This is a genomic window from Sphingobium sp. MK2, assembly GCF_040170545.1.
Taxonomy (GTDB): Bacteria; Pseudomonadota; Alphaproteobacteria; order Sphingomonadales; family Sphingomonadaceae; genus Sphingobium.
Map to the genome: position 1 here is coordinate 55,994 of NZ_JAZDXA010000018.1, position 41,130 is coordinate 97,123.

Genomic DNA, 41,130 nt, shown 5'->3' on the forward strand with positions numbered 1-41,130 from the left:
TCCAACCGACTGACTCTTTTCCATCGGATAGATGTTGCGCGCCAAGCGTTTGGGCGTCAGCTTACTATCCTTATGGGGGAGATTGTCATGGTTCGTACTGTTATTGGCGGCTTGGTCGGCGGGTTCGCCTTGTTCATTACCGGCTTCATCTTCTGGGGCACGCCCTTGAGCGCGCTGGCGCTCAGCCGCACCGACGAACAGGCGAGCGCCAATTTGCAGGCGGCCATGGCGCAGGCGCTAACGCCCACCGGCACTGGCGTCTATACCATTCCTGATCCCTCCTCGGCGCAGGGCACCGTGCTGTACGGCAAGGGGCCAGTCGCGCAGATCTTCTATAATGAGGGCGGCTTTCCAGTGATGGACAGCGGCGCGCTGATCGGCGGGTTGATCCTGGCGCTGATCGCTGGCGTGATCATCGCCATGGCGTTACGCTTTATCGCGGCGAATTTTGGTGATCGGATGCGCGTGGCGATTCTGTTCCCGTTGGCAGCGGTGCTGTGGATGCATGTGGGCCAGGCCGTGTTCAATCATGCACCCTGGGGTTACATTCTCTATCTGGCGTTTAGCGACTTCGTCGGTGTCGCACTGGCGGGCGTCATCGCTGCCAAGCTGATGGAGACCAAGGCCGAATTATTGGGCACTGACCCCGTTCACTGAGCCGCCTCCTGCGCCAGGCGGATCATGCAGGCGGCGTGACGGCGGGCGACCAGCATCCGGTCCTCGCCATAGCCGCCGCCCATGGTGCTGGCGAGCGGGATGCCCCGCGCTTTGGCCTGGCGCATGACATAGCGATCGCGCGCATCAAGCCCGGCATCGCTTAGCGCCAGCCGCCCCAGCCGGTCGTCGGCGTGCGGATCGACGCCAGCCTGATAGAGAATGAGGTCGGGCGCAAAGTCATCGAGAATGGATGGCAGCGTGTCAGCGAGGATCGCGGCATAGGCGGCATCCTCCACCCCATCGGGCAATGCAATGTCGAGCGTCGAGCGCGCCTTGCGCACCGGGAAATTCTTGTCGGCATGGATCGACAGGGTGAAGATGTCGCCGCGCCCCGCCATCAGCGATGCGGTGCCATCGCCCTGATGCACGTCGAGATCGAGGATCAGGATGCGCGCCGCGTCGCCCTCCGCGATCAGGCGGTTGGCGGCGATGGCAAGATCGTTGAACACGCAATAACCCGCGCCGCTGTCGGCCAGCGCATGATGGCTGCCCCCGGCTGCATTCGCACCATAGCCATGCGCTAACGCCAAACGCGCCGCCGCCCAGGTGCCGCCCGGCGACAATAGCGATCGGCGCATCACCCGTTCCGTGACGGCAAAGCCGATCCGCCGTTCCTTGTCGGGCGGGACGGACAGGGTCACGACCTGATCGACATAGGCGGGATCATGCACCGCCTCTATCCAGGCACGCGGCATCGGGTCGGGCTGATGCACTGTGATTCGCGCGCCGGATTCGCGCAGCGCCTCCATCACCAGCCCATATTTGTCGAAACGGAAACGGCTGCCGGGTGTTGCTGGGGAGACATAGGCAGGATGGTGAACAACGTGCAGCATGATCTTTTCCGCTATGGTCGTTTGAACGATGGCCGCTTTGCGCTATCTGGTCCAGCATGAACCGCTCCCCCCTGATCCGTATCCCGTTGCTGCCCTTGCTTGGTGCCAGCGCCCTTTCCTTGGCCACTCCAAGCATCGCTGCACCGCCCGTCGTCGCACCAACCCTGCCCACGCCAGCGCAACCCGCGCCGACATCGCCCGCGCCCGGCATGGTGCAGGCGATTCCGGCCGCGCCCTTGCCCGCACCGATCCCGCCCTTGTCGGCGGCGCAGGAGGCGTGGGCCAATGACTGGTTGAAGCAGGGCGCGGCGCAGGGGCTGATGGCGCGGCAGAAGGCAAGCGGGCCATTGTCGGGCGAGGCGCTGGTGCGCGCTGTGCTGGATCGCGCCAAGGCGCTGTCGACCGGGCGCGTCGATACCGCCGATTTTCTCGAAGTCTGGGCGCTGCGCCCCGCACCTTTCGACCCCCGCCCGTCGCTGGCGCGGGCCGTGGCCGAGGATCGGCTGGCGCAATGGGCAAACAGCCTGACCCCGCCCTATGCGGGCTATGACGGGCTGCGCAAGGGGCTGGTCCGCTACGAAGCGATTCGCGATCAAGGCGGTTGGCCAGTGCTGACCGCGCAGTCCGCGCCCGACGTGGTGCGCGCGCGCATCGCGATCGAGGATAGCGCGGTGACGCCGGGCGAGAAGCTGAGCGATGTGTTGCAGCGCGCGCAGCGCCGCTATGGTCTCAACCCCACCGGCCTGCTCGACACGCGCACGCTGACGGCGCTCAACGTCAGTGTGGATGACCGGATCGCGGCGATCATGGCGAATATGGAGCGGTGGCGCTGGATGCCGCGCAACCTGCCGGTCAACCGAGTGCAGGTGAATATCGCGGCGGCCGTGCTGACCATGTTCGAAGGCGACCAGCCTATCAGCTCGATGCGTGCGGTCACCGGCAGCCCCGACAATGCGACGCCGATGCTGATGTCGAACATCCATTCGATCGTCGTCAATCCGCCGTGGAACGTGCCCATGTCGATCGCCAAGCGCGAACTGTTCCCCAAGGGACGGGCGACGTTGATCAAGCAGGGCTACAAGATCGTAAAAACGCCCGAAGGCGGCGAGCGGATCGTCCAGCCTGCCGGACCCAACAGCGCGCTTGGCCGGTTGAAGTTCGATTTCGCCAACCCATTCGCCGTGTATCTGCACGACACGCCGTCGCGCGGTAAATTTTCGAGCTATGACAGGCTGGCCAGCCATGGCTGCATCCGCCTCGAAAAGCCGGTATCGCTGGCCGAATTGATGGTGGCGAGCGACCCGGCATTGAATGGCCAGATCCAGAGCCTGATCGACGAAGGCAAGACCCAGCGCGTGTCCCTGCCCAAGGACGTGGCGGTCTATCTGCTCTATTGGACCGCCTTTGCCAGCAACAACGGCACGATGAGTTTCCGTGCCGACCCCTATGGCTGGGACAAGCTGCTCGCGAGCAAGATCGAAGCGTCGAGCCGACGGGTCGATCCCACCGCTGCCCCCGCCGCCACTGTAGCTTTGAAGGATTGATCCCCCATGCGTAAAATTGCCTTTGCTGCGCTCATCGGTGCCCTCGCCTTGTCGGCGTGCGGCAAGAAGGAAGAAGACGCGCCGGTCGTCAATAATCTGGTCGAACCGCCAGTCGAAAATGTGATCATCGAAGAGCCGGATACGGCGCTGCCGATGCCGTCGAACAATGCTGTCGCGCCGACGCCCGCAGCGCCGCCGTCAGTGTCGGAACAGCAGCAGATCCTGGACGACGCCGATGCGACCGGCATGACCGCGCGCCTGCCTGACACACGCGATGACGCGCAGCCAGCGGACGAGACGAGCGGTACGGAGGAATGAAGCGCATCGCCCCGGCCTTGGACCGGGGCGTTCCCTTTGCTATATGGCGCTGATGGATCGCCGCAATTTCACGAAATTCGCCTTGAGCGGATTCGCCCTGACATTTCTGCCCGATACGATGGGCAAGGCTGCGCTGCCGACGGCACCCCAACCCGTACCTGTCCCTGCGATGCAGCGCGCCGCGCCGCTGCCCCCCTATGCCGGACTGCTCGCGCGGGCGAAGGCGGCACTCGACCGCCATGCCGGTGCCGTCCTATTGCGGGACCGGGTGGCCATTGCCGATTTCGATGCGCCGTCGAAGGATTTGCGCTTTCACGTCGTTGATCTGATGAACGGCCAGTCCAGCAGCTATCTGGTCGCGCATGGTCGCGGGTCGGACCCGGCCCATTCCGGCTGGCTCCAGAGCTTCTCCAACGAACCCAACTCGCTCGCCAGTTCGTCGGGCGCGTTTCGGACGGGCGAGATGTATATCGGGCAGCATGGGCAGGCGATGCGGCTCGCGGGCCTGGACCCGCAGAATAATAATGCGGAGCCACGCGCCATCGTTTTGCACGGCGCGGATTATGTGGGCGAGGATCATATCGCCGCATGGGGCAAGTGCGGCCGGAGCGAGGGCTGTTTCGCGGTCGCGCCGCACATGCTGCCGCACTTACTGGGGCTGCTCGGCACGGGCCGGCTGCTCTACGCCGACAAGATCGGAGCGGGTTGAAGGGGCTTTACCGCCCCCTCAAACCTACATCTCTTAGCCAGCCTGGGTCGCGCCGGTCAGCGCCTGCGCCGAAGGCTTGTTGGTCGCATCGACGCTGCCGTCAGCCAGCATCTTCTTGGACATTTCGACGGCTTCGGCCTGAAGCGCCGTGTCGCTGCTCGACTGGCTGGCACCGATCAGCGCGGATAGCAGGATATTCTTGCTGACATTGTCGGTGGCATTTTCGGCGACCGACTTGCGGGCCAGCGTCAGCGCTTCGCTATAGAGCGGGGCCGATCCCGCCTTGTCCTGCGCGCCCAGCTTCTGGTTGCCCATCTGGATCAGGATGCCCGCCAGAATGTTGCGGCTGGCCGCGTCGGTTGGCTTGGCTTCCACCACCTTGCGCCAATAGGGGAGCGATTCACCATAGAGGGCGATCGTCTTGTCCAACTGACCCATCGCGCCATAGGCAGCGGCATTGGCATAGAGGGCGTTGGCGAGGAAATTGACATTGTCCATCTTGGACGGGTCGGATTCGACCGCCGTTTTGATGGCGGGGATGGCCGCTTCATATTTGGCGACGGCCGTGGCGTTGTCGCCGCTCTGCTGCGCGCTCTGCCCGGCGGTGAAATCGGTAACGGCCGTGTTGAACGCCGCAATCTGTTCCGGCGTCATTTCAGTGGCGGCGGGAGCGGCCTCTGCAGCCGCAGCGGAATCAGCCGACGTCGTGGCGGCTGGAGCGGCGGGCGCTTCCTGCGCGAAGGCAGAGGCGGTCATCGCTGTCGAAAGGGTCAGAAAGGCGATCAGTGCGGACTTTGGCAACGTCAGGGTCTCCTTGTTCGTCATCTGGAAATATTGGTCGGGCATCATTGCTGCCCCGCAACATCTTTAATGAACGAAGGAATGATCGAGTTCCCACCCCGCCAAACTCAGCTCATCGCGCAAAAGGCTCCAGCCATGGAAAATTCGCTTTGGCGCCGTCCGCTGTGGGCTTTGGCTTCGGCATCCTCGCCCCATTGTTCGGCCTGCCAGGCCTCGTCTATCTCGGCTGCCTGCCATATTGCTTCAGCACTATGGCTATTTTCCGTGACCGCAAGACCACAGACCAGCGATCCGCTAAGCGCCACCAATGTGGACAGACCCGCCAGCCTGAACGGATCATGCCTTGCAACCGCTGCGTGCAACCGGGCGAGCGACGCTTCGGGCTGGGCGACTGGCAGGATGCCCTGCGTCACCACAAATGCCACATCATAGCGGGCGCGCGCCCAGTCGAGCAGCGGGTCCCAGGCAGCAGCCTGTCGCGCGACCAGCGTTTCGGGCGCGTGGGCGCGATAGCAGAGCAGGTCGCTCTCCCCATAGCGCGCAATCCCGGCAGCAAATTGCGCGCGATTGGGCACGATATGGTCGATCGCCGCATTGGCAAGGCCGGTGAAGGGCATGGACGCCGGATCGACCGTCTCCCCCTGCGCGCGCCATTCCTCGGCAACTGCTTGCGCCAGCGCCAATGTGGGCAGCGTCAGCAATGCGCGGGCAGGGGTGCGGACCGGGCGGTCGTCAAGGCGGATGGCATGGCCATCGCCCTCGGCCACGATCGTCACATCCTTGTAGAAGCGTTTCATGATCCGGTCCGCTTGAACAGGGCCAGCATCAGGCGCGGCACCACCACAAACTGGAACAGGCCGACGACGACCATGATCGCGCCGAATGCCTTGGCCTTGTCCCCCTGAACCCAGGAAAAACGCTGCATGATGGCGAGGAAGCCGATCATCACGACGAACGCGCCCGACAGGCGGAACAGGCCGATGGCGAAGTGACGCTGACGCGCAATCTTTTCGCGGTCGACGGGCGGAATCGGGGGCATATCGGTCATGGCGCGCCGATATGGCCGCGCAAAGCCGCGCTGTCCATCGCCACGGCTTGCGCGCCCGATGCGAGCAGTTCGGCTGGCGGGTGATAGCCCCAGGCGACGCCGATGCTGCGCACGCCCGCGGCTACGCCCATGTCGATGTCGAAACTGGTGTCACCGATCATGACCGTCGTGTCGGGCGCGGCTCCGGCTTCGGCCATAGCGGTCAGCAGCATGGACGGATGTGGCTTGGACGGGTGGCGGTCGGCGGTCTGGAGTGTGACGAAACGGTCGATCAGGCCATGATGGGTGAGGCACAGCGCCAGCCCGCGATCGGATTTCCCGGTCGCGACACCCAGCAGCCAGCCCGCCACATCCAGTTCCACCACCAGATCGGCAATGCCGGGATAGAGCGGTTCGCACACGCCCTCTTCCCGACGCATCGCCTGGAACGCCAGCTTGTAGCGGTCGGAGAGATGATCGTGGAAATCCGCTTCCGCGTCCGGCAACAGCCGTGCGATGGCGAGCGGCAGCGACAGGCCGACGACCGAGAGGATGGCGGGCCGGTCGGGCGGGGCCAGCTTGGCTTCCTCGAACGTGCGGGTCATGGCGGTGCAGATGCTATGCTGGCTATCGACCAGCGTGCCGTCGCAATCGAAGACGACAAGCGGATTGCTCATGCCAATGTCCCCCGCATCAGCGACGCCAGCGCGCCTCCGCCCACCGCGTCGAGCGCGTCGGCGACTCCGATGCGCGCCGCTTCGGGCTTGTCCTGCCCCAGCTTGGCGGTGCCGTGCATAGCCTCGACCTGCATCGCAAAGCCGACCAGCCCGGTCATCGTCCTGTCGAACAGGCCATCGCTCATCTTGTCGCGCGTCCATAATGGCTTGGGTGCCAGCCGCCGCTCCTGCTCGTGGCTCAGCGCGTCGATCTGCGCGATGGTTTCGGCCTTATCCAACCGCGTCATCGGCCCGCGCAATTCGGCCGCGACATAGTTCCAGGTCGGCACCTTGTCGGGCAAGCCATACCAGTCGGGGCTGATATAGGCCTGATCCCCGGTGACGACGATCAGCGCGTCCTGCCCGTCCAGATGCGGCACGATCGGGTTGGCGCGATGAAGGTGCAGGCCGATCCGCCGCTCGTCCAGCCAGATGAGCGGCAAATGGACGACATGCATCCGGTCGGGCGCGGCGACGCAGAGCAGGCCGAAGCCCGTCTGCGTCACGAAATCACGGATCGCGGCCTCATCAGTCCAGCGATAGGGCGCGCCCGGCGTCATTCGTCGCGAGAACCTCCGCGCGACCGGCGTTCGCCCTTGCGGTCCTTGCGGACCTGCTTGGCATGCTGGCGCGCGAACTTCTTTTCATCCTCGCGGGTCGGGGTCCGGTCGATCTCATCGTCGAGCAGCATGTCGCCAAGGCCGAGGTCGAAGCCCATGTCGGCAAGGCTCGCGGCGAAATGCGTCGGCGGCTCGGCCATCACGTCGACCCGGCCGCCATCGGGATGATCGACGCGGATGCGGCGAGCGTGAAGATGCATCTTGCGGCTGATCGATCCGGTCAGGAAACTATCCTTGCCGCCATATTTGCCGTCGCCCACGATCGGATGGCCGATCGCCGCCAGATGCACGCGCAACTGATGGGTGCGGCCGGTATAGGGTTGCAGCTCGACCCAGCAGGCGCGGTTGCCCGCGCGCTCGATGATGCGATAGCGGGTGCGGGCGGGCAGACCTTCTTCCTCATCGACATGCATCTTCTCACCGCCGGTGCCCGGCTGCTTGGCGAGCGGCAGTTCGATCATCCCGTCGGAGATGGACGGCACGCCGATCACCAGCGCCCAATAGACTTTGCGCGCGGTGCGGCTGGAAAAGGCCTTGGCGAAATGCGCGGCGGCGCGGCTGGTGCGGGCGATCAGCAGCGCGCCCGACGTATCCTTGTCCAGCCGATGGACCAGCTTGGGACGCGATTCGGAATCGAACATCAGGCCATCGAGCAGCTTGTCGACATGCTCGTCGGTCCTTGTGCCGCCCTGCGTCGAAAGGCCCGGCGGCTTGTTGATGACGATCGCCTGCGCGTCGCGATGGATCACCATCTCCTGCACGAAAGCGATCTCATCCTCGGTCAGGTCGATGACGCGCTCGCGCTTGGGACGTTCGGCGGCGGGTGCCTTGGCTTCGGCGGGCGGCACGCGGATCATCTGCCCTTCGGCAACGCGGTCGCCCGGCGCGGCGCGCGCACCGTCGATGCGCAACTGACCCGTGCGCGACCAGCGCGACACGATGTTGAAGCCGACATCGGGCAAATGCCGCTGGAACCAGCGGTCGAGGCGGATGCCGTCATCGTCGGGCTGCACCCGATATTGCCGCACGTCGAGCGAGACGCCCTTGGCTACGCTGGGTTTTGCAGGCGTGGATGGTACGACGGCGACTTTCGCCACCGCCGCTTTGGCGGCGGGCTTGCCCGCTGGCTTTGCGCCCGATTTGAAAGGCGCTTTGAAGGCGGGCTTGCCGCCTTCGCCCTTGCGTGCGGTCGCGGCCTTGGCCCCCCCACGGGCGCGACCGGGCGCACCCGATGGCTTGGAAAAGGATCTCGCACCGCCGCCGGGCTTGCCATCAGCGGCCTTGCCGAACCCTGACTTGCTCCCAGCGGGTTTGCCGCCAGTGGATTTGCCGGGCGCGGCAGGCTTGCGACCGCGCGGGGCGTCGCTCTTGGGTGGGGGACGGCCCTTCATGCTACGACACTCCGCATCACGGTAAGGCCAAGCGCCAACGCCACGACCGCGCCAATGACCGATGCCAGCGCATAGCCCAAGGCGACGATCATCTGGCCGCGTTCGAACATCAGCAGCGTTTCTAGGCTGAAGGCGGAAAAGGTGGTGAAGCCGCCAAGCAGGCCGACGCCGAGCAGCAGCCGGATCGGTTCGCCCGCCACCGCGCTGCCGCGCGCCAGCCATCCGGCGAGCAGCCCCATGGCGAAGCCGCCGATCAGATTGGCGGCAAACGTGCCCCAGGGCCAGGTCGCGCCAGGCGTCAAATGCCCGGCGAAGCGCCCAAGCTGGTAGCGCAGCGCCGCGCCAACCGCGCCGCCGCCCATTACAAGAAAGATATTGGTCATGACTATCGCCCTATAGCGAATCCGCCAAAGGGGAAAGGTCGATGGTGAAACAGTCTTCCTGCGCCATAAGCGCAAGGAGTGGACGCCGGTTACTTCCCGTTGTCGGCGATGATGTCCACGCCCGTCTTGCCGCCGGGCGCATCGGTGAAGAGGATGAAATAGGCGCTGCCATCGGCCTTGCGCGTGCCGCCCAGCACATGATCGCCGCCCAATATCTTATGCTCGCCATCGTAACCGGCGCGGCGAGCCACGGTATAATAATAGTCCATCACCCCCTGGCGCGGGGCGGGGGTAACGAAGCTGGCCGCGCGCAGGGTGCAGCCGTCGGTCTCCGCGCCGGCCGCTTCGGTGAGCTGCGCGCCGGGATAAAGAGCGAACGGATCGGGCAGGCGCTGCGCCCATTCCATGCCATAGGCGAGCTTCTTCGAGCAATTGGCCGTGCCGCCGCGCCGCGTCGCCTGTTCGTGCGCGACCGCGCCCAGCGTGACCCTGGAGGCCATGGCCTCGCCCTCGGTGGGGGCGGGGGCGGAAAGCAGCTTGCCGCCCGCCTGCTTGACGGCTTGCGTCTGGGCCGCACCGGCATCGCCCGACAGGACGGGCACCGCGCCATTGGCGGGCTGGTCGGCGGGGCGCACGGCGTTGCGGTTAGATTGGCCCACCAGTTGCGGATCGACCACGATCGGGTCGGCCAGCGCGCCCTTGAGCGCCGGGTCGACCGCATTGTTGGTGAGCTGCGCGTCGAGCGCCGCGAGATTGGCGTCCTTGTCGCCCTTGCCGCAGGCGGCCAGGCCAACCATAAGCGTGAGCAGGGAAACAGACCGGAAAAACGCCATTCTTCACTCCTTCGTAAACAAGCTATGAAGAACGGAGGTTAATTTTTCGTTAGGACTTTTGGTGAATCCCGAAAAATTCCCCTATCGCAGGGCCAGTTTCTGCGCATTGGCCCTATCGACTGACTTGTTCGCGCGCGGCGAAAGGATCATCTGACCATCATGCTCAACATATTGTCCGGCTTTATCGGCCTTGTCACCCTTATCATGATGATCCCGGCGGTCTTTCCGTTTCTGGGCGCGCTCAACTGGATCTTCGTGCCCATGGCGCTGTTCGGGGCATTTATCGGCATGTTCTCCTCGAAAAATGGCGGCCGCAATTTCTGCCTGATCGTCGCGGCCTTCGGTGCGTTGCGGCTGTTCATGGGCGGGGGGCTTATCTGACCGACGCGGACGCCAGTACACGCCGGGGATTGCTCGCGGCGCTGGGCGCTTATGGGCTTTGGGGGCTGCTGCCGATCTTCTTCCGGCTGCTGCACCATGTCGATCCGGTGGAAATCGTTACCCAGCGCATCCTCTGGTCGCTGCTGCTGATCCTGACGCTGCTGGCGCTGCGCAACGGTATCGGCCCGATGATCGCCGTGCTGCGCGATCGTCGCCTGCTGCTGGCGCTGGCTGGGTCAGCGGTGATGATCGCGATCAACTGGCTGGTCTATGTCTGGGCGGTCAATGACGGCCATGTCCTGGCGACCAGCCTTGGCTATTTCCTCAACCCGCTGGTCAATGTGGCGCTGGGCGTATTGGTGCTCAAGGAACGCTTGCGGCGCGGGCAGATGCTGGCGATCGGCTTTGCGGCGGTGGGTGTCGCCATATTGGCGGCGTCAGCGATTACGACGCTGTGGATCAGCCTGACGCTGGCTTTCAGCTTCGCCTTCTATGGCCTCATCCGCAAGATGACGCCAGTAGCCCCGATGACGGGGTTGGGGGTCGAGACGCTCCTGCTCGCGCCGCTGGCGGTCGCCTATCTGCTCTGGGAAGCGAGCCGTGGCCCCATCGGCTTCGGACAGGATGTCTCGACCACCGCCTTGCTCATCGTCGCAGGCGCGGTGACCACCGTGCCGCTGGTGCTGTTCGCCACGGCCGCGCGCAGCCTGCCGATGGCGACGCTGGGCGTGATGCAGTATCTCGCGCCGACGCTGCAATTTGTCTGCGGCGTGGTCCTGTTCGGCGAGACGTTGAGCCGAGGGCAGATGCTGAGCTTCGGCCTGATCTGGGTCGGTCTCATCCTGTTCGCGACGGACAGCGTGAAGGCTGCCCGCCGCAATCGGGTCGCGACGGTTTAGGAAAACTCCGTCGCTTCGAACCGCACGGGTTCGCCCACCGCAGCATTGGCCAGCGCATCTTCCCACATCACGCGATGGCCACGGATGATGGTGCCGACCGCCTTGCCGGTCAGGTCCATCCCCTCGAACGGCGACCAGTCGCAGCGCGAGGCAAGCCAGTCCTTGCCCACGGTCCAGCGCTTCTTGAGGTCCACCACGGTAAAGTCGGCATCATAGCCGATCGCGATCCGGCCCTTGCCGACCAGTCCGAACACCCGCTGCGGCCCCGACGAGGTCAGTTCGATGAAGCGGCGCAGCGTCAATCGTCCCTCCGCCACATGGTTGAGGAGCAGCGGCACGAGCGTCTGCACGCCGGGCATGCCGCTGGGGCTGGCGGGATAGGTCTTGGCCTTTTCCTCGATCGTGTGCGGCGCATGGTCGCTGCCCAGCACGTCGGGCACGCCCTGACCCAGCCACTGCCACAGCCCGTCGCGATGCGCGGCGCTGCGGATCGGCGGGTTCATCTGCGCATAGCTGCCAAGGCGCGGATAGGCATCCTCCCCCGCCAGCGTCAGATGCTGCGGCGTCACTTCGCAGGTGGCGATATCTTTGTTCTGGCCGATATATTCCAGTTCCGCAGGCGTCGTGATGTGCAGGATGTGGATGCGCCGCCGCGCCGCGCGGGCGAGCGCGATGATCCGCTTGGTCGCGATCATCGCGCTTTCATCGTCGCGCCAGACCGGATGCGACGATGGATCGCCCTCCACCCGATACTCCTTCCGCGCGTTCATCCGCGCTTCGTCCTCGGCATGGATGGCGACGCGGCGGGTGCCGCTGGCCAGGACGCGCGACAGGGCATCATCGTCATCAACCAGCAGGCTGCCGGTCGAGGCGCCCATGAAGATCTTGACGCCTGCCGTGCCGGGGATGCGTTCCAGTTCGCGCAACTGTTCGGCATTGTCCGCCGTCGCGCCGACGTAGAAGGCATGGTCGCACCACATGCGATGCCGGGCGCGGACCAGCTTGTCATGGACGCGCGCGGCGGTGTCGGTGTTTGGATTGGTGTTGGGCATTTCGAACACGGCGGTCACCCCGCCCAGCACCGCCGCGCGGCTGCCTGATTCCAGGTCTTCCTTATGTTCCAGGCCCGGCTCGCGGAAATGCACCTGGCTGTCGATGCAGCCGGGCAGCACGTCCAGCCCGCTACAGTCGATCACCTCGCCCGCATCACCCAGGCCGGAACCGATCGCGACGATCTTTCCCCCGCGCACGCCCACGTCCGTCTGCTCCGCGCCACCCGGTGTATGGACGGTGCCGTTCTTGAGGATCAGGTCGAAAGTCTGGGTCATGGCGTGGTTCCGCTTGTCAAAACCCGCTCGGCCCGAACGGGTTGGTTATTCAGCGCGACTGTCCTACCTAAAGCCGATGACCGGCACCACCCTCACCGACCGCGCGCTCCTCAGAATTTCGGGCGAGGACGCCAAGCCCTTCCTGCAAGGGCTGCTGACCCGCGACGTGCTGACGCTCAAGCCGGGGGAGGCGCGCTGGACCGGGCTGCTGACGCCGCAGGGCAAGGCGCTGTTCGACTTCCTGCTGTGGGGAGACGGCGAGGATGTGCTGATCGATTGCGAAGCGAGCCAGGTCGATGCGCTGGCCAAGCGTCTCACCCTCTATCGCCTGCGCCGCAAGGTGGTGATCGCGCGGGAGGACGCGCTGGCGGTGCATTGGGCACTCGATGCTCATGGCAAGCCGCTCGACCCGCGCCTGTCCGCGCTCGGCCATCGCTGGATCGCGCCAACGGGGGAGGGAGACGCTTCCGCCGCCTTCCGCGCGCATCGGCTGGCGCTTGGCGTGTTCGAAGGGGTGGGGGAACTGGGGCAGGACCAGACGCTCTGGCTCGAAACCAATGCCGGGGAGCTGCATGGCGTCGATTATGACAAGGGCTGCTATGTCGGTCAGGAAAATACCGCGCGGATGCATTATCGCGCCAAGGTGAACCGGCGGCTGGTCGCGGTGCCGCTGGCGCAGGCCGAGGAGAAGCGCCAGCGGGCCGCCTTGCCCGACCTTGGCCTGTCGATCGATTTGCGGCGGGTGGAGGATCTGGACCCCGCGCGGCTGCCGGACTGGCTGGCCCAGGCGATCGCGGCACAGGTGGCGGAATGAGCTACCGGCCCCTGTGGCGGACGCTTCTTGTTGCGGTGCTTGCCCTCATCGTCACGCCAGCCATGGCCGACACGTCCTGGACACTGGTCAAAACCTACCCGCATGACAGGACGGCCTTTACCCAGGGTCTCTTCTTCCACGACGGCGCACTGTATGAAAGCACAGGGCTGGAGGGCCGGTCGGACATTCGCAAGGTCGCGCTCAAGACCGGGAAAATCCTCCAGCGCCGCGTGATCGAACCGCCCTATTTCGGTGAGGGCATGGTCAACTGGAACGACCGGATCGTCAGCCTGACCTGGCGGCACCGGCGCGGTTTCGTCTGGCGGCTCGACGATTTCGCGCCGATCGCCGACTTCCGCTATGAAGGCGAAGGCTGGGGCCTGACTCAGGACGGTAAGAGCCTGATCATGAGCGATGGCACCGCGCAACTGCGCTTCCTCGACCCCGACACGCTGACTGAACAGCGCCGCATCACCGTGAGCTGGAACGGCCGGGCGGTCGATCGGCTCAACGAGCTGGAATATGTGCGGGGCGAGATATGGGCCAATATCTGGTATGAAACGAAGATTGCCCGGATCGACCCCAGCAATGGCGCCGTGATCGACTGGGTCGACATATCCGCGCTGCGCAAGGCGGCGGGGGTGACGGACAGCGAAGCGGTGGCAAACGGCATCGCCTGGGACAGTAAAAGGGACCGGCTGTTCGTGACCGGCAAGAACTGGCCCAAACTCTTCGAGATAAAGGTCGCCCGCGCGGCCGAATAGGCCAGCCATGCGGTTGACAGGAAGCGGCCGAATCGCTAGTGGCGACCGATCCCGACACGCAGGTGACCGGCAGTGCTTTGCGCACTGACCGTCTTTTTTGCGTCTCGGAGGATAGTATGGATCGCGCGTTTCCGCTAGGAAAACCGGCCTTTGACGCTTTGAGATGGGGTGACGCCAATCGCCCCGTGGAGCAGGAGATTTAAGTACCATGGCACGTATTGCGGGTGTTAACATCCCGACCAACAAGCGCGTAATCATCGCGCTCACCTACATTCACGGCATTGGTCGCAAGACCGCCGTTGATATCGCCACCAAGCTCGGCATCGACCAGAGCCGTCGTATTCAGGATCTTTCGGACGCCGAAGTGCTCCAGATCCGTGAAACCATCGACGCCGACCTGACGGTCGAGGGCGATCTGCGTCGCAACACCGCGATGAACATCAAGCGCCTGATGGATCTGGCCTGCTATCGCGGCCTGCGTCATCGTAAGGGTCTGCCGGTTCGTGGCCAGCGCACGCACACCAATGCGCGCACCCGCAAGGGCAAGGCAAAGGCGATTGCCGGTAAGAAGAAGTAATCGTTGAGGGTCTCAAGCCTTTTGGCCTGACCCTCCGACGACTTCTCCTTTTAAACGATTTCAGTAGGATAGAGCAAAATGGCACGCGAACCCCAGCGCATTAAGCGCCGTGAGCGCAAGAATATCTCGGCCGGCGTCGCGCACGTCAACGCGAGCTTCAACAACACCATGGTGACCATCACCGACGCCCAGGGCAATGCGATCTCCTGGTCCTCGGCCGGCATGATGGGGTTCAAGGGCAGTCGCAAGTCGACCCCCTATGCCGCCCAGGTGTGCGCCGAAGATGCGGGCCGCAAGGCCGCCGAACATGGCGTCCGTACCCTGGAAGTCGAAGTCAAGGGACCCGGTTCGGGTCGTGAATCGGCTCTGCGCGCGCTGCAGGCCGTCGGCTTCCACATCACCTCCATTCGCGACGTGACGCCGATCCCGCACAACGGCGTGCGTCCGTCCAAGCGCCGCCGCGTCTAACCACGGCTGAGCGATATGGCGGGCGGCGGACGCGCCGCCCGTTACCCGTCTGCATCGGCCGCAACGTCCTGTCGGGTCCAGGATCATAAGCGTTTCGGCCACATCCCCAGGGGAATTACATGACTGTCAACATGAAGAACTGGCAGGAATTGAAGAAGCCCAACGCGCTGGAAATCAAGCCAACCAGCGACGGCAAGCGTAAGGCGACCTTCGTCGCCGAGCCACTAGAGCGCGGTTTCGGCCTGACGCTTGGCAACGCACTACGTCGGGTTCTTCTTTCCTCGCTCCAGGGCGCGGCGGTCACCTCGATCAAGATCGAGAACGTCCTGCACGAATTTTCGTCGCTCGCTGGCGTACGTGAGGACGTGACCGATATCGTCCTCAACATCAAGCAGGTTGCGCTGCGGATGGAAGGCGACGGGCCGAAGCGCCTGCAGCTTTCCGCCACCGGCCCGGCCGTGGTCAAGGCAGGCGACATCAGCGTCGTCGGCGATATCGAGGTGATGAACCCCGATCTGGTCATCTGCCATCTCGACCAGGGTGCGACGCTCAACATGGAACTGACGGCTGACATCGGCAAGGGCTATGTCCCCGCCGTCGCCAACCGTCCGGCCGATGCGCCGATCGGCCTCATCCCGATCGACGCGCTTTATTCGCCCGTCCGTCAGGTCGCCTACAAGGTGGACAACACCCGCGTCGGCCAGGAACTGGACTATGACAAGCTGTCGCTGACCGTCGAAACCGACGGCACGGTGACGCCGGAGGATGCCGTGGCCTATGCCGCCCGCATCCTGCAGGACCAGCTTCAGTTGTTCGTTCACTTCGAAGACGCGCTGCCCACCGCAGCACCGTCGCAGGGCGGCCATGCCGTCGCATCGACCTCGGACAGCGAAAGCGACACCAACCAGATCAACCGCTATCTTCTCAAGAAGGTGGACGAACTGGAATTGTCGGTTCGCTCGGCCAACTGCCTCAAGAACGACAACATCATCTATATCGGCGATCTGGTCCAGAAGACCGAAGCCGAGATGCTGCGCACCCCCAATTTCGGCCGCAAGTCGCTGAACGAAATCAAGGAAGTGCTGTCGTCCATGGGCCTGCGCCTGGGTATGGACATTCCCGGCTGGCCGCCGGAAAATATCGAGGAAATGGCCAAGAAGCTCGAACAAGAGCTGCTGGGCTGAGGAAAACTCCTCCCCGGCACGGGGAGGGGGACCAGCCAAAGGCTGGTGGAGGGGGCAGGCCGCAGGCGCTTCGCTTTGGGAACGCCCCCTCCGTCAGCCCTTCGGGCTGCCACCTCCCCGTACCGGGGAGGAAGGGGTATCGGCGGTGGCCCTTATCACCGCCTGGTCTGGGGTACCTCGAACGGCCCCTTAACGAACGAAGGAAGAGATTATGCGTCATAAAATGGGCCAGCGTAAGCTGCAGCGCTCCACCGGCCATCGTAACGCGCTGCTGCGCAACCTGGCCGCCTCGCTCATCAAGCATGAGCAGATCATGACCGGCACGGTGAAGGCAAAGGCCCTGCGTCCCTATGTCGAAAAGCTGATCACGCTGGCGAAAAAGGGTGGCCTGTCCAACCGTCGCCTCGCCCACGCCCGCCTTCAGGACGATGCGCAGCTCATCAAACTGTTCGAAACGCTGGCCGAGCGCTACAAGGATCGCAATGGCGGCTATACCCGCGTGATCAAGGCCGGTTTCCGCGCGTCGGACGCCGCGCCGATGGCGATCATCGAACTGGTGGATCGTGATGTCAGCGCCAAGGGTCAGGATTCCGGCCCGGTGCAGAGTGAAGATGAAGACGAGCTGGAAGCAGCCTGATCCTTCAGGTCCGATCGTCAGCATGGCCTGACAGTCGACGCTTTATGCTCTATCAACAGGCCGCGGCTCCCAAAGGAGTTGCGGCCTGTTGGCGTTGAAAAAGACTGTGAGAGGATGTGCGCGTGTTTCGCCTGACCCTGCTGCCGCTGCTGCTGCTGGCGGCGACGCCTGCGCTGGCCGAACCAAATGCCGCCGTCATCGATGCGGGCGCGCAGGATAATGGCCTGCGCTATCCAGCAGCGCGGCGGCTCGATCTGGTCGAGGATCATTTCGGCGTGAAGGTCGCCGACCCCTATCGCTGGCTCGAAAACGACCTGCGCGCCGACCCAGCCGTGCGCGATTGGGTGCGCGAAGAAAATGCCCTGACCCGCCGCTATATCGACGCACTGCCGGGCCGTAACGCGCTCAAGGCCAGGATGCAGGCGCTCTTCTCGCACGGCCGCTACTCCGTGCCACGCAAAGCGGGGGGACGCTATTTCTACGGCTATAATAAGGGGTTACAGAACCATACCCCCTTATATGTCCGCGACGGGCTGGCGGGCGCTCAACGTCTGCTGGTCGATCCCAATATCTGGGCCGGGGATGGAACAAGCGCGCTTGCGGAATGGGCACCATCGCCCGATGGCCGTTACCTCGCTTATGCAATGCAGGAGGCGGGCAGCGACTGGCGGACCCTGCGCGTGCTGGAGGTCGATAGCGGGCGGACACTCGAAGAAACCATCGAATGGGTCAAATTTTCGCAGATCGCCTGGGATGCGAGTGGGCAGGGATTTTTCTACTCGCGCTATCCTGCCCCGGCGGAGGGCGAGACATTTCGCTCGGCCAATGAAGGGCAGCAGCTTTTCTATCATCGGATCGGCACGGATCAGGCGCAGGACCAACTCATCTATGGCACGCCTGACCGACCCAAGCTCAGCCATCAGGCGCAGGTGACGAGTGATGGGCGCTGGTTGGTCATCAACAGTTTTGAAGGCATCGACACGCGCCGCGAAATCCATGTGGCGACGCTCGATGGCGGTCCGGTCAAGCCGCGTTTGCTGGTAAGGGGGCCGACGCATGACTGGCGACTGATCGGCAGCCGGGGCACGACGCTCTATTTCATCACCAACAAATCGGCCGCACGATCGCGACTGGTGACGCTGGACGCTGTGCGGCCGCGCCGTGGGGCCAAGTTGGTGGTGGCGGAGCGGGCGGAGATGCTGGCGGGTGGTTCGCTGGTCGGCAATCGGCTGGTTCTGGCTTATGTCAGCGAGGCGGACATGGTTGCCGAACTGGTCGAGCTGGATGGGCGCAAGGTAGCCGATGTCCCGTTGCCGGGCATGGGCACCGCTGCGGGCTTTGGTGGGCGCGATGGCGACCCGGAGACATTCTTCAGCTTTTCAGGATTTGTGACGCCGCCCAGCATCTATCGTTTCGACACTGAGACGATGGAGAGCAGCGTGTTCGCGCAGCCCGACCTGCCCTTCAATCCCGATGATTTCGGCATAGAACAACGACTCTACCCGTCCAAGGATGGCACGCCGATCCCGATCACCATCATCCGCAAAAAGGCATTGGCCGACCGGGCGATTGCTGCGCCGACCATACTATACGGTTATGGCGGCTTCAATATCAGCCTGACGCCCGGCTACTCGGCACCGCGCCTCGCCTGGCTGGAGCAGGGCGGGGTCTATGCGGTCGCCAATCTGCGCGGTGGCGGGGAGTTCGGCAAAGCGTGGCATGAGGCCGGGCGCGGCGCGAACAAGCAGAATGTGTTCGATGATTTCATCGCGGCGGGCGAGTGGCTCAAGAGCAATGGTTATACGCCCAAGGACGGTCTGGCGATCGAGGGACGTTCCAATGGCGGACTGCTGGTCGGTGCCGTGGTGAATCAGCGGCCCGACCTGTTTGCCGCTGCCCTGCCCGCCGTGGGGGTGATGGACATGCTGCGCTTCGACCGCTTCACCGCCGGGCGCTATTGGGTGGATGACTATGGCTCACCTGGTGAAGCCAAGGATTTTCCCCTGCTCTACGGCTATTCGCCCTATCACAATATATCCGACGGCAGGGATTATCCCGCCATATTGGTCACGACCGCCGATACCGACGACCGGGTCGTGCCCGCCCACAGCTTCAAATATGCAGCCGCGCTTCAGGCTGCTCAGGCCGGTGACCGGCCCCGGTTATTGCGGGTCGAGAATCGCGCTGGCCATGGGGCGGGAAAACCCATTGATAAGCTCATCGACGAATATGCCGACAGTTATAGCTTTCTTGCGCACTTCACGGGACTGGCAATCCAGCAAAAGCCCAAATAGTGCGCCCTCAATAATCCTTGGAATAGCGCAGGTTGGCCGACGATCCGGCATTGGTGCCGGTGCGCGACAAAAGGCTGAGCGCTTTTGACAGCGCGATTTCGAGCTGCGTCGCGGTAAAGCCGCGCGAGTCGGTGATGATCTCCACATAGATATCATTGGAAATACGCTGCCCGACCGCGAGTGAAGTGCCGCGCCCGGTTCGTTCATCGCCACCGACGATGCCGATCCGGTCGATCCCGGTGGCACCTTGTAACTTGCCCATGGGGTTGAGGCCACCACCCCCACCGCGAAGGCCGTTTAAAGCCGCCGCCAACTGGATAGCCTGCGTTGCGGAAAGATTGGCGACATTATCGCCGAACAGGATACGCGAGAGGATTTCGTCTTGCGGTAAGCTGGGTGTCGAAATGAAGGCGATGTCGGGCTGTTGCGCGCTGCCTGTGACTCGAAGGCCTGCCGTGATCGTATCGATCCTGGTCTGGGCCTGGATCGCCAGCGTCGGGTTCATCATCGGCCCGTTGAAGGTGATGACGCCCTGTTCCAGCTCGAACTGCTTGCCGGAGAAGCTGTAGCGGCCCCTCAATACTTCCAGCTTGCCGACGACGCGCGGATTGGCGGTGGTGCCGGTGACCCGCATGTCCGTCTTCCATTCGGAATCGAGCCCCATGCCGGTGACGTAGATTTCATTGTCGGCCCGTACCCGAATGTCGAGCTTCCAGTCGGCCGGTTGCGCTGCGGTCTGGCGCGCGGCGAGACGTTGATCGATGATATCGACATTTTCACCCTTGCGGCGCACCCCCTGGAGTTGACGAATTTCCGTCCCCCCCTGCCAGGCGACCATATAGCGGGTTTCGGGCAGGTTGAGGTCGCCCTTGATTAGCCCACCATTGGCTGCGCTGTTGGTAATCGCCAGTGAACCACTGACGACGCTGGTGATCGCTTCGCTGCGCGCAAGGCGAGCACGATCAAGCCTGATCGCGATATTCATCGGAAATCCGCTGTCTGCCGCCAGCCCGACCGTACCCGACGCCTGTACCGTCCCATCGCCGGCGCGCCCTGAAAAGTCGCGAATTTCAAGCCGGTCGTTGGTGAAGCGGCCGTCGAGCTTCATCTGCGTTACACGGGTGCCGAACGTCTCATTCTCATAGGTGAGGGCGTTGGCGCGGGCGATGCCGGTCACGCGGGGATTGTTCAGTCGTCCACTAAAGTCCGCAGCGAGGGCAAGTCCTCCCCTTAATTGCTGATCGGCTAATCCGGCAAAGGAGAAGAGGACGTCGGCAGGACCAGAATAACGGATGCCGCCGCCCAGAGGGGCCGATTGGAGTTGTTCGCTCCAGCTTGCGCCGGGACCGGGCGGCGCGAGGGTCGCGACGAAGCGACCGAGCGTGCTATTGCCCTCGCGGATCAGGCCACGCAGGTCGCCACCTGCCGACGACAGCTTGCCCTCCATGCTCATCGAGACCGGATCGGATACGGCTGACAGGCTGGAGCGGCGGAAATCGGCAATGGCGAGGCGCGTGGTGGCCGTCGGGAAAGCGCTCCCCTGTTGCACATAATCCAGCGTGCCGGTCATCCGCCCGCCAATGCCCAGTCCCGGCGCGGCCATATTGGCGATGGCCAGGTCGAAATCCTTGAATCGCGCCTGCATCGCGGTCGTGTCGCCGAAACGCCCGGCCAGATCGACCTTGCCTTGTGGCAGCACGAGGCTCGTCGGTTCGAGGCGATAGCCGCCCGGTTCGGTACGGATAATGGCGGGCTGGGCCAGGCGGAAGGCTATGTTGGCGGCCTTGCCCTGCACCGCCACGGCGTAGAGATCAGGGCGCAGCGCGGCGTTGGCGGCGATCGAGAAGGGGACGCCGCTGGACCCGTCCGCAACCAACTGGGCCTTGCCGCGCCCACCCTGATAGTCGAGCTTCGCGCGTGCCTTGCGCACGATATAGTCGCCATAGGCGGCGTTCGCGATCTGGGCATCGGCGATGATGCGCGGTTGATCGGTCAGCACCATCGACGCCGTGACGATCGCGCGGCCGATCAGGATTTCCGCATCACCGGGCAATTTGGCATTGCTGGCGGTCGCGTTGACATTGACGCCCTGCGCCTGACCAACCGCTGCGAGGCGGATCGCGCCGTTGATGCCGGAGCCGTTCATTGCCAACTGGCCGGTGAAGGGACCGGCGGCGCTTTGCTGGATCTGCCCGTTCATGTCCACACCGGCGAACCGCGCGCGCGTGACGTCGATGGTGAGCGGACCTTGGGCCGTACGTATCAGGACATTGGCGAAGAATGGCCCGTAAGGCGACCCGCCGGTGGCTTCGAGACGATAGCCCGCCGCTTCGCCGTTCAGTTTCGCCACCACGTCGGACAATTGCACGCCGACATTGGGGCGGGCTGCGCGTAGCACCGCCTGTGGTCGCTCCATCGTCCCGCGCACGGTGAGCGCGAGTGGACCATATTGGCGCGAGGAAGCAGTGGCGTCGAAAGCTATCCGTCCATCCGTATCATAGCTGCCCGATCCCGACTGAATCGTGAAATTGGGGGCTGCACCCTTGAGGCCTGCAAGCGTGAATTTGCCCTCCGGCGTCATGCCGATGCGGCCGCTGGCCACGGCATTGCCGCCCAGGAAATCGCGGACGGAGGCGTTTTCCCAGCGCGCGGTGCGCACGCCGAAGCGGCCGGACAGGCCAAAGCCGCCCTTGGGACCGGGGATCAGTTCGACATCTGTATTGAGATTGACGATGCCGACGCCGTCAATCTTATAGTCGTTGACCCTGCCTTTAAGCGCGCCGCGATAGAGGGCGTTGTCGAGATCGGCGAGGATGATGGCGGTGGCGTCGATCCGGTCGCTGTCGATCTTGAGATTGTCGCTGATCAGCTTGCCGCCCGCATAGGCGAAGTCGCCTTTGACGCGCAGATTGTTCATCAGGCCACCGGCGGCTGCATTCAGACCGGTCACGCGGCTCGCCGTGGCATTCACGGGAATGCGAATGCGGTCGACGTCTATCACCGCGCGGCCGCTTGCCTTCAGATTCTCGATGCCGGTCGCATCGAAGGCAATGCTCTTTGCGGTGATGTCATAGTCGATGAACGGCGTCGCCATCGGCCCGTCGAGGATGATCGACGCGCGGACATCGCGGCCCCGTACCTTTTCCATGATCGCGCCGGGGGTGAGCAGCGCGGCGTTGATCCGCAATGCGCTGAAACGGCTTGCGGCCAAGTCGACGACGCCTTGCGCATCGGCGGACAGCGCAGGCGAGCGCAAGGTCCCTTTGAGGTTCACGCGCCGTTCGTTGAGCCCCGCGAACAGATCGACATCCAGTTGCGGTGCGGTCAGGCGATCGACCGTGCCTGCCATGACCAGACCGGGACGAACCGGGCCTTTGGCCGTGAAATTGCCATCGCGCGCGGCGATGGCGACGTTGGCGAGTTCACCCTTGGGGCTGGTGGCGATGATGCGCCCGTCCCAGGCCTGCCATGTGCCCTTGCCATCCAAAGTCGCGGTCATGCCATCGGTAAGGCCCGACATCGCCGCGATGACGCCGCCCTTGGGCGCAGTCACCGTGCCGCTCATGGCCAGGCGATTTCGCGACGGCATGGCGTCCAGCTTTGCCTGCAACCGATCGCCGCTATCGACGATGGCATCAGCCGACAGGATCGCGCGGCCATCGGCGATGTGCGTGACGCCATAAATGGCGATTTCGCGCTTCTGGCCGATGACGGGCCGGGCGAGGATGAACTTGCCGATCTTCATCCGGTCGACGTCGATATCGAGGTCGGGCAGGATAGGGGCGTTGGGGTCGGTGGGGGTCTGGTTGAATTCGGGGCTGCGGGCCAGCACGATCAACGGTGATTCAAGCAGGCTAACCGAGATGTGATTGTTGATATAACGGAAAGGTTTCCAAACCACATGGACCTGCGGGCTGACCGCGAACACGCCCTTGGGATCGCGCAGAATGAGATCGTGGATGACCATGTCGCTATAAATCGACCCTTCGATCCGTCCGACTTCTATGCTCATGCCCGATTCCATCTGGAATGCGGCAATCTGCTGGATCAGGAATTTCTTGCCCGGCTGGCTATTGAGACCAAGCAGCAACACGCCCGTCAGCATGACCAGCGCGACGATGAAGCCGACAACGCCGATCACGACCTTTTGCCACAAGGGGCGACCCTGACGCACAGTGTCGATCCGGTCGGAGCTAAGCGTGTCGTCCTGCATCATCAGAAAGCCTGCCCGATCCCGATATAGACGGCGAATTTGGATTCGCCCGGTTGCCGGTTGATCGGCATGGCGATGTCGGCGCGGAAGGGACCGAAATTGGTATAGAAGCGACCGCCCAGACCCACGCCATAGCGCATGTCGGAAAATTCGGGGATCTGGCTTTCATACACTTGCCCCGCATCGACAAAGGCGACCACGCCATAATTGCCGAAACGATAGCGGCCCTCGACCGCAAATTCATTGACGGAGCGCCCCCCGATCGGATCGACATTCACGTCCTTTGGTCCCAATTCCTGGAACCCGAAGCCACGCACTGATCCGCCGCCGCCTGCATAGATACGGCGTGATGGCGCGACATCGTCGCGGGCCACGCCGTTGATGGTGCCAAGGCGCGTGCGCGCGGCGATGACCAGGCTGTCCGACACCGGGAAATAACCGCTCAAGTCGAAGGTGCTGCGGACATAGGGTGAAAGATTGCCTTGCAACGAGGCTTCCGGCGACACGCGCAGATTGGCGCGAAAGCCACTGGTGGGGTTGAGCAGATCGTTCGAGCGGTCATAGCCGACCTGGACCGGCACCGCCCCGATGAAATAGGTCAGGCGCCTATTCTCGCCGGTGGCGGCATCGACCGTGGTCTGTTCGTTCGACAGCAGGATTTCCGCGCCATAGCTATAGGTCCAGCGCTTCTGGAAGATCGGCGTCGACTGGCGCGCCCAGGTGATGTTGAGGCCGGCGGTAAAGGCTTCGTAGGCATCATATTTCTGATGGTTGAGCAGCGCGCCTGCCTGAAATGTACGATCGCGCTTGCCGGCATTGGAGCGTCGGAAAGTGCCCGACACGCCCTGTTCTTGCGTCCCCGCGACGACGCTGCCGATCAGCGCGCCTTCGGGTCGGAAAAGGTTGCGGTGAGTCCATGTCGCCTCCGCGCGGAAGCCTTGGCCGGTGCCATAACCGCCTTCACCAGCCAAAGTCCGTGGTGGTCCCGCTTCCTGTTCGACATGCAGATCGACATATTCCGTGCCGTCCGGCCCTGCCTCGCCGGTCCGAACCGGATCGACACCGACGCTGGCGAAAAGACCTGTCGCAACGAGCGCCTTGCGCAGGTCATCGACCTTGCGGCTATCGTAAATCTGGCCGGGTTTGTAGCGACGGATGACTTCCATATGGTCTGCACCGAACGCCTGTTTATCGCCGCTGGTGGTAATATTGCGGAATGTTCCGCGCGGGCCGGTTTCGACCGGCAACGTATAATCGCCCGTCGCGGTCGCCGGGTCGAGCAGGATGTCGCGCTCGCCCACTTTTGCGAAGGCATAACCATTTTCGGGCAATCGCAGCGCGACATTGGCTTCTGCGCCCTCGACCTTGGTGGCGATGATATAGTCGCCGGTCTGGAGCGGCAGGCTTTTACGCACCAATCCTTGCGGCACGGTAGGTCCAGCGGTGACGACGATCTCCCCCAATTTGTAACGCTTGCCCGGCGTCACCGAAATGACGGCTTTCAGTGTCCCATCATCGCTCTGATCCAGGCTCGCGAGTGCCGTCGCATCATAATAGCCCTCGGAATAGAGTAGCCGCACGGCAAGCTTTTCGTCTTCCTGCGCGCGTGCCTGGACCATGGCAGCGGTTTCCGCCCGGCCTTTGCCGTCGATCAGGGTCGACGCATCCTTGAACGCATCATCGAGGCCGCTATTGCCGAACCCTTCAATGCTGGTGGTGTAGCGGATGTCGGGCTGTTTCGCATTGGGATCATCATCGGAAGCGGCATTAGCGGGCACCGTGACGCTATCGAGCGGGGGCAAGGGCTGAGCAAGTTCCAACTCCGGCATCGGTTCTGTCGCCGGGGGAAGCTGGGTCGGCGCATCCGCCTGTAGCGGCATTTGCTGATCGACCCAGCTTTCAATCGAGGGCAGCGGTGCGGCGGGATCGGCATTTTCAACCTGAGGCAGTCGGGCCTCGAACTGATCATCAGGCAGTATCGGTTCTTCGTTGACGCTGGCATCATAAGGCAGCGCCGTCACAGACGCATCGTCATTGATGGTCTGCGCTATCGAGGGCAATGGCGAAGCGGTGACGAGAATAAGGCCCAACATGCGCCGGACATGATGTGCCTGCCGTCTGGTCATGAATTATGATGCCCCTTCATCGCCAGCCCTATGATTGGCCGACGAACTTTCAATACGCTCAACGGGTTGCGCTGGTTCCGACCAGGCGACGATTAGCCGCGACGGGGACGCTTCCCACCGGCCCAAGGCCCGTCTAGAGCAAGTGCATGACATTTGCGCTCAATATTTCGCGATCCCTGATGGGCCAGCCCTGGCGTTGGCGGGGGGAGGGCGCGGACGCGCGCGACCCTGGCTATCTGCCCGACGATCTGGTGACGCAATTGTTGATGGCGCGCGGCTGCCCGCGCGAGGCGCTGGAGGCGCACCGCAACCCGACGATCCGCGCCTTCATGCCCGATCCCAGCTTGTTTCGTGACATGGACGCGGCGGCCGAGCGGCTGGCCGATGCGGTGCAGCGTGGCGAAGATGTGCGGATATTCGGCGACTATGATGTCGATGGCGCGACAAGTGCGGCGCTGCTGATCCGGTTGCTGCGCGATCTGGGGCTGGAGGCCAAGCCCTATATCCCCGATCGCCTGATGGAGGGCTATGGCCCGTCCGGCGAGGCGCTGGTGCGCCTGGCGGGCCAGGGGGCGACCCTGATCGTTACCGTTGATTGCGGTGCGCAGGCGTTCGAGGCGCTGGCGATGGCGAAGGCCACCGGGGTCGATGTCGTGGTGGTCGATCATCATAAATGCAGCGCCGCGCTGCCCGAAGCCCTGGCGCTGGTGAACCCCAACCGGCTCGACGAGGGGGAGGAAGCGGCAACGCACGGCCATCTCGCCGCCGTCGGTGTCGCTTTCTTGCTGGGTGCGGCGCTGGTGCGGCTGCTGCGCGGGCGTGGCTGGTTTGCGACGCGGGCGGAACCCGCGCTGATGGAATTGCTCGATATCGTCGCGCTCGGCACGGTGGCGGACGTGGCGCAACTGCGCGGCCTCAACCGCGCCTTCGTCGCGCAGGGGCTTAAGGTGATGGCCAAGCGGCGCAATATAGGCCTCGCCGCGCTGATCGACGCCAGTCGCCTGACCCGCGCGCCGCTGTGTCATGATCTGGGCTTTGCGCTGGGGCCGCGGATCAATGCGGGCGGGCGTGTGGGACAGGCGGATCTGGGGGTGCGGTTGCTAACGACGCAGGACCCGGCCGAGGCGGCGCGGATAGCAGGGCAACTCGACCATTATAATGAGGAACGCCGCGCGATCGAATCGACGGTGCAGGAACAGGCCGAAGCGCTGCTCGACGCGCAGGGCAATCGCGCCGTCGCGGTGATCGCCGGGCTGGGCTGGCATCCGGGCGTCATCGGCATCGTCGCGGGACGGATCAAGGAAAAGGCCGGCCGACCCGCTATCGTCATCGCGCTGGACGAGGAGGGCGTGGGCAAGGGATCGGGCCGGTCGATCTCCGGCGTGGATCTGGGCGCAGCGGTGATGGCGGCCAAAGATAGCGGCCTGCTGGTCGCGGGCGGCGGCCATGCCATGGCGGCTGGGCTGACCGTCGCGGCACACAAGGTCGACGCGCTCGCCGATTTCCTCGACGAACGACTGGCAGGTGCGGTGGCGCGCGCGCGCGACGACAGGGCGCTGCTGATCGACGCGGTGCTGGCCCCGGCCGGCGTGAACCCGGAATTCGTCGCTGCGATCGAACAGGGCGGCCCCTACGGCGCAGGCTGGCCCGCCCCCCGGATCGCGGCTGGCCCCATGCGCGTGGTGAAGGCCGACGTGGTCGGCAACGGCCATCTGCGCGCCATCATGGCGGGCGCGGACGGCCGGTCGATCAAGACCATCGCCTTTCGTCAGGCCGAAAGCGATATGGGCCAGGCGATATTGGGCGCGTCCTATGACCGGCGGCTTTGGGTCGCGGGACGGGCGAAGATCGACGACTGGGGCAGCCGCCCCGCCGCCGAACTCCATCTGGACGACGCCGCCTGGGCCGACTGATCAGCTTGGGCTTTTTTGCCCGCAAAAGGGGTTGACCGCCGCGCCGTCTCCTCCTAATGCCCGCTTCGCTTTGCAGCGCCGCCCAACGGGCAGTGCCGCCAGTGGCCCCTTCGTCTAGCGGTTAGGACGCGGCCCTTTCACGGCTGAAACACGGGTTCGATTCCCGTAGGGGTCACCAATAAAGCGGTTCGCCGTGGCGACTTTTCTCTAAAATATTGATTTCCGGCACTTGGCAAAGCGCCAAGTCTTTTCTCGTACTATAAAGTAAGATGTGAAATCACTTATCTGGTGCGCGATAAGGGGTGAAATCACCCAGTGCGCAGGCACCGCTGGCCACGCCGGTCAAAAGATTGGCCGTCATGGTCATGTCGCCCCGGCAAAGTTGCGATCCGAAACTACGCACGATCATGGTGTCGCCATAGGTCAAACCGTTGCAACTGCCGATCAGTTCCGTCTTGTAGATTAGACGCTTATTCACGCGATATAGAAGCACATTATTACTGATAACGGTCAAATTGGTATGTCGTTCGCGGTTTATGCAGTTCATCTTTTCACCGGCGACCTTGCCCTCCAAGGCCTTTTCCAGCTTTGCGGCCTGTTTTTCGGTCAACGGCGTCGGCGTGTAGCTGCCCGTGCAAGCTGCTAACAGGAGCGGAGTTATCCCTATCCATGCACGCATCGCAACTCTCCTTGTCGATATCTATTGTAAGGACGGCACGACCGCGTCCAGACCGTCAAGCGGCGTCCTTGGCCGCCCGACGTTCGGCCAGTTGCGCGACATCGCGCGCGCGCATGAAGATATTGGTGTCGCGTTCCAGGCCGATGGTTGTCGGCACCGTCGCTTCTCCCCGCGTGCGCAGCGTCTCAACCTCCGCGACGCGCCGTATCAGCGCTGCATTGTCCGGCTCCACCGTCAGCGCGAACCGGCCATTGGAGAGTGTATATTCATGTGCGCAATAGACGCTGGTATCGTCCGGTAGGGCAGCGAGGCGTTGCATGTTGGCGAACATCTGCGCCGCTGTCCCCTCGAATAATCGCCCGCAGCCCATGGCGAACAGCGTATCGCCGACAAAAGCCATATGCGCGTCGGCCAGATGATAGGCGATATGCCCCGCCGTATGCGCCGGGACTGCCATCACGGCCGCGACATGGTCGCCGACACGCACCGTATCGCCTTCACCGACCAGGCGGTCGAGCGTCGCAATCTTGTCCGCCTCGGCCGCGGGTCCGGTGATGAAGCAGCCGGTCGCCGCCTTGATTGCCGCATTGCCGCCGATATGGTCGCCATGCCAATGGGTGTTCCAGATCTGGCCGATGGCCCATCCCCGCGCCGCCGCCGCCTCCAGCACCGGCTCTGCCACGGCCGGGTCGATCACGACCGTCTCATGGCTCGTCGGGTCATGCAGCAGCCAGACATAATTGTCGGACAGCACGGGAATGCGGACGACCTCCAGCATCGGGCTTACCATTGCCCGACATTGGGCATGGATGCCCACGGTTCGGCCGGGTCTAGGCGACCGTCCTGCAAAAGTTCGATCGAGATGCCGTCGGGGGTGCGGACAAACGCCATATGCCCATCACGCGGCGGGCGATTGATGGTCACGCCCGCATCGAGGAAGCGCTGGCACGTCTCATAGATATTCTCGACCCGATAGGCGATATGGCCAAAATTGCGCCCGCCCGCATAGATTTCGGACGGGCTGCCATCTTCCGGGGGCCAATTATAGGTCAGTTCGACCTGCGCATCCTCATCCCCCGGGGCGGCGAGATAGACGAGGGTGAAGCGCCCCTGTTCGCTGTCGAACCGCTTGACCTCTTTCAATCCTAGCAGGTCGAAAAAGGCGATGGTCTTTTCGACGTCACTGACGCGGATCATGCTATGCAGGAACTTGGGCAAGTCTTTCTCCATTCGTCGCTATAAAGCAACGGTTCATCTGGGGGAGGGCAAAGATGCTCCCAAGATAAGGTCGCGCATCAACGCAGGGAAGAGGCAAGCATATGACATGGGACATGCGGGACAAGATAATGTTGGGCAGCGCCGCGCTGCTGGCGTTGGGGGTCGTTAGCGGCGGCTATTTGTTAGGCGACGGGTTGAAGCGCGCCAAGGCGGCCGATCGATCGGTCACTGTGCGCGGCCTTGCGGAAAAGGATGTGACGGCGGACTTGGCCACCTGGTCGATCAGCTATTCGGCGACCGGCTTCGACATGCCGACCGTCCGCGCGGAAATCGACAATAATACCAAGGAATTGCAGGCCTATTTCACTGGCCTCGGTTTCAAGCCTGCCGAATTGACCCCGACCGGCGCCGGAGTGAACCAATATCTCAACAATGGCGTCAACAATATCACCGTTACGCAGCGGATGTTGTTGCGCACGACCGACATCGCCCGCGCCCAGCGCGCCGTCGCACAGCAATTCGATCTCGTCCGGCGTGGCGTCACGCTGCAGGAAGGGTCTGGCATGCGCTACAGCTTCACCAAGCTGAACGACGTCAAGCCGCAGATGGTGGCTGCCGCCACAAAGGATGCCCGTGCCGCCGCCGAACAATTCGCCAAGGATGCAGGTTCCGGCGTCGGCGGGATCAAGAGCGCGACGCAGGGCTATTTCTCGATCGACGCGCGCGATGGCGAAGGTGGCGACGGGTCGAGCGACACGCCCTATAAGAAAGTGCGTGTCGTCACGACCGTCGATTTCTATTTGAAGTAGTAAATGGCTTTAGTCGCGGCGGTCGTCACCGATGACGGCGCCCGCCGCGCCGCCGATCACGGCACCTTCCGTCGTGCCGAGCCCGGTTGCGCTACCTACTATCGCGCCGCCGGTCCCGCCGATCAGGCCACCGCGCGTAGCACCGCGCGAACAGGCCGTCGTCGCCATCGCACCAGCCAGCAACAGGCCTATTACCGCGACATTCTTCACTTTGGGGGGCATCGTCTCATCTCCGTTTCACAGGTCCCGCTACGCCAAGGCGAACGGACCGAACCGGAAAGCGGTTCCGTAACAAAGTCTTGCTGACCGGCCCCTAACCCACGGGTGTTGCTGGCGGCAGGCGGGACAGATTGTCCGCCGCAGCCTTGCCGGCCGCAGCTTCGGGGGCCAGTCGCGCCGCGCGCTGCCACGCAGACCGGGCGATATCTTCATGATCGGTGAGGATCGCGATATTGCCTTCTTCCAATGCGACGGACGCATCGTCGGGCGATAGCTGAACCGCGCGAGCGATATGCGCCTTGGCCAGGCTCATTTCGCCGGATCGTCGCGCGAGCGTTGCCGACAGCAGCCAGCCCAGCGGATCTCTGGGCGCTTGCGCCAGTGCCACGTCGATCGAATCGCGCGCCGCGTCCGTTTCGCCCAATGCTACCAAAGCCCGCGCCCGATCGAGATGAACCTCCCCTTTTTCCAGCCCGTCGGGTAAACCTCGTGCCAGTGCCGCATCGAAATCGCCGCGCGCCTTGGCAGCATCCCCGCTGGCGAGTGCGGCATTGCCCGCCTGCGCCCAGAGCCGCGCACTCTGCACCATTTCGCCGCTACGCTCGGCCTCCTCTGCCGCCTGTTGGAAGGCGATGATCGCGGGCGACCAGCGTTCGGCCCGCGCAAAGGCAAAGCCCATGCAATGACGTGCGTAAAAGCTTCCTCCTTCGATCCGCCATTTTTCCGCAAAGGCGACCCCGGCGGTCGGGTCTTCAATCGCTTGGTCAAGGCAAGCCTGAAAGGGCGCGGCAAATTTCGCGGGCACCGGAATCTGGCCGTCGTCCCGTGCGGGCCTGTTCGCCGCAGGAGCAGCGGCTGCGCCAGCGGCAGCCGCCTCCTGTTTCTCCCGGCGGCTACGGTTCATTACCGCTTCGATCTCAGGATCATAAGCCTGGGCCAGAAGCATCAGGGGCAGAAAAAACGGCATCAATGGCTGTCCAAGAGGCTGGCGACGGTGCGGATCAGCAAAGCGATGTCGCCGTCGCGGGAAAGGCGATGGTCGCCATCCTTAATCAGCAGCGTCTGCACATCGGATGAACGCAACCGTGCGGCCGTTTGCACCGCGATGTCCCAAGGCACGTCGGCATCGGCCTGCCCATGCAGTAGCCGCACGGGGCAATCAATCGCGATCTCGCCCTCCAGCATCCGCAACGCCTGACCGGACTGCCAGAAAGCCAGCGTCGTGACATAAGGATCGTCGCTATAGGCAGACGGCTCCTCGATCCGCCCTTCGGTCGCCAGCAACGCCTTGTCGGCATCGGTAAAGCCCCATTCCGTAAAATCGGGCGCGGCCGCAATGCCGATAATTCCGACAACCCGGTCGGGCCGGGCGAGGGCGACCAGCAGCGCAAGCCATCCGCCCATTGATGATCCCACGAGCAGCACTGGCCCCTCGATCAACGCATCCACCACCAGCAGCACATCGTCGCGCCAACTGGCCAATGTTCCATCGGCGAAGCGCCCCTCGCTCGATCCGTTGCCCGAATAGTCCATCCGCATCATGGCGCGCCCCAGGCTTGCCGCCCATTGATCGAGCGCGACAGCCTTGCTGCCCTCCATGTCGGACATATAGCCTGGCAGGAAGAGGATGGTCGGCCCCTCGCCCGCGCGCGGGCGGCAGGCGAGACGCAGTCCATCGGGGCGGGCGAACAGGGCAATCGGGATGGAATCGGATTGGGTCATGACGCCGTCATCCGCTGCACCGGCGCACCCGTCCACCCCCGGCTGGCGATTTTGCAGAGCCGAACGAAATAATCCGCAACATGCGTTGACAGCCCCAAAGGCAGCGGCTAGTTGCGCGCTCCTACCCCGTGCCCAGATGGCGGAATTGGTAGACGCACCAGCTTCAGGTGCTGGCGATCGCAAGGTCGTGGAGGTTCGAGTCCTCTTCTGGGCACCATTTACTCTCAAAGCATTGAAAATGCACGGGGATCGTCGGAAAGACGGTCCCCAGAGAGCATCTGCTACACAAAGCTGTTACACAATAGTGATCCCGGATCAGCCTCAATCCCGCAGAATTCCGGGAAAAATGGCCGCCGCTCCTGTTACACAAAGCTGCTACACAAATGCCCTTCTGGCCTGACAATCCGGCAGGGATGGTTTTACCTGCGACGCAGGGTTCCACGCGACCTCCGAGAGGCGATGGGACGGGCGGAGATATGGCGATCGCTGAACACAGACAGTCTTCAGATCGCGCGGCGACGATTGCCAGCAGCGGCCGCTCGATTGGAATTGATGTTCGAGGATACCCGGTCGAAAGGAGGGAAGAATGTCGACCTGACGCTCCTCAAACCGTTCAATGACGATCTTCACAATCCCGGCCCGCCCACCATCACTGCCCCAAAGAGCGAAGAGGCTCCCTGTCCCGGCGTGACGCTCGGAGAGGCTTATGAACGATATCTCTCCGATCCGACGCATCATTGGACGGCGCGAACGCGAGAAACCTACGACACGGTTCGCAAACTCGCGGTTTTCGTGATTGGAGCGGAAACCGAAATCCGAAGCCTCTCTCGCAGTCACATGCGTCATCTGATGGAGGTCTTGCGTTACCTGCCCCGAAACGCGACGAAGCTCTTCCCCGATCTCTCGCCCGAACAGGCGTCAGCCCGGCTGAAGGAGACCGGGAAGGGCGTGCCTATCTATGTTGCGAACGCCAATGTCTATCTCAGCAGCCTGTCTAGCTTTCTCAACTGGGCGGTCGATGAAGAATTGGCCGAGCGTAACCCCGTGAGAGGACTCCGCTTCGCCGACAGCACGGCCAAGAAGGATAAGCGCAATCCATTCTCGCCAGACCAGTTGCGTCTCATCTTCCATGCTCCTCTCTATACGGGGTGCAAAGATGGCGACCGGGGCTATGCGACGCCCGGTCATGAGCGCCCTCAAAATGCGCGCTATTGGGTTCCGCTGATCGCCTTGCACAGCGGGATGCGATTGAACGAGATATGCCAGTTGGACACGACAGATGTGCGGATGATCGATGGTGTGCCCTGTATAGTGATCACGACAGAGTCACTGGTAGGCACCACGGATAAGCAGCTGAAGACGGGTGCGAGTGAACGGCTGATCCCCATCCATCAGCGCCTTCTCGATCTCGGCCTGATGACATACGTCGCACAGAAACGGCGAGCGGGGGAGGAGAAGCTCTTTGCTGAAATCGATCCCGGCACCAAGGGCGTCAGGGCCGTCGCGTTCAGCAAATGGTTCACCCAATTTCTCGGCAACATCGGCGCGCGGCGCGAGAAGACCTGCTTTCATTCGCTGAGGCACTGTTTCCGGGATGAACTGAGGCATGCCCGAATCGAACACGACATTGCTATGGCCCTTGGTGGATGGACTACGGGGTCTTCCGCACAAGGGAAAGTTTCAGAGAATTATGGGCGGGGGTATCGTATCGAGACGCTGGCTGAGGCTGTGAACCGCCTAAGTTTTAAAGATATCGATCTGTCTCACCTGAAACCCTTGGGCTGAAACGACGTGAAAATTCGTCGCGTGTGCAGGTCGTCCAAATTCGGTGGTTCCGGTAATGTTCTCGTTGCTCTAAGAGTGGGCGGAGCATGGGGAATCCGATGAAGCAGGCATCAAGGAACTTTGGGGGGAAGCTTGACCATGTCCGGTGAAATGATCCTCTATAACACCGAGGATGGCGTAACGGTCGTCCAGCTCAAGACCCGTGACGGCTCAGCTTGGCTGAGTCAGGCCCAGATTGCGGAGCTTTTCGAGGTAACGCCACAAGCCGTAACGCAGCATGTGAAAACAATCTATGAGGACGGCGAACTGGAAGAGGCGGCAACTTGTAAGGAGTTCTTACAAGTTCGAATCGAGGGAAATCGCGAGGTTTCGCGCCAAATTGCTCATTATAGCCTGCCCATGATTCTTGCGATCGGATTCCGCGTCCGATCTGCGCGTGGCATGCAATTCCGGCGTTGGGCGGCAACTAGCCTATCAGAGTATCTGGTAAAGGGTTTCGTCATGGACGATGCCCGTCTCAAGGAGCCGGGGACCGACTATTTCGATGAGTTGCTGGCCCGCATTCGCGACATCCGGTCTTCGGAGCGGATGTTCTACCAGAAGGTATTGGACATATACGGCACCAGCGTGGACTATGACCGGACTGCCGAAGCGACGCAGCTTTTCTTCCAAACGGTGCAAAACAAGATGCACTGGGCAGCGCATGGTCACACCGCTGCCGAAGTGATCTCCGCCCGCGTCAGCGCTACCAAGGACCATATCGGGCTGACCTCATGGGCAAACCAATCCAAGGGCGGTCCACCACGCAAGACTGATGTCGCCATCGCCAAGAACTATCTGTCCGAGGACGAAATTCAAGCTCTCAATCGGATCGTTACAGCATATCTCGAATTCGCCGAGCTTCAGGCGATGAGCCGTAAGCCGATGACCATGCGTGATTGGATCACCAAATTAGATGACTTTTTGGCGCTCAGCGATCGCGATATCCTGAGTCACGCGGGTAAGGTCAAAGCGGATGCGGCCAAGGCAAAGGCGCAGATCGAGTATGACAAATGGCATGCTGACCAATTGAACAAGCCCAGCATCGTGGAGCGGCATTTTATCGAAGCTACGGCAAAGGCCAAAAAGATCGGCGCATCTCGCCCCTCATCGAAGTCCAATGGGAACTGAAGCAGCGGCGGCCATTTTTCCCGGAATTCTGCGGGATTGAGGCTGATCCGGGATCACTATTGTGTAACAGCTTTGTGTAGCAGATGCTCTCTGGGGACCGTCTTTCCGACGATCCCCGTGCATTTTCAATGCTTTGAGAGTAGCTGGTGCCCAGAAGAGGAGAGCGCCGAGGGCGATTTGAGTCCTCGTTGGGGACTGGACGGATTTCCGCCATTTCTGGCGTCGGCGATGTGATGCCCAGAAGAGCTTTCGGCCGGGCGACCTAAGAGATTGATTTCGCAATAAAATCATAGACTTGCGAATTCGCCGAGAGCATCATTAGCACGATCTGTATTCGTGGAAAAGGCTGGATGTGCATGGACGCTCGGCTCAAGCCCGGCTCGAGCGCCAGCCAATTCTAGACCATGCGCGCGCGACGAGCTTCCATGTGTCGAGCAATAGCCTCAATTTTTATGACCGAGATAAGCTCATGGTATATTCATGGCATAAAATCCAAGATCATTCGGACGCTGGACATAAATCGACGGACGGATCGTATCTGTCTGGACAACTGAGGGGGATCATCGCACCCGCTGAACCTGATAACCTAAAAATCGTGCAGCAGAAAAACTTAATGGCTGCGCATGACAAGGCGTACGTGGTGACCACTCCCAAAGGAGCTTCGTCGACGCGCTCTTTGCGCTTCGCGCGGTCCAGAGATCAAGGCGCGGTGTGGGTGATATCGACAGAGCAATGCCATGCGTGATGACCATGCGGCCGGTTGGTTCCACGAGCGCTGGAGCGCTTCGACGGTTGCGAGGACGGCATCGCGCTCTGACAGATTGCAAAACTTATTTGTCAGATTCATGATGCATTTTTCTGACAAATTTTGGGTCGGACAAGAAGGAGATTGCAGGATTCTGGAGAGGGGAAACATCAAGGACCCTCTTGAAATCCTGGTGACGCCCTTGGAGACCGGACGCATGGATTGCTCGGCTTATATATCGCCGGGCGACGCAAAACGGGATGCATGAAACACTTGCCCGAGCGAACTCCAGCGCAACTCACGCGCTCAAAACTGAGCGATAAAAAGAGCTTTTATAAATCAAATTAGGTAATATTATGATCGATAGAAAGGTGGTCTATCGATCATGCGTTGGAACTGGCAGCAACCCGACTGGCCCAACTTCACTTACGACGCGCAGCGTCTGAGGAGTCGCGAGGACCAATTCCTGAGAGGCGCAGGCGTCCTCATCGGTGTCTTGTCCCATCTCGACACCGGGGATCGCCAGGATTTGTCCATCGAACTCTTGGCTCAGGAAGCTGTCGTCAGCTCAGCGATCGAGGGTGAGATTCTCGATCGGGCGAGCGTGCAGTCATCGGTTGCAAAGCATCTCGGAATCAAAACGGACAATCGGCGCGCCAATGCCGCCGAAGCGGGAGCGGCCGAGCTTATGGCGAACCTGTTTCGCGGCTATCGCGAACCACTTAGCGACACCCTACTGTTCAACTGGCATTCCCTGCTCATGAACGGCAGGCGAGATATTGCAGACATAGGCCAATATCGAAGTCATGCCGATCCGATGCCGATCGTCTCAGGCGCACTGCATGCGCCGAAGGTGCATTTCGAAGCTCCCGCGTCGGAGGCCGTGCCGGCAGAAATGAAGGCGTTCATTGCCTGGTTCAATCACAGTCGACCGGATGGTTCGTCATCCACAAGCGCTCTGGCTCGGGCCGGCGTCGCGCATTTGTGGTTCGAATCCATCCATCCTTTTGAGGACGGTAATGGGCGCTTGGGCCGCGCGATCGCCGAAAAAGTTCTCGCGCAGGGACTCGATGCACCGGCAGTCACCGCGCTCGCAGAAACCATCCAACGCCACCGCAAAGACTATTATTCACAACTGCAGCGAGCGAGCCTCTCCAATCACATTGATGAATGGCTCGACTGGTTCTCGGGCATCGCGCTTGAAGCCCAGCAGCGCACGCTAGATCGGGTCAACTTCCTGCTTTCCAAAGCGAAGCTGCTCGACCGTCTTCGCGGGCAGATAAATGCTCGGCAGGAGAAGGCCCTGATCCGCATGTTCACGGAAGGGCCGGATGGCTTCAAAGGCGGGCTGAGTGCAGCGAATTACAGAACGATCACCGACGCGGCGCCGGCGACGGCCACGCGCGATCTCGCGGAACTGGTCGAACTGAAAGCTCTCCGCAGGCAGGGAGAGTTGAAGCACACTCGCTACTATCTCAATGTCGGCCGATAGAGCGTGGAGGGTGAGCCTGGTCAATCTGTCCTGACCGCTCCCCAGTCCAGCCCAAACCTTGCGAGATATTTGCGCAGCCGATCTGCATCGTTCGCGCTGGTGCGCCGCGCGCGCGATGCGCCGAACAGTATCCGTCCTGCTTCTGACAACGAGCGGCTGTTGCGGCAGACACGAAGCGTTTCAGCCAGTTGGACGGCATCGAAAAGGTCCATGTCAGCGATCGCCTGCTCGTCCAGCACTTCCGTGAGGATGTCAGGGCCCTTGTCCGCCTGTCCTGACCACAATCGACGCAGGCGCCCGATCTCCGCTTCGACACAATCGAGGTCGATACGGCCCTTGGGGCTGAGCGTCGCCATGCGCGTAATGCTGGCAGCCAGATCGCGAAAATTGCCGAGCCATGTCGCCTCAGGTCCATTCGCGAAGGCGAGGTAGTGCTGGCGCGCCTCCTTGTTGAAACTGGCGCGATCGCCCTCGCGCTCGGCAAAACGATCCAGTTCATAGTCGAGGTTCGGCTCTACATCCTCCCGACGGTCGGCAAGCCCGGGCAGGCGGAAGGTCCAGAGGTTGAGGCGTGCGTACAGGTCTTCGCGGAAGGCGCCGCTGGCGACTGCCTCGCCGAGGTCGCGGTTCGTGCCGGCGATAAGCTGGAAGTCCGACGAGGCCTCCTTGTCGGCGCCAACGGGCAGGAAGCGCTTGTCCTCGACCGCGCGCAGGATCATCGCCTGTTCGTCGAGTCCGAGCTCGCCGATCTCGTCAAGAAACAACATGCCCTTGTCGGCTGTGCGCAACAGGCCCGGACGGTCGGCGGCCGCTCCCGTGAAGGCCCCCTTGCGGTGTCCGAACAGCGCTGACATCGCGCTATCGCCCTTCAGCGTTGCACAATTCACCTCGACGAACGGGCCGACGACCTGATGCTTAAGCTTCTTGAGTTCGTAGATCCGTCGCGCCAGCAGGCTCTTGCCCGCACCCGTCGGCCCCATGAGCAGGGTCGGCGCCTTGGAGCGCAGCGCAACGCGCTCGATCTCGTCGATCATGCGATTGAAGGCGGCGTTGCGGGTATCGATGCCCGACTTCAGGAACGACGTGCTCTCCGCGCTGGCCGCTGCGAAGCGCGTGGCGATGCTGTCATAGCGCGAAAGATCGAGATCGATCGTGGTCCAAGTGCCGACCGGACTGGCGGTGCCGCGCTCGGGCTGGGTCTGAAGCAGTTTTGCGGGCAGATACCGTGCCTCAGTCAGCAGGAAGAGGCAGATCTGAGCGACATGCGTGCCGGTCGTGATGTGGACGAGATAGTCCTCGACATCAGGATCGAGTGGTTCTGCCCGCGCAAAGTCAAGCAGCTTCCCATAGACCTCCTCGAAATCCCACGGATCGCGAAAGTCGAGCAAGCGCATCTCGACACGGGTTTCCGGCGAGACCGAGGCAATGTCCTCGGCGACATATTCTGCAAGTCGCCGATGCGGGGTGCCGTGTAGCAACAACAAACGATCGACACGGAGGTCTTCGTGCATCGTCAGGCCGACAGTGGGGCGCCATTTGTTCCAGCGCGACGGACCAAATTTGCTCGCATCGAGGGTCGATCCCAGGAATCCGATGACTGTAAGTGGCTTCATGTCTATCCCATAGGATAAATTTGTATCCCCTGCGATAAGAAAATCCAAAGTCACTTCTGGATGTCTTCGTCAGGAGATCTAATAATTCACAGTATATTCAATATGTTAATGCTTTTTAACGCCTGATTTCAAATTCTGGCACGCCTCCTGCAATATGTTCCATGTCGGTCGAGGCGGATTACTCAGCCGGCATAGCGGAAACCGGGGCGGCTGGAATGAGCCAGCCGCCCCAAGAAATTCACAGGGCGTAGCTCAGGCCGCGCCGAGCACCGGCCTTGGGAGCCGGGGGTCGCAGGTTCAAATCCTGCCGCCCTGACCAGTTGGAGGAGTTGGACGATGGCCAACAAGGGACTTTTTGCCAGCGCGGTGGCGAGGCTGTTGCCGCGTGCCGATACCGTGAACCGCGAAGGCGCGCCGGCTTACGCCTATGGGCCGGAAGCGAAGCTCGCCCAGCTGGCGGCGACCGGCACGCTGGCCGACAATTTCTACGGCGTGGCGGAAACGCAGCTCGCCGATGTGCTGGAGGCTGCCAAGGCAGTCGACCCGTATTTCGTGGCGCAGGCTGCGATCTATGCCCGCAAGTCGGGGACGATGAAGGACATGCCGGCGTTGCTGGCTGCGTTTCTCACCATCGCCGACCCTGATCTGGCGGTGCCGGTCTTCGGACGGGTGATCGACAACGGGCGGATGCTGCGCAATTTCGTGCAGATCATGCGCTCGGGTCAGGTCGGGCGGACGTCGCTCGGCTCGCGGCCGAAGCGACTGGTCCAGCAGTGGCTGGAGCAGGCATCGATGCCGCAGTTGATGGTGGCCGCAACAGGCAAGGATCCGTCTTTGGCGGACATCGTCAAGATGGTCCACCCGCGTCCGAAGGATGCCACGCGCAAGGCTTTCTATGGCTGGTTGATCGGGCGTCCCTATGACGTCGCGGCGCTGCCAGCCGAGATCGCTGCGTTCGAGGCATGGAAGCAGGACAGCACGCTGCCGCTGCCGCCGGTGCCGTTCGAATGGCTCACCGCTTTTCCGCTGACTGCGGAGAATTGGGCGGAGCTGGCGACACGGATTGGGTGGCAGGCGCTGCGGATGAACCTCAACACGCTGGCGCGCAACGGCGCGTTCGACGTGGAGGGCGTTACCGAGGCGGTTGCCGCACGACTGGTGGATCGCGACGCGCTGCGCGCTATCCGGCCGATGCCCTACCAGTTGATGGTGGCATTGGGTCAGGTCGGTGCCGGCGTGCCGCTCAAGGTCCAGGCGGCACTTGAGGAGGCGCTGGAGCTGTCGCTCCGCGGCGTGCCGAAAGTGCCGGGCCGGATCATTGTCTGCCCCGACGTGTCGGGATCGATGTCGTCGCCGGCGACGGGCTACCGCAAGGGCGCCTCGTCGACGGTCCGGTGCATCGATGTCGCGGCCCTGGTCGCGGCGGCCCTGCTGCGGAGCAACCGCGATGCGCGTGTGCTGCCGTTCGAGCAAGGGGTCATCGACCTCAAGCTCGAGGCCTATGCTCGCCTCGCCGTGAATGCGGCGAAGCTGGCGGCAGTCGGCGGCGGTGGGACGAATGTCTCGGCACCGCTCGCGCGGCTCAATGCGGAGAAGGCGGCGGTCGACCTGGTCGTCATCGTCTCCGACAATGAGTCGTGGGTCGATGCCAACCGGCGTGGTTCAACGGCAACGATGGCGGAGTGGAACAAGCTGAAGCGCCGTAACCCGGCCGCCAAGCTCGTCTGCATCGACATCCAGCCTTACGGGACCACGCAGGCGGCTGCCCGCGCGGACATTCTCAATGTCGGAGGGTTCTCCGACGCCGTATTCGACACGATTGCGCGCTTCGTCGCTGGCGAGACGCGGGATTGGGTTGAGTTGATCAAGCTAGTGGAGGTTTAGCGAAACAGGGCCGTGGCGAATGCCGACGGGATTACATTGCTCCAAGGGGAAACCCGAAAGTCCAGAGTAGAGCGCCCGGGAAGCAGTGATGCGACCAGGGAGATGGGGTTCGAGTCCCCCCGTTGCAGCGGTAGCTCAAGGACGTTCTCGTCACTCTTGTCGCCGCGGCCCCATGCAACATCAAGGCGAATGCCAGTGAAACTACATGGACTTCAGTGTCGGCGGTTTGGCCTGCTGCCGGTTTGGCGGACACCAAGATAGGCTCATTCAAGCTACACCAGCTTGTGTTTCGAAGTCGATGGGG

General features: G+C 62.7%; 40 protein-coding genes and 3 tRNA genes (1 of these 43 running past the window's edge). 24 read left to right on the forward strand and 19 right to left on the reverse strand.

Annotation, left to right across the window (positions count from 1 at the left end; translation table 11 throughout):
* Positions 1-13, forward strand: partial view of a phosphoribosyl-ATP diphosphatase gene (locus V2I08_RS10435; protein WP_310224352.1) — the end only. 308 nt of this gene lie to the left of the window's left edge; the window shows 13 of its 321 coding nt (coding positions 309-321); its start codon lies beyond the left edge, outside the window; the stop codon is at positions 11-13.
* Between the two features lie 74 nt (positions 14-87).
* Positions 88-657, forward strand: coding sequence for a hypothetical protein (locus V2I08_RS10440; RefSeq protein ID WP_349635038.1), 570 nt, complete (start codon positions 88-90; stop codon positions 655-657).
* Here the strand turns inward: V2I08_RS10440 and V2I08_RS10445 are convergent.
* Positions 651-1,550 (reverse strand): histone deacetylase, encoded by a 900-nt coding sequence (locus V2I08_RS10445; RefSeq protein ID WP_349635039.1) that lies wholly within the window; start codon positions 1,548-1,550, stop codon positions 651-653. The genes V2I08_RS10440 and V2I08_RS10445 overlap by 7 nt on opposite strands.
* Before the next feature lie 56 nt (positions 1,551-1,606).
* Between V2I08_RS10445 and V2I08_RS10450 the strand changes: the two genes are divergently transcribed.
* The 3 genes from V2I08_RS10450 to V2I08_RS10460 are packed head-to-tail and all read left to right on the forward strand — an operon-like array spanning position 1,607 to position 4,121.
* Entirely contained in the window at positions 1,607-3,094 is a 1,488-nt protein-coding gene (locus V2I08_RS10450) for a L,D-transpeptidase family protein (RefSeq protein WP_349635040.1), read from the forward strand.
* Positions 3,095-3,100: 6 nt separating this feature from the next.
* Positions 3,101-3,412: a hypothetical protein gene (locus V2I08_RS10455; RefSeq protein WP_349635041.1), complete on the forward strand. Its 312-nt coding sequence runs from the start codon at positions 3,101-3,103 to the stop codon at positions 3,410-3,412.
* Positions 3,413-3,464: 52 nt separating this feature from the next.
* Complete coding sequence (locus V2I08_RS10460; protein ID WP_349635042.1) at positions 3,465-4,121, forward strand: murein L,D-transpeptidase catalytic domain family protein; 657 nt, start codon at positions 3,465-3,467, stop codon at positions 4,119-4,121.
* Positions 4,122-4,154: 33 nt separating this feature from the next.
* Here V2I08_RS10460 and V2I08_RS10465 read toward each other — a convergent pair whose 3' ends face one another.
* The 8 genes from V2I08_RS10465 to V2I08_RS10500 all read right to left on the reverse strand — a co-directional run bounded on the left by V2I08_RS10465 (position 4,155) and on the right by V2I08_RS10500 (position 9,892).
* On the reverse strand, positions 4,155-4,946 hold the full coding sequence (locus V2I08_RS10465; protein ID WP_349635043.1) for a hypothetical protein: 792 nt from the start codon (positions 4,944-4,946) through the stop codon (positions 4,155-4,157).
* 83 nt (positions 4,947-5,029) lie between these two features.
* Positions 5,030-5,719, reverse strand: a complete 690-nt coding sequence (locus V2I08_RS10470) for an ATP12 family protein (RefSeq protein ID WP_349635044.1) — start codon at positions 5,717-5,719, stop codon at positions 5,030-5,032.
* On the reverse strand, positions 5,716-5,970 hold the full coding sequence (locus V2I08_RS10475; protein WP_349635045.1) for a hypothetical protein: 255 nt from the start codon (positions 5,968-5,970) through the stop codon (positions 5,716-5,718). The genes V2I08_RS10470 and V2I08_RS10475 overlap by 4 nt, the downstream gene beginning before the upstream one ends.
* Positions 5,967-6,626 (reverse strand): HAD-IA family hydrolase, encoded by a 660-nt coding sequence (locus V2I08_RS10480; protein ID WP_349635046.1) that lies wholly within the window; start codon positions 6,624-6,626, stop codon positions 5,967-5,969. The genes V2I08_RS10475 and V2I08_RS10480 overlap by 4 nt, the downstream gene beginning before the upstream one ends.
* The gene (locus V2I08_RS10485; protein ID WP_349635047.1) at positions 6,623-7,225 is read right to left on the reverse strand and encodes an FMN-binding negative transcriptional regulator; all 603 of its coding nucleotides are present in this window, start codon (positions 7,223-7,225) and stop codon (positions 6,623-6,625) included. Before V2I08_RS10485 ends, V2I08_RS10480 begins: the two co-directional genes overlap by 4 nt.
* Entirely contained in the window at positions 7,222-8,676 is a 1,455-nt protein-coding gene (locus tag V2I08_RS10490; protein WP_349635048.1) for an RluA family pseudouridine synthase, read from the reverse strand. The genes V2I08_RS10485 and V2I08_RS10490 overlap by 4 nt, the downstream gene beginning before the upstream one ends.
* Positions 8,673-9,059: a fluoride efflux transporter CrcB gene (gene crcB, locus V2I08_RS10495; protein ID WP_069065402.1), complete on the reverse strand. Its 387-nt coding sequence runs from the start codon at positions 9,057-9,059 to the stop codon at positions 8,673-8,675. The genes V2I08_RS10490 and crcB overlap by 4 nt, the downstream gene beginning before the upstream one ends.
* An 89-nt stretch (positions 9,060-9,148) precedes the next feature.
* Positions 9,149-9,892 carry a hypothetical protein gene (locus V2I08_RS10500; protein ID WP_349635049.1) on the reverse strand — a complete coding sequence of 248 codons (744 nt, stop codon included), beginning with the start codon at positions 9,890-9,892 and terminating at the stop codon, positions 9,149-9,151.
* Between the two features lie 159 nt (positions 9,893-10,051).
* Here V2I08_RS10500 and V2I08_RS10505 point away from each other — a divergent pair, with 159 nt between their 5' ends.
* Together V2I08_RS10505 and rarD are read left to right on the forward strand one after the other, a co-directional pair.
* Positions 10,052-10,273 (forward strand): hypothetical protein, encoded by a 222-nt coding sequence (locus V2I08_RS10505; protein ID WP_043150086.1) that lies wholly within the window; start codon positions 10,052-10,054, stop codon positions 10,271-10,273.
* 29 nt (positions 10,274-10,302) lie between these two features.
* Positions 10,303-11,172 (forward strand): EamA family transporter RarD, encoded by an 870-nt coding sequence (gene rarD / locus V2I08_RS10510; protein ID WP_349635050.1) that lies wholly within the window; start codon positions 10,303-10,305, stop codon positions 11,170-11,172.
* Here rarD and V2I08_RS10515 read toward each other — a convergent pair.
* A complete protein-coding gene (locus tag V2I08_RS10515) occupies positions 11,169-12,500 on the reverse strand; it encodes a dihydroorotase (RefSeq protein WP_349635051.1) in 1,332 nt (443 codons plus the stop codon). The genes rarD and V2I08_RS10515 overlap by 4 nt on opposite strands.
* A 76-nt stretch (positions 12,501-12,576) precedes the next feature.
* Here V2I08_RS10515 and V2I08_RS10520 point away from each other — a divergent pair, with 76 nt between their 5' ends.
* The 7 genes from V2I08_RS10520 to V2I08_RS10550 all read left to right on the forward strand — a co-directional run bounded on the left by V2I08_RS10520 (position 12,577) and on the right by V2I08_RS10550 (position 19,238).
* Positions 12,577-13,314, forward strand: coding sequence for a folate-binding protein (locus V2I08_RS10520; RefSeq protein ID WP_349635052.1), 738 nt, complete (start codon positions 12,577-12,579; stop codon positions 13,312-13,314).
* Entirely contained in the window at positions 13,311-14,078 is a 768-nt protein-coding gene (locus tag V2I08_RS10525; protein WP_349635053.1) for a glutaminyl-peptide cyclotransferase, read from the forward strand. Before V2I08_RS10520 ends, V2I08_RS10525 begins: the two co-directional genes overlap by 4 nt.
* A 208-nt stretch (positions 14,079-14,286) precedes the next feature.
* Entirely contained in the window at positions 14,287-14,655 is a 369-nt protein-coding gene (rpsM, locus tag V2I08_RS10530) for a 30S ribosomal protein S13 (protein WP_037477457.1), read from the forward strand.
* 78 nt (positions 14,656-14,733) lie between these two features.
* Positions 14,734-15,123 (forward strand): 30S ribosomal protein S11, encoded by a 390-nt coding sequence (rpsK, locus tag V2I08_RS10535; RefSeq protein WP_004208752.1) that lies wholly within the window; start codon positions 14,734-14,736, stop codon positions 15,121-15,123.
* Between the two features lie 119 nt (positions 15,124-15,242).
* Positions 15,243-16,307, forward strand: coding sequence for a DNA-directed RNA polymerase subunit alpha (locus V2I08_RS10540; protein WP_349635054.1), 1,065 nt, complete (start codon positions 15,243-15,245; stop codon positions 16,305-16,307).
* 211 nt (positions 16,308-16,518) lie between these two features.
* The gene (rplQ, locus tag V2I08_RS10545) at positions 16,519-16,944 is read left to right on the forward strand and encodes a 50S ribosomal protein L17 (RefSeq protein WP_349635055.1); all 426 of its coding nucleotides are present in this window, start codon (positions 16,519-16,521) and stop codon (positions 16,942-16,944) included.
* Between the two features lie 116 nt (positions 16,945-17,060).
* A complete protein-coding gene (locus V2I08_RS10550) occupies positions 17,061-19,238 on the forward strand; it encodes a prolyl oligopeptidase family protein (RefSeq protein WP_405053639.1) in 2,178 nt (725 codons plus the stop codon).
* A 7-nt stretch (positions 19,239-19,245) separates the two neighbouring features.
* Here the strand turns inward: V2I08_RS10550 and V2I08_RS10555 are convergent, their stop codons facing one another.
* The gene (locus V2I08_RS10555; protein ID WP_405053640.1) at positions 19,246-23,454 is read right to left on the reverse strand and encodes a translocation/assembly module TamB domain-containing protein; all 4,209 of its coding nucleotides are present in this window, start codon (positions 23,452-23,454) and stop codon (positions 19,246-19,248) included.
* A complete protein-coding gene (locus V2I08_RS10560) occupies positions 23,454-25,577 on the reverse strand; it encodes a BamA/TamA family outer membrane protein (RefSeq protein ID WP_349635056.1) in 2,124 nt (707 codons plus the stop codon). Before V2I08_RS10560 ends, V2I08_RS10555 begins: the two co-directional genes overlap by 1 nt.
* Before the next feature lie 146 nt (positions 25,578-25,723).
* Between V2I08_RS10560 and recJ the strand changes: the two genes are divergently transcribed.
* Together recJ and V2I08_RS10570 are read left to right on the forward strand one after the other, a co-directional pair.
* Positions 25,724-27,490: a single-stranded-DNA-specific exonuclease RecJ gene (gene recJ / locus V2I08_RS10565; protein ID WP_349635057.1), complete on the forward strand. Its 1,767-nt coding sequence runs from the start codon at positions 25,724-25,726 to the stop codon at positions 27,488-27,490.
* 103 nt (positions 27,491-27,593) lie between these two features.
* Positions 27,594-27,668: transfer RNA gene (locus tag V2I08_RS10570), tRNA-Glu, on the forward strand.
* Positions 27,669-27,767: 99 nt separating this feature from the next.
* On the opposite strand, the gene V2I08_RS10575 is transcribed toward V2I08_RS10570, so the two are convergent.
* Genes V2I08_RS10575 through V2I08_RS10585 form a run of 3 tightly spaced genes read right to left on the reverse strand, consistent with a single transcriptional unit; the run spans position 27,768 to position 29,387 of the window.
* On the reverse strand, positions 27,768-28,169 hold the full coding sequence (locus V2I08_RS10575; protein ID WP_349635058.1) for a hypothetical protein: 402 nt from the start codon (positions 28,167-28,169) through the stop codon (positions 27,768-27,770).
* A gap of 55 nt (positions 28,170-28,224) precedes the next feature.
* Positions 28,225-28,947, reverse strand: coding sequence for a hydroxyacylglutathione hydrolase (gene gloB / locus V2I08_RS10580; protein ID WP_349635075.1), 723 nt, complete (start codon positions 28,945-28,947; stop codon positions 28,225-28,227).
* 5 nt (positions 28,948-28,952) lie between these two features.
* On the reverse strand, positions 28,953-29,387 hold the full coding sequence (locus V2I08_RS10585) for a VOC family protein (protein ID WP_349635059.1): 435 nt from the start codon (positions 29,385-29,387) through the stop codon (positions 28,953-28,955).
* A gap of 101 nt (positions 29,388-29,488) precedes the next feature.
* On the opposite strand from V2I08_RS10585, the gene V2I08_RS10590 reads away from it, so the two are divergent.
* Positions 29,489-30,196 carry an SIMPL domain-containing protein gene (locus V2I08_RS10590; RefSeq protein WP_310224441.1) on the forward strand — a complete coding sequence of 236 codons (708 nt, stop codon included), beginning with the start codon at positions 29,489-29,491 and terminating at the stop codon, positions 30,194-30,196.
* Positions 30,197-30,205: 9 nt separating this feature from the next.
* Here the strand turns inward: V2I08_RS10590 and V2I08_RS10595 are convergent, their stop codons facing one another.
* From V2I08_RS10595 to V2I08_RS10605, 3 genes are all read right to left on the reverse strand, one after another.
* Positions 30,206-30,418 (reverse strand): hypothetical protein, encoded by a 213-nt coding sequence (locus tag V2I08_RS10595; protein WP_349635060.1) that lies wholly within the window; start codon positions 30,416-30,418, stop codon positions 30,206-30,208.
* Between the two features lie 91 nt (positions 30,419-30,509).
* Positions 30,510-31,382, reverse strand: coding sequence for a tetratricopeptide repeat protein (locus V2I08_RS10600; protein ID WP_349635061.1), 873 nt, complete (start codon positions 31,380-31,382; stop codon positions 30,510-30,512).
* Positions 31,382-32,137 (reverse strand): alpha/beta hydrolase, encoded by a 756-nt coding sequence (locus V2I08_RS10605; protein WP_349635062.1) that lies wholly within the window; start codon positions 32,135-32,137, stop codon positions 31,382-31,384. Before V2I08_RS10605 ends, V2I08_RS10600 begins: the two co-directional genes overlap by 1 nt.
* 130 nt (positions 32,138-32,267) lie before the next feature.
* Between V2I08_RS10605 and V2I08_RS10610 the strand changes: the two genes are divergently transcribed.
* The 5 genes from V2I08_RS10610 (at position 32,268) to V2I08_RS10630 (ending at position 37,329) form a co-directional block, all read left to right on the forward strand.
* Positions 32,268-32,354: transfer RNA gene (locus tag V2I08_RS10610), tRNA-Leu, on the forward strand.
* Positions 32,355-32,539: 185 nt separating this feature from the next.
* Positions 32,540-33,922 carry a site-specific integrase gene (locus V2I08_RS10615; protein ID WP_349635076.1) on the forward strand — a complete coding sequence of 461 codons (1,383 nt, stop codon included), beginning with the start codon at positions 32,540-32,542 and terminating at the stop codon, positions 33,920-33,922.
* A 138-nt stretch (positions 33,923-34,060) separates the two neighbouring features.
* The gene (locus tag V2I08_RS10620; protein ID WP_349635063.1) at positions 34,061-35,092 is read left to right on the forward strand and encodes a virulence RhuM family protein; all 1,032 of its coding nucleotides are present in this window, start codon (positions 34,061-34,063) and stop codon (positions 35,090-35,092) included.
* Between the two features lie 737 nt (positions 35,093-35,829).
* Positions 35,830-36,105 carry a hypothetical protein gene (locus tag V2I08_RS10625; RefSeq protein ID WP_349635064.1) on the forward strand — a complete coding sequence of 92 codons (276 nt, stop codon included), beginning with the start codon at positions 35,830-35,832 and terminating at the stop codon, positions 36,103-36,105.
* Between the two features lie 117 nt (positions 36,106-36,222).
* Positions 36,223-37,329 carry a Fic family protein gene (locus V2I08_RS10630; protein ID WP_349635065.1) on the forward strand — a complete coding sequence of 369 codons (1,107 nt, stop codon included), beginning with the start codon at positions 36,223-36,225 and terminating at the stop codon, positions 37,327-37,329.
* 20 nt (positions 37,330-37,349) lie between these two features.
* Here the strand turns inward: V2I08_RS10630 and rtcR are convergent, their stop codons facing one another.
* Complete coding sequence (gene rtcR / locus V2I08_RS10635; RefSeq protein WP_349635066.1) at positions 37,350-38,942, reverse strand: RNA repair transcriptional activator RtcR; 1,593 nt, start codon at positions 38,940-38,942, stop codon at positions 37,350-37,352.
* Positions 38,943-39,183: 241 nt separating this feature from the next.
* Here rtcR and V2I08_RS10640 point away from each other — a divergent pair.
* Positions 39,184-39,261: transfer RNA gene (locus V2I08_RS10640), tRNA-Pro, on the forward strand.
* A gap of 17 nt (positions 39,262-39,278) precedes the next feature.
* Positions 39,279-40,826, forward strand: a complete 1,548-nt coding sequence (locus V2I08_RS10645) for an RNA-binding protein (RefSeq protein WP_349635067.1) — start codon at positions 39,279-39,281, stop codon at positions 40,824-40,826.
* Positions 40,827-41,130: the final 304 nt, after the last annotated feature.

What these genes read in the sequence shown, in the direction of transcription:
- V2I08_RS10440 (WP_349635038.1), top strand. Translation starts at nt 88, where the DNA reads ATGGTTCGTACTGTTATTGGCGGCTTGGTCGGCGGGTTCGCCTTGTTC.
- V2I08_RS10445 (WP_349635039.1), bottom strand. Translation starts at nt 1,550, where the DNA reads ATGCTGCACGTTGTTCACCATCCTGCCTATGTCTCCCCAGCAACACCC.
- V2I08_RS10450 (WP_349635040.1), top strand. Translation starts at nt 1,607, where the DNA reads ATGAACCGCTCCCCCCTGATCCGTATCCCGTTGCTGCCCTTGCTTGGT.
- V2I08_RS10455 (WP_349635041.1), top strand. Translation starts at nt 3,101, where the DNA reads ATGCGTAAAATTGCCTTTGCTGCGCTCATCGGTGCCCTCGCCTTGTCG.
- V2I08_RS10460 (WP_349635042.1), top strand. Translation starts at nt 3,465, where the DNA reads ATGGATCGCCGCAATTTCACGAAATTCGCCTTGAGCGGATTCGCCCTG.
- V2I08_RS10465 (WP_349635043.1), bottom strand. Translation starts at nt 4,946, where the DNA reads ATGACGAACAAGGAGACCCTGACGTTGCCAAAGTCCGCACTGATCGCC.
- V2I08_RS10470 (WP_349635044.1), bottom strand. Translation starts at nt 5,719, where the DNA reads ATGAAACGCTTCTACAAGGATGTGACGATCGTGGCCGAGGGCGATGGC.
- V2I08_RS10475 (WP_349635045.1), bottom strand. Translation starts at nt 5,970, where the DNA reads ATGACCGATATGCCCCCGATTCCGCCCGTCGACCGCGAAAAGATTGCG.
- V2I08_RS10480 (WP_349635046.1), bottom strand. Translation starts at nt 6,626, where the DNA reads ATGAGCAATCCGCTTGTCGTCTTCGATTGCGACGGCACGCTGGTCGAT.
- V2I08_RS10485 (WP_349635047.1), bottom strand. Translation starts at nt 7,225, where the DNA reads ATGACGCCGGGCGCGCCCTATCGCTGGACTGATGAGGCCGCGATCCGT.
- V2I08_RS10490 (WP_349635048.1), bottom strand. Translation starts at nt 8,676, where the DNA reads ATGAAGGGCCGTCCCCCACCCAAGAGCGACGCCCCGCGCGGTCGCAAG.
- crcB (WP_069065402.1), bottom strand. Translation starts at nt 9,059, where the DNA reads ATGACCAATATCTTTCTTGTAATGGGCGGCGGCGCGGTTGGCGCGGCG.
- V2I08_RS10500 (WP_349635049.1), bottom strand. Translation starts at nt 9,892, where the DNA reads ATGGCGTTTTTCCGGTCTGTTTCCCTGCTCACGCTTATGGTTGGCCTG.
- V2I08_RS10505 (WP_043150086.1), top strand. Translation starts at nt 10,052, where the DNA reads ATGCTCAACATATTGTCCGGCTTTATCGGCCTTGTCACCCTTATCATG.
- V2I08_RS10515 (WP_349635051.1), bottom strand. Translation starts at nt 12,500, where the DNA reads ATGACCCAGACTTTCGACCTGATCCTCAAGAACGGCACCGTCCATACA.
- V2I08_RS10520 (WP_349635052.1), top strand. Translation starts at nt 12,577, where the DNA reads ATGACCGGCACCACCCTCACCGACCGCGCGCTCCTCAGAATTTCGGGC.
- V2I08_RS10525 (WP_349635053.1), top strand. Translation starts at nt 13,311, where the DNA reads ATGAGCTACCGGCCCCTGTGGCGGACGCTTCTTGTTGCGGTGCTTGCC.
- rpsM (WP_037477457.1), top strand. Translation starts at nt 14,287, where the DNA reads ATGGCACGTATTGCGGGTGTTAACATCCCGACCAACAAGCGCGTAATC.
- rpsK (WP_004208752.1), top strand. Translation starts at nt 14,734, where the DNA reads ATGGCACGCGAACCCCAGCGCATTAAGCGCCGTGAGCGCAAGAATATC.
- V2I08_RS10540 (WP_349635054.1), top strand. Translation starts at nt 15,243, where the DNA reads ATGACTGTCAACATGAAGAACTGGCAGGAATTGAAGAAGCCCAACGCG.
- rplQ (WP_349635055.1), top strand. Translation starts at nt 16,519, where the DNA reads ATGCGTCATAAAATGGGCCAGCGTAAGCTGCAGCGCTCCACCGGCCAT.
- V2I08_RS10555 (WP_405053640.1), bottom strand. Translation starts at nt 23,454, where the DNA reads ATGATGCAGGACGACACGCTTAGCTCCGACCGGATCGACACTGTGCGT.
- V2I08_RS10560 (WP_349635056.1), bottom strand. Translation starts at nt 25,577, where the DNA reads ATGACCAGACGGCAGGCACATCATGTCCGGCGCATGTTGGGCCTTATT.
- recJ (WP_349635057.1), top strand. Translation starts at nt 25,724, where the DNA reads ATGACATTTGCGCTCAATATTTCGCGATCCCTGATGGGCCAGCCCTGG.
- V2I08_RS10575 (WP_349635058.1), bottom strand. Translation starts at nt 28,169, where the DNA reads ATGCGTGCATGGATAGGGATAACTCCGCTCCTGTTAGCAGCTTGCACG.
- gloB (WP_349635075.1), bottom strand. Translation starts at nt 28,947, where the DNA reads ATGCTGGAGGTCGTCCGCATTCCCGTGCTGTCCGACAATTATGTCTGG.
- V2I08_RS10590 (WP_310224441.1), top strand. Translation starts at nt 29,489, where the DNA reads ATGACATGGGACATGCGGGACAAGATAATGTTGGGCAGCGCCGCGCTG.
- V2I08_RS10595 (WP_349635060.1), bottom strand. Translation starts at nt 30,418, where the DNA reads ATGCCCCCCAAAGTGAAGAATGTCGCGGTAATAGGCCTGTTGCTGGCT.
- V2I08_RS10600 (WP_349635061.1), bottom strand. Translation starts at nt 31,382, where the DNA reads ATGCCGTTTTTTCTGCCCCTGATGCTTCTGGCCCAGGCTTATGATCCT.
- V2I08_RS10605 (WP_349635062.1), bottom strand. Translation starts at nt 32,137, where the DNA reads ATGACCCAATCCGATTCCATCCCGATTGCCCTGTTCGCCCGCCCCGAT.
- V2I08_RS10620 (WP_349635063.1), top strand. Translation starts at nt 34,061, where the DNA reads ATGTCCGGTGAAATGATCCTCTATAACACCGAGGATGGCGTAACGGTC.
- V2I08_RS10625 (WP_349635064.1), top strand. Translation starts at nt 35,830, where the DNA reads ATGCGTGATGACCATGCGGCCGGTTGGTTCCACGAGCGCTGGAGCGCT.
- V2I08_RS10630 (WP_349635065.1), top strand. Translation starts at nt 36,223, where the DNA reads ATGCGTTGGAACTGGCAGCAACCCGACTGGCCCAACTTCACTTACGAC.
- rtcR (WP_349635066.1), bottom strand. Translation starts at nt 38,942, where the DNA reads ATGAAGCCACTTACAGTCATCGGATTCCTGGGATCGACCCTCGATGCG.
- V2I08_RS10645 (WP_349635067.1), top strand. Translation starts at nt 39,279, where the DNA reads ATGGCCAACAAGGGACTTTTTGCCAGCGCGGTGGCGAGGCTGTTGCCG.